General features: G+C 66.5%; 51 protein-coding genes, 1 pseudogene and 1 riboswitch (1 of these 53 cut by a window edge). Of the genes and pseudogenes, 33 read left to right on the forward strand and 19 right to left on the reverse strand.

All coding sequences use genetic code 11. The features are described from left to right. Nucleotides 1-804: 804 nt before the first annotated feature. Nucleotides 805-2532, reverse strand: a complete 1728-nt coding sequence (locus ISP14_RS12785) for an RICIN domain-containing protein (RefSeq protein WP_404540498.1) — start codon at nt 2530-2532, stop codon at nt 805-807. A 467-nt stretch (nt 2533-2999) separates the two neighbouring features. Between ISP14_RS12785 and ISP14_RS12790 the strand changes: the two genes are divergently transcribed. Then, complete coding sequence (locus ISP14_RS12790; RefSeq protein WP_404540501.1) at nt 3000-3221, forward strand: hypothetical protein; 222 nt, start codon at nt 3000-3002, stop codon at nt 3219-3221. A gap of 74 nt (nt 3222-3295) precedes the next feature. Here ISP14_RS12790 and ISP14_RS12795 read toward each other — a convergent pair whose 3' ends face one another. The 7 genes from ISP14_RS12795 to ISP14_RS12825 all read right to left on the reverse strand — a co-directional run bounded on the left by ISP14_RS12795 (nt 3296) and on the right by ISP14_RS12825 (nt 12086). Further along, nucleotides 3296-6520 carry a WD40/YVTN/BNR-like repeat-containing protein gene (locus tag ISP14_RS12795; protein ID WP_404540504.1) on the reverse strand — a complete coding sequence of 1075 codons (3225 nt, stop codon included), beginning with the start codon at nt 6518-6520 and terminating at the stop codon, nt 3296-3298. Nucleotides 6521-6634: 114 nt separating this feature from the next. Then, entirely contained in the window at nt 6635-7912 is a 1278-nt protein-coding gene (locus ISP14_RS12800; RefSeq protein WP_404540506.1) for an RNA polymerase sigma factor, read from the reverse strand. 110 nt (nt 7913-8022) lie between these two features. Further along, nucleotides 8023-8238 (reverse strand): DUF4287 domain-containing protein, encoded by a 216-nt coding sequence (locus ISP14_RS12805; RefSeq protein ID WP_404540509.1) that lies wholly within the window; start codon nt 8236-8238, stop codon nt 8023-8025. A 37-nt stretch (nt 8239-8275) separates the two neighbouring features. Further along, nucleotides 8276-8854 carry a dihydrofolate reductase family protein gene (locus ISP14_RS12810; protein ID WP_404540511.1) on the reverse strand — a complete coding sequence of 193 codons (579 nt, stop codon included), beginning with the start codon at nt 8852-8854 and terminating at the stop codon, nt 8276-8278. Nucleotides 8855-8885: 31 nt separating this feature from the next. Beyond that, nucleotides 8886-9302, reverse strand: coding sequence for a VOC family protein (locus ISP14_RS12815; RefSeq protein ID WP_404540513.1), 417 nt, complete (start codon nt 9300-9302; stop codon nt 8886-8888). 25 nt (nt 9303-9327) lie between these two features. Next, nucleotides 9328-9747 carry a YciI family protein gene (locus tag ISP14_RS12820; RefSeq protein WP_404540515.1) on the reverse strand — a complete coding sequence of 140 codons (420 nt, stop codon included), beginning with the start codon at nt 9745-9747 and terminating at the stop codon, nt 9328-9330. A gap of 110 nt (nt 9748-9857) precedes the next feature. Then, nucleotides 9858-12086, reverse strand: a complete 2229-nt coding sequence (locus ISP14_RS12825; RefSeq protein WP_404540518.1) for a TonB-dependent receptor family protein — start codon at nt 12084-12086, stop codon at nt 9858-9860. Between the two features lie 107 nt (nt 12087-12193). Between ISP14_RS12825 and ISP14_RS12830 the strand changes: the two genes are divergently transcribed. From ISP14_RS12830 to ISP14_RS12840, 3 genes are all read left to right on the forward strand, one after another. Beyond that, nucleotides 12194-13003 (forward strand): class I SAM-dependent methyltransferase, encoded by an 810-nt coding sequence (locus ISP14_RS12830; RefSeq protein WP_404540521.1) that lies wholly within the window; start codon nt 12194-12196, stop codon nt 13001-13003. Between the two features lie 53 nt (nt 13004-13056). Beyond that, entirely contained in the window at nt 13057-14496 is a 1440-nt protein-coding gene (locus ISP14_RS12835; RefSeq protein ID WP_404540524.1) for an outer membrane protein assembly factor BamB family protein, read from the forward strand. Between the two features lie 64 nt (nt 14497-14560). Continuing rightward, a complete protein-coding gene (locus tag ISP14_RS12840) occupies nt 14561-17695 on the forward strand; it encodes a WD40/YVTN/BNR-like repeat-containing protein (protein ID WP_404540527.1) in 3135 nt (1044 codons plus the stop codon). 60 nt (nt 17696-17755) lie between these two features. Here ISP14_RS12840 and smpB read toward each other — a convergent pair whose 3' ends face one another. Beyond that, nucleotides 17756-18250 carry an SsrA-binding protein SmpB gene (gene smpB, locus ISP14_RS12845; RefSeq protein WP_404540529.1) on the reverse strand — a complete coding sequence of 165 codons (495 nt, stop codon included), beginning with the start codon at nt 18248-18250 and terminating at the stop codon, nt 17756-17758. A gap of 145 nt (nt 18251-18395) precedes the next feature. On the opposite strand from smpB, the gene ISP14_RS12850 reads away from it, so the two are divergent. Further along, nucleotides 18396-18824, forward strand: coding sequence for a type II toxin-antitoxin system RatA family toxin (locus tag ISP14_RS12850; protein WP_404540532.1), 429 nt, complete (start codon nt 18396-18398; stop codon nt 18822-18824). Beyond that, nucleotides 18817-19101 carry an RnfH family protein gene (locus tag ISP14_RS12855; protein WP_404540535.1) on the forward strand — a complete coding sequence of 95 codons (285 nt, stop codon included), beginning with the start codon at nt 18817-18819 and terminating at the stop codon, nt 19099-19101. Before ISP14_RS12850 ends, ISP14_RS12855 begins: the two co-directional genes overlap by 8 nt. Before the next feature lie 18 nt (nt 19102-19119). Here the strand turns inward: ISP14_RS12855 and ISP14_RS12860 are convergent, their stop codons facing one another. Continuing rightward, nucleotides 19120-19611, reverse strand: coding sequence for an outer membrane protein assembly factor BamE (locus ISP14_RS12860; RefSeq protein WP_404540538.1), 492 nt, complete (start codon nt 19609-19611; stop codon nt 19120-19122). Between the two features lie 80 nt (nt 19612-19691). On the opposite strand from ISP14_RS12860, the gene fur reads away from it, so the two are divergent. Beyond that, complete coding sequence (gene fur / locus ISP14_RS12865) at nt 19692-20114, forward strand: ferric iron uptake transcriptional regulator (RefSeq protein WP_404540541.1); 423 nt, start codon at nt 19692-19694, stop codon at nt 20112-20114. A gap of 296 nt (nt 20115-20410) precedes the next feature. Here the strand turns inward: fur and ISP14_RS12870 are convergent, their stop codons facing one another. Further along, nucleotides 20411-22012, reverse strand: a complete 1602-nt coding sequence (locus tag ISP14_RS12870; RefSeq protein ID WP_404540905.1) for an MASE1 domain-containing sensor histidine kinase — start codon at nt 22010-22012, stop codon at nt 20411-20413. A gap of 80 nt (nt 22013-22092) precedes the next feature. Between ISP14_RS12870 and ISP14_RS12875 the strand changes: the two genes are divergently transcribed. Beyond that, the gene (locus tag ISP14_RS12875) at nt 22093-22728 is read left to right on the forward strand and encodes a response regulator transcription factor (protein ID WP_404540543.1); all 636 of its coding nucleotides are present in this window, start codon (nt 22093-22095) and stop codon (nt 22726-22728) included. 9 nt (nt 22729-22737) lie between these two features. Here the strand turns inward: ISP14_RS12875 and recN are convergent, their stop codons facing one another. Continuing rightward, nucleotides 22738-24408 carry a DNA repair protein RecN gene (recN, locus tag ISP14_RS12880; RefSeq protein WP_404540546.1) on the reverse strand — a complete coding sequence of 557 codons (1671 nt, stop codon included), beginning with the start codon at nt 24406-24408 and terminating at the stop codon, nt 22738-22740. A gap of 131 nt (nt 24409-24539) precedes the next feature. Here recN and hrcA point away from each other — a divergent pair, with 131 nt between their 5' ends. The 7 genes from hrcA to ISP14_RS12915 all read left to right on the forward strand — a co-directional run bounded on the left by hrcA (nt 24540) and on the right by ISP14_RS12915 (nt 32159). Then, complete coding sequence (hrcA, locus tag ISP14_RS12885; RefSeq protein WP_404540549.1) at nt 24540-25601, forward strand: heat-inducible transcriptional repressor HrcA; 1062 nt, start codon at nt 24540-24542, stop codon at nt 25599-25601. A gap of 83 nt (nt 25602-25684) precedes the next feature. After that, on the forward strand, nt 25685-26209 hold the full coding sequence (gene grpE, locus ISP14_RS12890; protein WP_404540552.1) for a nucleotide exchange factor GrpE: 525 nt from the start codon (nt 25685-25687) through the stop codon (nt 26207-26209). 113 nt (nt 26210-26322) lie between these two features. Further along, nucleotides 26323-28242 carry a molecular chaperone DnaK gene (dnaK, locus tag ISP14_RS12895; protein ID WP_404540555.1) on the forward strand — a complete coding sequence of 640 codons (1920 nt, stop codon included), beginning with the start codon at nt 26323-26325 and terminating at the stop codon, nt 28240-28242. Nucleotides 28243-28307: 65 nt separating this feature from the next. Continuing rightward, the gene (locus ISP14_RS12900) at nt 28308-28886 is read left to right on the forward strand and encodes a TMEM175 family protein (protein WP_404540558.1); all 579 of its coding nucleotides are present in this window, start codon (nt 28308-28310) and stop codon (nt 28884-28886) included. After that, complete coding sequence (gene dnaJ, locus ISP14_RS12905; protein ID WP_404540559.1) at nt 28883-30004, forward strand: molecular chaperone DnaJ; 1122 nt, start codon at nt 28883-28885, stop codon at nt 30002-30004. The genes ISP14_RS12900 and dnaJ overlap by 4 nt, the downstream gene beginning before the upstream one ends. 93 nt (nt 30005-30097) lie before the next feature. Then, nucleotides 30098-30895, forward strand: a complete 798-nt coding sequence (dapB, locus tag ISP14_RS12910) for a 4-hydroxy-tetrahydrodipicolinate reductase (RefSeq protein ID WP_404540561.1) — start codon at nt 30098-30100, stop codon at nt 30893-30895. Nucleotides 30896-30938: 43 nt separating this feature from the next. Then, nucleotides 30939-31132, forward strand: a riboswitch (yybP-ykoY riboswitch). A gap of 19 nt (nt 31133-31151) precedes the next feature. Beyond that, nucleotides 31152-32159 carry a sodium:calcium antiporter gene (locus ISP14_RS12915; RefSeq protein WP_404540564.1) on the forward strand — a complete coding sequence of 336 codons (1008 nt, stop codon included), beginning with the start codon at nt 31152-31154 and terminating at the stop codon, nt 32157-32159. Nucleotides 32160-32188: 29 nt separating this feature from the next. Here the strand turns inward: ISP14_RS12915 and ISP14_RS12920 are convergent, their stop codons facing one another. Next, the gene (locus ISP14_RS12920) at nt 32189-32941 is read right to left on the reverse strand and encodes a tetratricopeptide repeat protein (RefSeq protein ID WP_404540567.1); all 753 of its coding nucleotides are present in this window, start codon (nt 32939-32941) and stop codon (nt 32189-32191) included. A 67-nt stretch (nt 32942-33008) separates the two neighbouring features. Next, complete coding sequence (locus tag ISP14_RS12925) at nt 33009-33704, reverse strand: 2OG-Fe(II) oxygenase (RefSeq protein WP_404540570.1); 696 nt, start codon at nt 33702-33704, stop codon at nt 33009-33011. Between the two features lie 211 nt (nt 33705-33915). On the opposite strand from ISP14_RS12925, the gene carA reads away from it, so the two are divergent. The 5 genes from carA to ISP14_RS12950 all read left to right on the forward strand — a co-directional run bounded on the left by carA (nt 33916) and on the right by ISP14_RS12950 (nt 40530). Then, nucleotides 33916-35043, forward strand: a complete 1128-nt coding sequence (gene carA / locus ISP14_RS12930; protein ID WP_404540574.1) for a glutamine-hydrolyzing carbamoyl-phosphate synthase small subunit — start codon at nt 33916-33918, stop codon at nt 35041-35043. Between the two features lies 1 nt (nt 35044). Next, nucleotides 35045-38272: a carbamoyl-phosphate synthase large subunit gene (carB, locus tag ISP14_RS12935; protein ID WP_404540577.1), complete on the forward strand. Its 3228-nt coding sequence runs from the start codon at nt 35045-35047 to the stop codon at nt 38270-38272. Beyond that, nucleotides 38269-38748 (forward strand): transcription elongation factor GreA, encoded by a 480-nt coding sequence (gene greA, locus ISP14_RS12940; protein ID WP_404540581.1) that lies wholly within the window; start codon nt 38269-38271, stop codon nt 38746-38748. Before carB ends, greA begins: the two co-directional genes overlap by 4 nt. 82 nt (nt 38749-38830) lie before the next feature. Further along, a complete protein-coding gene (locus ISP14_RS12945; protein WP_404540584.1) occupies nt 38831-39994 on the forward strand; it encodes an MGDG synthase family glycosyltransferase in 1164 nt (387 codons plus the stop codon). A 2-nt stretch (nt 39995-39996) separates the two neighbouring features. Beyond that, nucleotides 39997-40530: a hypothetical protein gene (locus ISP14_RS12950; RefSeq protein ID WP_404540587.1), complete on the forward strand. Its 534-nt coding sequence runs from the start codon at nt 39997-39999 to the stop codon at nt 40528-40530. Nucleotides 40531-40613: 83 nt separating this feature from the next. On the opposite strand, the gene ykgO is transcribed toward ISP14_RS12950, so the two are convergent. The 4 genes from ykgO to ISP14_RS12970 form a co-directional block, all read right to left on the reverse strand. After that, the gene (gene ykgO, locus ISP14_RS12955) at nt 40614-40739 is read right to left on the reverse strand and encodes a type B 50S ribosomal protein L36 (protein ID WP_007080705.1); all 126 of its coding nucleotides are present in this window, start codon (nt 40737-40739) and stop codon (nt 40614-40616) included. A 77-nt stretch (nt 40740-40816) separates the two neighbouring features. After that, nucleotides 40817-41728 (reverse strand): LysR substrate-binding domain-containing protein, encoded by a 912-nt coding sequence (locus ISP14_RS12960; protein ID WP_404540592.1) that lies wholly within the window; start codon nt 41726-41728, stop codon nt 40817-40819. 275 nt (nt 41729-42003) lie between these two features. Beyond that, complete coding sequence (locus ISP14_RS12965) at nt 42004-44022, reverse strand: oxidoreductase (protein ID WP_404540595.1); 2019 nt, start codon at nt 44020-44022, stop codon at nt 42004-42006. 72 nt (nt 44023-44094) lie between these two features. Further along, nucleotides 44095-44352, reverse strand: coding sequence for an acyl-CoA-binding protein (locus tag ISP14_RS12970; protein WP_404540598.1), 258 nt, complete (start codon nt 44350-44352; stop codon nt 44095-44097). 102 nt (nt 44353-44454) lie between these two features. Between ISP14_RS12970 and cmk the strand changes: the two genes are divergently transcribed. The 13 genes and pseudogenes from cmk to bla all read left to right on the forward strand — a co-directional run bounded on the left by cmk (nt 44455) and on the right by bla (nt 56142). Then, nucleotides 44455-45135: a (d)CMP kinase gene (gene cmk / locus ISP14_RS12975; protein ID WP_404540601.1), complete on the forward strand. Its 681-nt coding sequence runs from the start codon at nt 44455-44457 to the stop codon at nt 45133-45135. Nucleotides 45136-45305: 170 nt separating this feature from the next. Then, nucleotides 45306-46979 (forward strand): 30S ribosomal protein S1, encoded by a 1674-nt coding sequence (gene rpsA, locus ISP14_RS12980; protein WP_404540604.1) that lies wholly within the window; start codon nt 45306-45308, stop codon nt 46977-46979. A gap of 58 nt (nt 46980-47037) precedes the next feature. After that, nucleotides 47038-47361, forward strand: a pseudogene (locus tag ISP14_RS12985) (integration host factor subunit beta); the annotation flags it as partial. Nucleotides 47362-47564: 203 nt separating this feature from the next. Beyond that, on the forward strand, nt 47565-47822 hold the full coding sequence (locus ISP14_RS12990) for a lipopolysaccharide assembly protein LapA domain-containing protein (protein ID WP_404540607.1): 258 nt from the start codon (nt 47565-47567) through the stop codon (nt 47820-47822). Then, nucleotides 47822-48991 (forward strand): lipopolysaccharide assembly protein LapB, encoded by a 1170-nt coding sequence (lapB, locus tag ISP14_RS12995; RefSeq protein WP_404540906.1) that lies wholly within the window; start codon nt 47822-47824, stop codon nt 48989-48991. Before ISP14_RS12990 ends, lapB begins: the two co-directional genes overlap by 1 nt. A gap of 5 nt (nt 48992-48996) precedes the next feature. Further along, nucleotides 48997-50019 carry an MraY family glycosyltransferase gene (locus ISP14_RS13000; protein WP_404540610.1) on the forward strand — a complete coding sequence of 341 codons (1023 nt, stop codon included), beginning with the start codon at nt 48997-48999 and terminating at the stop codon, nt 50017-50019. Next, nucleotides 50006-51904, forward strand: coding sequence for a polysaccharide biosynthesis protein (locus ISP14_RS13005; RefSeq protein ID WP_404540612.1), 1899 nt, complete (start codon nt 50006-50008; stop codon nt 51902-51904). The genes ISP14_RS13000 and ISP14_RS13005 overlap by 14 nt, the downstream gene beginning before the upstream one ends. After that, nucleotides 51905-52780 (forward strand): UTP--glucose-1-phosphate uridylyltransferase GalU, encoded by an 876-nt coding sequence (galU, locus tag ISP14_RS13010; protein WP_404540615.1) that lies wholly within the window; start codon nt 51905-51907, stop codon nt 52778-52780. A 4-nt stretch (nt 52781-52784) separates the two neighbouring features. Further along, entirely contained in the window at nt 52785-52952 is a 168-nt protein-coding gene (locus ISP14_RS13015; RefSeq protein WP_404540618.1) for a hypothetical protein, read from the forward strand. Nucleotides 52953-53127: 175 nt separating this feature from the next. Beyond that, nucleotides 53128-54426, forward strand: a complete 1299-nt coding sequence (locus ISP14_RS13020) for an NAD(P)/FAD-dependent oxidoreductase (RefSeq protein WP_404540621.1) — start codon at nt 53128-53130, stop codon at nt 54424-54426. Continuing rightward, the gene (locus tag ISP14_RS13025; protein WP_404540623.1) at nt 54423-54782 is read left to right on the forward strand and encodes a tRNA-binding protein; all 360 of its coding nucleotides are present in this window, start codon (nt 54423-54425) and stop codon (nt 54780-54782) included. Before ISP14_RS13020 ends, ISP14_RS13025 begins: the two co-directional genes overlap by 4 nt. A 1-nt stretch (nt 54783) precedes the next feature. Further along, nucleotides 54784-55218 carry a GNAT family N-acetyltransferase gene (locus ISP14_RS13030; RefSeq protein ID WP_404540625.1) on the forward strand — a complete coding sequence of 145 codons (435 nt, stop codon included), beginning with the start codon at nt 54784-54786 and terminating at the stop codon, nt 55216-55218. 42 nt (nt 55219-55260) lie between these two features. Next, entirely contained in the window at nt 55261-56142 is an 882-nt protein-coding gene (bla, locus tag ISP14_RS13035) for a subclass B3 metallo-beta-lactamase (RefSeq protein ID WP_404540628.1), read from the forward strand. Between the two features lie 12 nt (nt 56143-56154). Here bla and ISP14_RS13040 read toward each other — a convergent pair whose 3' ends face one another. Beyond that, nucleotides 56155-56857, reverse strand: partial view of an MBL fold metallo-hydrolase gene (locus ISP14_RS13040; RefSeq protein ID WP_404540631.1) — the 3' portion only. It continues 230 nt past the right edge of the window; only the last 703 of its 933 coding nucleotides appear in the window; its start codon lies off the right edge, out of view; the stop codon is at nt 56155-56157.

Genomic DNA, 56857 nt, shown 5'->3' on the forward strand with positions numbered 1-56857 from the left:
GGGCGTACCGTCCTCGGCTTGCTTGAGCACGGCGATGATCTGGCTATCGCTGAATCGGGACTTCTTCATGGAACCTCCTCGGGAAAGATTACGAGAAAATTCCACTTTCAGCGTCTGCTAATTTACGGGGGGATTACCGCCTCATCTGGTTGTTGCCTTTGCTGGCTCTTGCCGTCGGCAGCCACATCTACGCCCCGCTTCTTCTCTCGTTGATAGGAGTATTCAAAGGCGTGGTGATAGCTGGGGGATTCTCTGCGTTGTCTGGTGTTCCGTGGTCCTCAGGGCGCTCGATGCTGTTATAAAACGAGTAGGTTGAAGCTTGGCGACCGGCATGGTTCGAGCGACACGCGATGTCTGCTTTCGATCCGAGGGCACTGCTGGCGCCATCTCGAAGCAGTAGGTAGACATCTCGACTGGACGCCATCGTCGCGACCGGGCTGATGGTCATTGGCGCCTGCAGACACGACGTCAGGCTTTGCCTACACCGTGGCACGTCATTTCCCGATAGCTGCTCAGCCATCATCGCTGCAGATTAGTCGGACTCGGATGGTCTGGTTCCTCGCCGATGCACCGAGTGCCCCGAGCCATCGCAACTTTCACTTGCGTGGCTCACTGGCCCCCGAAAGGGGGCCTTTCTCTTATAGGCGGGGCGTGCGCTCGTCTGCGGGCGTTGCCAGCAGGCTTGCGTGGTCCGCTTTCGCGTTCACCGTTGACCAAACAGAGCAGCAGGTGTCGGTGCCAAGCCTTGCGCGGGAGTGTTCTGCTTTCCTGGTACGGACCTGACCGAACCCGACCCGCTGCCGGTCAGTTCGCCTGCACCATGGTCCACTGCTGATTGGCGCTGCCGTGGCAGGGGTATTGGATGAGCGGGCCGCGCGCCGCGGTTGAACCGTTGGCCACGTCGAGGCATTGGCCGCTGTTCTGGTTGACCAGTTCGTAGCCGCTGCCTTGCGGCTGGAGCTGCCACTCCTGTTCGGCTCCGCTCGTGCAGGTTGCCTGGACGACGGCGGCGCGGGCGGATGTCGAGGCATTCTCGGCGGCCACGCACAGCCCGCTCAGCGCGTTCGTAATGGTCCATGAGCCGTCGGCATTGGGCGCAAGCATCCATTTCTGGTTGTTGTAGCCGGTTTCCGGGTACTGGATCAGTTGCGTATCGGTGGTGGTCGAACTCCTTGGATCGTCCATGACCATGCCCGAGTTGACGCTGTACAACCAGTACGCCACGCCGACGGGTGCATTGACGGTGAGGTTGATGGGGCTGTTGTGGGTGAGCGAGCCGGCGGTGCCGGTCACGATGGCTGTCGCACTGCCGATGACGGCCGCGGGCCCCGCGGACAGGGTCAGCGTGGAGGTGGCGCTGCCGTTGCCCGCAGGCACCAGCGACACGGGAGAAAACGTCGCCGTTACGCCGGCCGGGAGTCCGGAGATGGACAGGCTGACCGGCGAATTGAAACCGTTGAGGCTGGAGACGGTGATCATGTCGGTGGCCTGCGACCCCTGGCTCACGCCAAGCGATGCCGGCGATGTGCCGATGCCGAAGTCAAGCGCGCCCGAACTCCAGACATCGGTGATGGGCGTGGCGGTGGAGGCATTGCCGAGTGCGGCCAGGCCATACATGTCTTCCAACGTCCGCAGCACGTTGTAGTGATTGATCTGTTCTGCGTAGGTGCCTGGGGTGATGTTCGCGCCGGCGAACAGTGTGACGATCCGGTTCGCCAAGCTGAGGTCGTCGTCTTCGTCCCAGGTCAGGATCAGCAAGCTGTTATGGGTCTTGGCCCAATTGATGTAGCTGTTGATGTGGGCGCTCAGCCAGCTGTCGCCGGTCGACACCGGGCAGTCGTGCATGTCGTCGCACAGGTTAGGAATCACGAACGACAATGTCGGCAACTGGGTGAAGTCGCTTGGGAACAGCGTGTAGGGCAGATTCGTTGATGGCGGGATGTTGCTGAAGTTCACCCATGGGGCGTGCCGTCGGGCATAACCGGACGTTCCGTACGCGCAGCCGGTGTATCCGATCGATGGCATCGTCTCCGAATAGCTGGCGAAGCTGTAGCCGGCGCCAAGCAGCTGATGGCCGAGGTTGTCCGTACTGAAAGTGTGCGGACAGCTGTCGTCGGTGATGCCCTGGGGGGATCCGGAAAACAAGGCCAGGTAATTCGGTTGGCTCGGGTGCGTGACCGCGTAGGACTGGGTGAAGTACGCGCTGCTGGAAAGCAGCGAATTGATGTACGGCGCGCCGGTGGTATTGCCGACGATGCCGTTGACGCTGGCGTTTTCCATGACGACGATCACGACGTGGTCGTAACGGGGGATCAGGCCATTGGTGGCTGCCGCCGTGGGCAGGGAGCGAAACTGCCCCGTGTCGCCTCTGGCGGCGGTCCGAGCCTGCGCGGAGGTGCTGGCTGCCTTGCGTGCCGCTGTCGTCTCCTGATGCTCGATGGGGCCTGCGCCGGACGCGGCAACGTTACCGATGGCGCCGGTGGCAACGAGCCATGCGCTGAGAAGGAGTTTTGTCCGTCGGCGTGTTTTCATGGTTAGGGTCTCCCCGCAACTGGACGGATGGGGAACGCACCGGCCTGCACATTGCATGCATGTGCCGACCCGCCTCGGTTCAACGCAAGAGGCAACGGCGTGCCTGGTGGTTCGAGAAGTGTCAGGCCGCGCTAGGAAGCCTGGTATCGCGGCGCACGGCGTCGCCGTGTGCACTGTGGGGCGATGTCCGGACTGGACGTCGGCCCAATTTCAGTATGCGTCCGTCGAGTGTTCCGGCAGAGGCCGGATGCCTCGAAGTGTGACGTACTCTGGCGAAATGGAAGCGTGGCGCGCACACGACGATCGGGCACACCTGTGATGGAGGGCGCGGAAGATTCCAAGGGGGTGTCCCGGTTGCGGCATGCATGTATTCGCAAATTCGCGGCGGGCGAACTTGCGCCGGAATTCATTCGCCTGTAACGGTGCTTGCCACATGCTCGGCGCTCCAACCAACGCGGGAGGTCGTTATGGGAATTCTGGATACCCTGGGTGAAGTCGCTGGTGCCGTGGCTGCGGTCGAAGGTGCCGAGAAGCTCGATCCGAATGCGGGCCTGTTGACCAAAGGCCTTGCGGCCGTCGCCGGGTTCAAGGGCGCAGGTGCGCTGGAGTCGATGATCGGCAAGAAGGAAGAGGGTGAGGCGGAGGCTAACAACGCCGATGCCGCCCCCGCAGACGACAGCCAGTCCTGAGCTTCGTTGTCGCATACGCAAGGGCCGCCCATCGGGCGGCCCTTTTATTTTTCAGGTGCCGAGGCGGCGATGTGTTACGGCATGTCTTCCGCGTCGCCGTCGCCGTCGCCATCGGGACCCGCTGGCTTTTCAACCTTCAGCGTCACCGTGGGAAGATGGGCCCCTTGCAACTGCCGGTCGAGTCGGGGAAGGTCGGTGCTGCGAATCGACTGCCATAGTGCCAGCGCCTTGCCGAGGTTGGTGTCGTATTCGGCCAGTGCTTGCTGCTGGCCATCGGTGGGCGCACGGTCGGCGCCTTCGACGTCGGTGGCGATGGCGGTGAGCGCATCGCTCATCGCATGCAGGTTCGAGGCGTATTCGCCGCTGCCGCTGACCAGTGGCCTGGTCTTCGCATCCAGCGCATCGACCGTATCGAGTAGCGGTTTGCGGGCGGCGTTGCCGGCGAGCTTCGCGTGCAACGCTTCCAGCTGCTCGCGCAAGGACTGCACTTCGCCGTAGTTGCTCCAGATCTGCTGCAAGCTGTCTCCGATGCGGCGCGAGAAAGCGAGTCCGGCGGCGAGATCGGCGGTGCCGACGTGCTCGCGCGGATCCATCGTCACGGTGAGCGGGGCGTGGTAGTCCTTGCCATCCACGTGCAGCACCAGCTGATAGTTGCCGGGTAGCACCAGCGGGCCTTCCGGCGTGAGCGGGGTATCGCTGTCCCAGGTGGCGGCGATGCTGTAGCCGTATTCGATGGCGTGGGGACGCGGGTAGCGCAGATTCCATACGAAGCGGTGCATGCCGGCAGCGGTCGAGAGTTGCTGCGGCGAGCCAAGCCAGCCTTTCTCGAAGTACCGCTCGGCGTCGAGATGCTCGGGCCGGTCATCGCTGCTGTAGCGGCGCACCAGCTGTCCGCTGCCGTCGTAGATGCTGAGCATCGCCGGCCCGCGCGCCGCCTCGGCCAGGCGGTAATCGACAATGGCGCCGGTGGGAGGATTGGTACCCAGCGGCGTGCCGGGCGGCAGCGGCGTGTCCTTGTTCTCGTTGGCACGTACGCGGATCGCCTGCGCCGGGGCGTAGAGCTGCACGGCCGCCGAGGTGCTGGCCTGGCGCAACGGGCTCACGTTGTCGAGGATCCAGATCGCGCGGCCCTGGGTGGCGGCGACGAGGTCGTCGCCATGCACCAGCAAGTCACGCACCCAGGCGGTGGGCAGGTTGCGCTGCAGCGACGCCCAGTGCGCGCCATCGTCGACGGAGACGTACACACCGCGATCGGTGCCGGCGTAGAGCAGTCCGGCCTTTTGCGGGTCGGCGCGCAGCACGCTGACGAAGTCATCCGCGGGCAGGCCGGCGGCGATGTCGGTCCAGTGCGCGCCGTAGTCGCTGGTACGCCACGCATGCGGGCTGAAATCGTCCTGGCGATGGTTGTCCACGGCGACGTAGGCGGTGCCCGGCTGCAATGCCGAGACATCGACGGAGTTGACCTTGCCCCAGCTCGGCAGCCCCTTCGGCGTGACGTCGCGCCAGTGCTTGCCGCTGTCGCGGGTGAACTGCACCAGGCCGTCGTCGGTGCCGATCCAGATTTCGTCGTTGTCGCGCGGCGAGGGCGCGATGCTGAAGATCACGCCGTAACCGCAATCGCGCGCCTGCCGTGGCGTGGGTTTGCCGTTGCAGTTCTGCGCGCCAGCTTTCTTGCTGTTCAACTCGGGGCTGATCACGCTCCAGTGCTGTCCCTGATCGGTGCTGCGGAACAGAACCTGGGCGCCCATGTAAAGCGCGTACGGCGGCTTGGCCGAGAATGCGATCGGGGTGATCCAGGTGTAGTGGTACTTGAAGTCGGTGGCGCGCTGGCCGTAGCTGTTCACCGGCCACGGCGCGACGTTCTGCACTACGCCGGTGCTGCGGTCCCAGCGCGACACGCGGCCACCGAGGCCGGAGCCGAACACGATGCCGGGGTCGCCCGGATAGGGCAGGTCGTAGTCGCGCTCGTCGCCGCCCACCGGGTTCCAGTCGCGGAAGGAGATCGAACCGTAGTCGCTGCGGCTGGCGATGCCCACGGTGCCGGAATCCTGCTGGCCGGCGTAGACCCAGTACGGGAACTGGTTGTCCGCGCCCAGGTGGTAGAGCTGGGCGGTGGGCTGGTTGTACCAGCTGCTCCAGCTCTTGCCGCCGTTGACGGTAACTACCGCGCCCTGGTCGCTGGCGGTGATCATGTGCTGCGTGTTGGTCGGGTCGATCCACAGGTAGTGGTAGTCGTCGCCGCCGGGCGCCCCCTTGAAGACATGCCAGCTTTTGCCGCCGTCGTCGGAGCGCCGGATCGACTGGCCGGCCGAGTAGATGCGGTCGGGATCGGTGGGGTCGACCGCGATGCGGCTGAAGTAATCGTTGGGCAGCCACTCGGCGTGGCTTCGTGCCTGCCAGGTCGCGCCGCCATCGTCGGAGCGGTACAGGCCGCTCTGTTCCGGATGCGCGGCGTCGTTTACCACGGCATAGACGCGGCCGCCGCTCGCGGTGGCGAGGCCGATGCGCGCGAGGTCGCCGCCGGGCCAGCCCTTGCCGCCCAGGCGCTTCCAGCTCACGCCGCCGTCGGTGGACTTGTACAGGCCGCTGCCCGATCCTGCGTTGGGCAGGTAGTAGGACAGCCATGGCCAGTTGCGTACCTGCCATGCGGCCGCGTAGATGACGTCCGGGTTTGCCGGGTCGGCGGCCATGTCCACCACGCCGGTGTTCTCGTCCACGAACAGCGTCTGCTTCCAGGTCTTGCCGCCGTCGGTGGAGCGGTACACGCCGCGCTCATGGTTCGGTCCAAAGTAGTGGCCGAGCGCGCCGACCAGCACCGTGTCAGGGTGATGCGGGTCGACCAGGATCTTGCCGATGTGCCGGCTGCCGTCCAGGCCAAGGTGACGCCAGGTCTTGCCGGCGTCGTCCGAGCGGTACACGCCGTTGCCGGCGGCGACGTCGTAGCGGGCAGCCACCTGGCCGGTGCCGGCGTAGATCACGCCCGGATTCGAGGGCGCCACGGCGAGTGCACCGATCGGGGCGGCCGGCACGCGATCCATCAGCGGGTGCCAGGTGCGGCCTGCGTCGGTGGTCTTCCACACACCGCCGCCTGCGGTGCCGATGTAGAACGTGTCCGGTTGCGAGGGCACGCCTTCGGCCATGGTCGCCCAGCCACCACGGAACGGGCCTACCAATCGCCATTCCAGCGCCGTGGCGGCCGGTGCGGGCGGTGGCGCGTCGTCTACGGCGAACGCGGGGACGGACGACAACAGCAGGCAGGCGGATACGGCGAGCGAACCCGCGGCATGACGTAGCGGCATGGCGTGACCCCGGCGGAAGTTAAGTCGCGAAGATAACGCTGGCGCCGTGCGAATGCAGGTGCCGGGAGGCATGCCGTGAATGCGTGAAATCTTGCGTTGCGCGATGCGGTTCGCTCAGCCGGTCGTCGTGTGCTGTGCGCAGGCGGCGGCGCGCGTCCGCAGCAGTTCGCGTTCACGCATGTTGCGGGTGAGCGCGGCGGCGCGCTCGAATTCCGCACGGGCCTCATCGTGGCGGTCGAGCTTTTCCAGCAGATCGCCACGCACGGCAGGCAGCAGGTGGTAATTCGCGAGCGCCGGTTCGTCGCGCAAGGCATCGGCGAGGGCGAGGCCGGCGGCTGGCCCGCTGGCCATCGCTACCGCCACGGCGCGGTTGAGTTCGACCACCGGCGAGGGGGCGATGGTGGCGAGCGTGGCGTACAGTTCCGCGATGCGACTCCAGTCGGTCTGCTCGGCGACAGGGGCACGGGCGTGGCAGGCGGCGATTGCGGCTTGCAGGGTGTAGGGCTCCGCATCGCCGCCCAGTTGCCGGGCGCGATCCAGTGCTGCGAGGCCGCGCTGGATCAGCAGCCGGTCCCAGCGGGCGCGGTTCTGCTCCAGCAGCCGCACGGGTTCACCGTCCGGCCCACTGCGCGCGTGGGTGCGCGAGGCTTGCAGCTCCATCAGCGCAAGCAGGCCGAACACCGGGGCCTGCCGCGGCATCAGTCCGGCAAGGATGCGGCCCAGCCGCAGCGCTTCCTCGCACAGGGCGGGGCGCATCCAGTCGTCGCCGGCGGTGGCGGTGTAGCCCTCGTTGAAGATCAGGTAGATCACGCCGAGCACGGCGTCCAGCCGCTCGGCCAGTTCGTCGGCGCGCGGCACCTCGAACGGCACCTGTTTCTCGCCCAGCGTGCGCTTGGCGCGCACGATGCGCTGGGCGATGGTCGGTTCCGGCTGCAGGAAGGCGCGGGCGATCTCGCTGGTGCTGAGGCCGCCCAGCAGGCGCAGGGTGAGCGCCACGCGCGATTCGGCGGGCAGCGCCGGATGGCAGGCGGTAAAGATCAGCCGCAGCAGATCGTCGCCGATGTCGTCGTCAAGCATGGCGTCGAAACGAGGCATGGCATCGGCTTGCTCGGCTTCCAGCTCGCGGGCGATTTCCTCGTGCTTGCGCTCCATCAGCTGGTGGCGGCGCAGGCGATCGATCGCGCGGTGTTTCGCCGTGGTCATCAGCCAGGCGCCGGGATTGTCCGGCACGCCGGTCTGCGGCCACTGCTCCAGTGCGGTTACCAGTGCGTCCTGCGCCAGTTCCTCGGCCAGGCCCACGTCGCGCAGCATGCGCGCGAGACCGGCGATGATCCGCGCCGATTCGATCCGCCAGATGGCCTCGATGCTGCGATGGGTGTCGGTCGCCGTCATGGTGACCGATCAGACCATCATCGTTCCTCGGCGGCAAGCATTCATGGACGAAGCCACGCTGCCGAACGCCCGGAATCGGCGGCGCCGGTTTGATGTCCGCTGGTTTGATCTCAGGCCGGTTGTCGAACCCGGTAGTAGCTGACAAGCGCATTGGCGTGACCATGGCCGATCTTGTGCTCAGTCTTGAGAAAAGCGACTTGCTCCATGTGCTTCTTGTCTTTCGCAGAGTCGAGAATCTTGAACCAGTGCGCTACGGGCTTGCCGTAGGTCTTCTCGATGGAAGGAAAGTAGGAGGCGGGTCCTTTGACTTTGGGCTCGTCTGTCATGTTCGTCTCCGATTGACATGTCTGAAAAGAGGCTTGTCTATCCGGTCTTCAGAGACCCGGCGGCCTTGTAGTTGCTGAGGATGACGCCGGACGGCATGGCTTTCGAGCTGACGAGCTCGAATGCGCGTGGCGACGTGCCCTCTGCAAAGAAGCGCTTTCCCGTACCCAGCAGCACCGGGTAGACGACCAGCAGGATGTCATCCGCCAGCTGATGTTCGAGCAGCACCGAGGTGAGCGTGGAGCTGCCCCAGAGGACAATATCCGGACCGTCCAGCGACTTGATGCGGCGGATGCCCGCGGCGATATCCGGCCCAAGGCCTTCGAACGGACCCCATTCGAGGCTTTCCGGTCGGTGGGTGACGACATATTTCCTTGCCGCATTGATGGCGTCCGCCATCGGACTGCTCGGCGCCTTTGGCCAGAACCCGGACCACATATCGTAGGTTCGGCGACCGAGCAGCAGATCAAAGCGTCCGCCGTGCGCGGCGAACAGTTCATCCCGGCCGGCGGGCGTCCGATAGGGCGCGGACCAGTCGGCGTAGGGGAAACCGTCCTCATCGGAGGCCTGGATCACGCCGTCCAGCGAGATGTGTTCCATGATTCTGAGCTTTCTCATGTCAGCCTCCATGTCGTGGAAAAGGCGGTGGTCACTGCGGGTGCGGGCAGTTGATCATCCACGGCACGCCATAGCGGTCCACCAGCGCGCCGAAACGCGCAGCCCAGAAGGTTTCGCCGATCGGCATCTGTACTTTGCCGCCCTCGGCAAGCGCGCCGAAGATGCGCTCGGCTTCCGCCGGCGAGTCGAGCTGGACCGACACCGAGCAACCCTTGATCGGCTCGTAAGGGCACTGCGGCACCATCGCATCCGAGGCCATCAGTACCTGGTCGCCGACTTCCAGCCGGACATGCATGACTTTGTCGCGCATCTCGGGCGGCATGGGCATCTCCGGCGGCGCCTCGCCGTAGCGCGAGAGCCAGGTGACCTTGCCGCCGAAGCAGCTGGCGTAGAAATCGAAGGCGGCTTCGGCATTGCCGTCGAAGGTGAGGTAGCTGACGAATTGCATGGCGGTTCTCCGCTGAGAAGGGAAATCAGTGGCGGTTGTCGATCTGCGCGCGCAGCCGGTCTTCCTGTTCGCGCAGCTCGGGCGTGAACTCGGCGCCGAAGTCCTCGACTTCATACAGCGGGCGGATCTCCACTTCGGTGCCGCCATCGAACGGGGCACGCTTCAGCCACTCGACCGCTTCGGCCAGCGACTTCACCTGCCACAGCCAGAAACCGGCCACCAGTTCCTTGGCCTCGGCGAACGGGCCATCGATTACGGTGCGCTGCTTGCCGTCGAAGCGCACGCGCGCGCCGCTGGAGCTGGGCTTCAGCCCATCCCCGGCCAGCATCACGCCGGCCTTCACCAGTTCCTCGTTGTACTTGCCCATAGCCTCGAGCAGCGCGGTGTCCGGCATCACGCCGGCCTCGCTGTCCTTGTCCGCTTTCACAATCACCATGCATCGCATCGTCGTTTCTCCTGTGGAGGCCGGGGACGGGTTGCCCCCGGTGGCGCTCTCACAGGTACGACGAACGGCGATCCGCGGGATCGACACCCGTTGTGCGGATTTTTCGGCGATCAGAGCTTGAGCTGCACGCCGGTGTACCAGGAGCGCCCATAAGCCGGTTCGAGGCCGGTCTGCCACACGCGGTCGTAGTAGCGTCGGTCAGCCAGGTTGCTGATGCCGGCGAGCAGCTTCACGTTGTGGTTGAGTTGCCAGTCGCCTGCCAGGTCGAGCACGGTATAGGCTGGGATGCGGGCGGGCAGGTAGCTGGGGCCGCTGCCAAAAGGCTGGTCGGAGTCCTGCCAGTACTGGGCTGCCGCCGAGACGGCGGTGAGGCTGAGCTTCACGCGCTGCTCCACGCGCCAGGTGAGGCCTGCCTTGGCGAGGTAGCGCGGCGCGTAGGCCGGTATCTTGCCGACCTGGCCGGGAATCGCGCTGGCGGTGAATTTCGCATTGAGCAGGCTGACGCTGGCGAATGCCTCCAGGTGTTCGCCACGCGTGGCCAGCGCGGTGGGCGCAAGGAAGTCGTAGCTGAGCAGGCCTTCGAAACCGCGGCTGCACGTGTCGCCAGTATTTACCTCGACCACGTCGATGGCATTGATGTGCTGCGCCTCGATGCGGTTCTTGAAGTCGATCCAGAACAGGCTGGCGTCGTAGTACAGGCCGGTGACCGGCACGCCGTGCACACCGGCCTCCCACGACAGCGATTTCGATGGATCGGGCGCATGGCCGGGCACGATGTTGGCGAACGGCGAGGCCATGTCGAAGTAGCGCAGCGGCCGCCAGCCCTGCGACACGTTGAAATAGGTCTCGTTGCCATGGCCGAAGTCATTGCCGATGCCAAGGCCGAACAGCGGTACGGTGCGTGCGTCGGCCTCGTGGATCAGCGGACGGCTGAGGAAGGGCGGTCGCACCGTCTCGTCCACCGCTACGCGTTCGCGCTCCAGCCGCACCGAAGGCACGATGTGGATCTCGTGCGGCAGGCGGAACACGTTCTCGGCGAATACCGCGTAGTAATCCGAGCTGCGCGCCTGGCGCAGGCGCGGCGTACCGGTGCGATCGAAACGTTCGACGTAGAGATCTGAGCTGCTCCACTGGCGGAACGGATCGTTGCCCTGGAACAGCACCGTGCCCGCGGTGAACGCGTTGCCGTGACCCCAGGCCTTGCGCACGCGCAGGTCCAGCCCCCGGGTGCGGAACTGCTCGTCCTGCAGCGTGGTGCTGGCCGGTGGTGGCTGCGGCGCCAGCACGCCATTTGCGGCCCGACTGGCGAGGTCCTGGTAGGCGAACCACAACTTGCCGGTGAGCCGCCAGCCGTCGCCGAATTCACGCGTGTGGCCGAGCACCAGCTGGTCCCGATCCACCCAGTCGCGATTCCACGGCGTGGGCGTGGCGCGGGGATCGGCCTGCCATTGCGGATAGCTCAGCCGGCCAGGGTCGCCGGAGTCGGCATTGATCGCATGCAGATCCAGCCACCAGAGGTGCTTGTCGTCCGGGCGATATTCCAGATAGAAGTCGCCCTGGCGCATCTGCGATTGCGCGTTCGGCCGCGTGCCGTCGCTGCGCACGTAGGCGGCGTCGGCGCGGAAGGTCCACGCGCCGCTGCTGCCTTCGAGGGTGTTGTAGGTCGAATACAACCCATGGTTGCCTACCACCTGTTCGGTGCTGGCCGAGAACGGCGCGCCGGGCTTGGGCCGCTTCGTGACCAGATTGATCACGGGAGCGGGTTCCGGCCCGTACAGCAGGCTGGAGCCGCCGCGGATCAGCTGCACCTGATCGAGGCTCTGCGCCAGTGGCATCGCGTACAGCGTCGGGAAGCCGATCCAGTCGCTCTCCAGCGGGATGCCGTCCTGCATCACCAGCACGTATTCCGATTCCTGCGGATTGCCGAGGCCGCGGTAGCTCAGATTGAACTGGGTCGGCGTGGGTTGCTGCGACACCAGCACGCCAGGCGAGCGCGCCAGCAACTGCTGCAGGTTGTTGTCGATCACGGTCGGCTGCAGGTCGAGATGGGTGACCGTGGTCTTCTTCGTCACGGTGATCTTCGTACCGGCCACTTCCGCCATCTGGTGCTTGAGCTTGGCTGCCACGTATGCGCGCCAGTCGAAGCCGCGCACATCGATGCGCGGCAAGGTGGTGACCGATGGCGGCGCGGGCGCAGTGCTGCCCGATGCCGTGTCGGCCTGCTGTGCCGCGGCGGTGAAGGCGGTGAGGATGAGGATCGAGGCAAGAGCGAGCGGCAGGGCGGCGCGACGTGGCATCGTGGAGTAGGGCGCGATGAGGAAGGTCGGGTTATCGCGCATTCCAGGTCGCCTTGCCATAGGCCAGGCGTTTACCGATGACACGGCGTCGACACTGCCGCGTACCGGCGGGAGTAGGCTTGGGCCTTTCGCATGGGGAGGGTCGCGTCATGCTGCGCCGAATCCGCAAGCTGATGCTCGTGCTGGTAGCTGCGCTGTTACCTGTCCTGGCCGTGGCCGCGCCGGCCGCCGCATCGTCCGGAGACACTGCCGCCGCGCTGCAGAAGGCCGTGGATGGCCCCGGGCGTTCCGCCGCGAACAAGGCGCGCGATCGGTACCGCCATCCGGTCGAGACCCTGCAGTTCTTCGGCATCCGGCCGGACATGACCGTGATCGAACTGGCGCCCGCCGGCGGCTGGTACACCGAGATCCTCGCGCCGTTGCTGCGCGAGCATGGCCATCTGATCGAGGCGCCGTCGCCATCGCCCGCGTTCATGGCGCGGATGACGGCCGATCCGGCGGTGTTCGGCCATTTCGCGCAGGTGTTGCCGTTCAAGCCGCCGGCATCGGTGAGCCTTGGGGCGCCGGGTTCGGCCGACATGGTGCTCACCTTCCGCAACACGCACGACTGGCTCAACCACAGTCCCGAAACACTGGCTGCGGTGTTCAGGGCAGCGTTCGACGTGCTCAAGCCCGGCGGCGTGTTTGGCATTACCGAGCATCGCGCCAAGCCGTTCGCCGATGCGGCGGAGAGCAGCAAGGCCTTGCATCGCCTGCCCGAGGACTACCTGATCGCGTTGGGCCTCAAGGCTGGCTTCCGCCTTGGCGGCGTGTCGGAGATCAATGCGAATCCGAAAGACCCCGAAGACGTCAACGTGCACCGCCTGCCGCCCGATCTCGCCGGCCCGGCCAGCGAGCATGCGGCGATGCAGGCGATCGGCGAGTCGGACCGGATGACGCTGCGGTTCGTGAAGCCATGAAGCGGATCGCGCACCCTTCAGTCGCGGCTCGCTCGAACATGGGATGCCGGATCGTGTTGCTGCTGCTTGGCGCAGGCATGTCCGCGGTGGCGGTCGCGCAGAGCCTGCCGGCGCAGGACTGGCCCATGTTCGGCGGCAACGTGGAAAGCACCAGCGCCAACCCGCAGCCCACTGGCATCACCGCGGCCAACGTCGCCGGACTCCGGCACCTGCAGGTCACGCTGGATGGCACCGTGGATGCCAGCCCCATCTACCTGCACGGCGTCACTGTCCGCGGTGCCCGCCACGATGCCATCTTCGTCACCACCACCTACGGCAAGACACTGGCGCTCGATGCCCACAGCGGCGCCGTGCTGTGGGCATACACGCCGCCCGGCTATCAGGCGCTGGCGGGTACGCGGCAGATCACCAACGCCACCCCTGTGGCCGATCCCGATCGGCAATCCATCTATGCCGCTTCGCCCGATGGTTACATCGAGAAACTCGCCGTCGGCGACGGCCATGCGGTCTGGCGCACCGCCGTCACCCGGCTGGCGGTGCGCGAGAAAATGGATTCGCCACTGAAGTTTTTTCGGGGCCACGTGATTGCCGTCACCGCGGGTTACATCGGCGACCGGCCGCCTTATCAAGGCCATGTCGCCGCGCTCGACGGTAGCTCCGGCAAGTTGCTCGCGGTATGGAATTCGCTATGCAGCCAACGCGCCGGCCTGCTGCAGCCGGACTCGTGCCCGCAAAGCGATTCGGCCATCTGGGGGCGTGCCGGCGCGGTGATCGATTCCGGCAGCGGCGACATCTTCGTCGCCACCGGCAATGCCGACTGGAATGGCACGACCGACTGGGGCGATGCGGTGATCGAGCTCGATGCCGGCGTCGCGAAGATGCTGGGCAATTACGCCCCGAGCAATACCGACGAACTGAACGACAAGGATCTCGACCTGGGTTCGACTTCGCCCGTACTGCTGGGTGGCGACCTGATCGCGCAAGGCGGCAAGGACGGCAAGATCCGCCTGCTCAGTCGCAAGGCCATGGCCGGCACGGCTCCCCACAAAGGCCATGAGTTGCAAATCGTCGCCACGCCCAGCGGCACCGACTTGTTCACCCAGCCGGCGGTATGGCGGCACGATGGCCAGACCTGGATGTTCGCCGCCGACAACGGCGGCACGGCGGCCTGGGAGCTGGAAAACGGCCAGTTGCGGGAAAAATGGAAGAACGGCACCAGTGGTACCAGTCCGTTCGAGGCGGACGGCCTGTTGTTCGTCTACGCGCGCGAGGGCGGGCTGAATGTGTACCAGGCTGTTTCGGGCAAGCGCGTCGCTACGCTGCCCTGTGGTCCGGGCCACTGGAACAGCCCCATCGTGCTGCAGGGCGAGATCATCCTCCCCGAGGGCAATGCCAATGCCCACGCCACTACCGACGTGCTGGACATCTGGAGTCTGCCTGGCGGGCAGGGTGCCGCCGCAGTCGCGCGAAGCTCCATGACTTCCGGCCCTTGAGCCTCGCGCAATATCACACCCAGAGTTTCTTCTTGGCCTGGCCCATCCCCAAGGAAAATCGATCATGCGTCTGCCGCGCCGCGTTGCCGTGTTCGCCCTCGGAATGGTCGCCGTCTGGGCGGCGCAGGCGACAGTGGCGCCTTCGTCCTACCAGGCGCTGAACTGGCGGATGATCGGGCCGTTCCGCGGCGGCCGCGTGCTGGCGGTGGCCGGCATTCCGGGCGACGCGCGGCATTTCTATTTCGGCGCGGTGGATGGTGGCGTGTGGGCCACGCAGGATGCGGGGCGCACCTGGCAGCCGATCTTCGACGGCGAGCCGGCAGGCTCGATCGGCGCGCTGGCGCTGGCGCCGTCGAATCCGAAGGTCATCTACGTGGGCAGCGGCGAGGCCGACATGCGCTCGGACATCGCCCACGGCAACGGCATGTACAAGAGCGTGGACGGCGGCAAGCACTGGACCCACATCGGGCTGGCGGACAGCTACCAGATCGGCAAGATCCTGGTCGATCCGCGCCATCCGGAGGTGGTGTACGTGGCGGCGCTGGGCCATGCCTACGGGCCGAACGCCGAGCGCGGCGTGTTCCGCAGCAGCGACGGCGGCAAGACCTGGACCAAGGTGCTGTCCCGGGACGACGACACCGGCGCGATCGACCTTGCGTTCAAGCCCGGCGATCCGGACACGATCTATGCCTCGCTGTGGCAGACCCGCCGGCCGCCATGGAGCGTGTACCCGCCTTCGAACGGTCCAGGCAGCGGCTTGTACGTATCGCATGATGGCGGCACGCACTGGAGCCCGGTGCAGGGCAACGGCTTTCCCGCGCATCCGGGCCACATCGGCCTGGCGACTTCGCCGGCGCGGCCGGATCGCGTCTACGCGCTGGTCGATGCCGGGGAGGGTGAAGGCGGTCTCTACCGTTCCGACGATGGTGGCGCCCACTGGAATCACGCCACCGGCGATGAACGCCTGTGGCAGCGCGGCTGGTACTTCGGCGGCATCACGGCGGACCCGAAGGATGCCGATCGGGTGTACGTGATGAACACCATCGTGCTGCGTTCCGACGATGGCGGCGCGCACTTCATCGCCCTGAAGGGCGACCCTACCGGCGACGACTTCCACACGCTGTGGATCGACCCTACCGATTCCGACCGGCAGATCCTCGGCGTGGACCAGGGCACCCTGGTCACGCTGAATGGCGGCAAGACCTGGAGCAGCTGGTACAACCAGCCCACCGCGCAGATCTACCACGTCAGCACTGACAACCGTTTTCCGTACTGGGTGTACGGCGCGCAGCAGGATTCCGGCGCGGTGGCGCTGCCCAGCCGCAGCGGCAGCGGCGACGGCATCACCATGCAGCAGTTCCACGAGGTCACTCCCGGCGGCGAGAGCGGCATGATCGCGCCCGACCCGGACGATCCGGACATCGTCTACGGCGGCACGGTGGAGAAGCTGGACACGCGCACCGAGCAAGTGCGCAGCGTCGATCCCACGCTGGCCTATCCGCTGGCGCATTACCGCGGCGCATGGACGCTGCCGCTGACGTTCTCCAAGCGTGGCACGAGAACACTGTATTTCGCCAACCAGCGCTTGTTCCGCACCAGCGACGGCGGCGACCACTGGGCGCCGATCAGCCCCGACCTTACCCGCGAGGACGCCGGCATCCCACCCAATCTCGACGCGACCACCGCTGCCGACGACGACCATGAGAGCAAGCGCCGCGGCGTGATCTACAGCATCGCGCCGTCGCCGCTGGACGCGAAGACATTGTGGGTGGGTACCGACGACGGCCTGGTCTGGCGCAGCGCGGACGACGGTGCGCATTGGCAGGACATCACGCCGAAGCCGCTCACACCGTGGTCCAAGGTGGCTGGCATCGAACCTTCGCACTTCGACCAGGGCGTGGCTTATCTGGCAATCGACCGCCACCGTCTCGATGACGACGCGCCGTACATCTATCGCACGGCTGACGGCGGCAAGCGCTGGACGCGCATCGACAGCGGCATCCCGCGCGACAGCTTCGTCAACGTGGTGCGCGAGGATCCGCAGCAGCGCGGGCTGCTCTATGCCGGCACCGAGCGCGGCATGTTCGTTTCCTTCGACGACGGCGCGCACTGGCAGCCGCTGCAACAGAACCTGCCGATGACCTCGGTGCGCGACATCGACGTGCACGGCGACGACCTGGTGATCGCCACCCACGGCCGCGGCTTCTGGATCATGGACGATGTCACCGCGCTGCGGCAGCTGGCCGATGCGCGTGCGGATGCCGCCGCCCTGTTCAAGCCCGCGGCGGCGCTGCGTGTGCGGCCGGCCGGATTTACCGGTACGCCGTTTCCCAAGGACGAGCCGATGGCGGCGAACCCGCCCGATGGCGCGGTTATCGACTACCTGCTGCCCACCGGTGTGCGCGGCCCGGTGACACTCACCGTGCGCGACGCGCAGGGGCAAGTGGTGCGTCGCTACAGCAGCGCCGAAAAGCTTGCCACGCCCGATCCGGCCAAGCTGCCTATCGCACCGGAATGGGTGCCCGAGCCCATACGCTTGTCGACCGCGCCCGGCATGCACCGCTTCGTGTGGAACCTGCGCTACGCGCGGCCGGGCGCGCCTCAGGCGGATCAGCCGGACCAGGCAGAGCCGTCGCACAAGGATGGCGTGTGGGCACCGCCGGGCCAGTACAGCGTGGAACTCGATGTCGATGGCCGCAGCTACCGGCAGCCCTTGACCATACAACCCGACCCGCGCGTGCACCTGCCACCGGCCGCCTATCAGCGCCAGTTCGCGCTGGCGCGCCAGGTCGAGGAGGCTGGCAGGCGGGCGATGGAGGCTAGCCAGGCCGCCACCACCCAGCTGAAGTCGCTGGAGGCGCGCGAGGCGCATGCCGATGCAGCCACCCGCGCCCGCATCGAGACGGTGGCCGACAAGATTGCCGACGTGTCTGGCGTGGTCGCGCATCCTGGGCCACACAACTCGATGGGCGCGCCACCGAAGCGGGTCGACAGTTTGCGTGCCTTGTCGATGAGCTTGATGAAGCTCGAGCAGGCGGTGGATGGCGCGGATGCCGAGCCGAGCGCGGACGCGCAGGCTTCCTGGGCGCTGCTGTCAAAAACACTGGATGCCACGTTGGGCGAGTGGAAACAGTTGCAGCAGGGCGATCTGGCTGCGCTTGGCGCCAACCCGGCGAAGGCGGGGCAGAAGGCACACTGACGGCGTGTCTGGCGGGCGCCTTCCATGCGAAGGCGCCCGCCTGTGGATTCGCCGAGAGTCTCAGGACGCGCGGTTGTGCGAGCGCATGGTGCGCTGCTTCTCGATCTGCCAGTCGCGCTGCTTCTCGGTGTCGCGCTTGTCGTGCTCCTGCTTGCCGCGCGCCAGGCCCACTTCCACCTTGACCTTGCCGTTCTTCCAGTACATCGCGGTGGGCACCAGGGTGTAGCCCTTGCGTTCCACCGCGCCGATCAGCTGGTCGATCTCCTTGCGATGCAGCAGCAGCTTGCGCGTGCGCCGGTCTTCGGCGATCACGTGGGTGGAGGCGCTGATCAGCGGCGGGATCGAGGCGCCGACCAGGAAGATCTCGCCCTTGATCACGATCGCGTAGCCATCGCCGAAGTTGATCCGGCCCGCGCGCAGCGCTTTCAGCTCCCAGCCCTGCAATGCGATGCCGGCCTCGTAGCGCTGGTCGATGTGGTACTCGAAACGGGCGCGCTTGTTCAGCGCGATCGTGCCGGTGCCCTTGCTGGTGTCCTTGTCCTTGCTCTTGGCCATGTCCGCTAAACTTCACCGGGCACTGGGCGGCCACGTTGCCTGCGCGCCCTTCAGGGGCAGCGCGCTACCTTTTAAGAGTGCATCCATGGATGGGCGCTTACTTGATCTTCGCATTCATGGATGAATGCACCAACTAAGGACTTCTGTGATCGAGATACGCCGCAGCGCGCTGGTGCGCCACTCGCCGGAGCAGATGTTCGATCTGGTCGATGGCGTGGAAGCATACCCAAAGCGCTTCCCCTGGTGCTCGTCGGTCGCCGTGATCGAGCGCGCCGACAATGTGCTGGTGGCGAGACTCGACCTGCACTTCGCGGGTTTGCGTCACAGCTTCACCACGCGCAACACCGCCGATCGGCCGCAGCGCATCGACATCCGCCTGGTCGACGGCCCGTTTCGCTCGCTGGATGGCTTGTGGAGCTTCACGGCGCTGGGCGACGACGGCTGCAAAGTGGCGCTGGCGCTGGATTTCGACTACGCCGGCATCGGCGGCAGCGTGCTCAAGCTGGGCTTCCAGGGGCTCGCCAATCGCATGGTGGACGACTTCTGCCGCGTCGCGGACCAGGTGTATGGCTGAGCCTGCGGTCGTGGTGGAGGTGGTGCACGCCGGCATGCAAGGTGTGCTGCGCTGCCGTGTCTCCTTGCCGGCAGGCAGTACCGCGATGCAGGCGGTCGAGGCCTCGGGGTTGCTGCAGCAGTTGCCGGTCGAAGCGCGGGACCCGCTGCGCCTGGGCATCTTCTCGCGCCGGGTCGACGCGGATCAGGTGCTGCGCGATGGCGACCGGGTGGAAATCTACCGTTCGCTCGCCCTCGACCCGATGGCCGCGCGCCGGCGCCGTGCCGGCAAGCCCTGAGCCGCGAGGGCGGTCGGATCAGCTGTTGCTGTCGCTGCCGCCGCTGCTGTCGTTGCCGCTGCTGCTGTCGCTGCCGGAACCCTTGTCGTCCTTGCCCTTGATGTCCTTGTCGCCCTTGGACTCATCGACCGGGTAGTCGACGTTGTACTTCTTGCTCTCCTTGAGCAGGTTCTTGTTGTTTTCGAGGAACGGGCTGCCCTCGACGCGAGCCAGCGTGTCGTTGTTGAAATACAAGGTCATCGTGCTGACCTGCATCGGGCCGCCGCGGTGCGAATAGGTGGAGGTGTAGTCCCAGCGGCTCTGGTCGAACGGTGTGGCCACCGACGGCGTGCCCACCAGCAGCAGCACCTGACGCTTGGTCAGGCCGGGCTTGAGCTGATCCACCGCCTTCTGGTCGATGGTCTTGTCGAGCAGGTTGCCCTGGCGCACGTCAGGCGTGTAGATCAGGTGGCAGCCGGAAACGGCAAGCGCCAGCAGGGCGACAACCGGCAGGGTGATCAGCTTTTGCATGCGTGTTGCGTCCAGATCGTGAAGGTGTCGGATGATACACTACCGCTTCGGCATCGCCGCGCCGAGGCAAGGTGGCAACGATGGAACAGGAAACCAAAGAACTGCGCCGGGTCGGCCTCAAGGTGACCCATCCGCGCATGCGCATCCTGCAGATCTTCGACGAGGAGGAGGGCAACCACCTCACCGCCGAGGACGTCTACAAGAAGCTGCTCGCCCATCAGGAGGACATCGGCCTGGCGACGGTGTACCGCGTGCTGACCCAGTTCGAGGCCGCGGGCATCATCATCAAGCACAACTTCGAGGGCGGCCAGGCCGTTTATGAACTCGACCGTGGCCGCCACCATGACCACATGATCGATGTGGACAGCGGAAAGGTGATCGAGTTCGTCAGCGAGGAGATCGAGCGTCTGCAACGCGAGATCGCGGCGCGCCACGGCTACGAGATCGAGGACCACAGCCTGGTGCTGTACGTGCGCCCCAAGCATCGGCCGCGCAAGACCTGAACGGCCGCCGCCCGGCGTTGCCAGGGCGTTTCGGACCGGATGGCGGGCAAAAAAAATCGCGAGGAAGGACTCCTGTCCACCTCGCGATTGCTTCGTTACCTGGCTGGACGTCCGGCGGGGGCGAGTTGCTCGCTCAGGCCGTGCGCGTCCCAGGTAACGACCAGATGGCGTCCTGCCATCTTTCCGGAGTCGCCGTCCCCACGAGGACTCCGGCACGCCATCTCTCGATGGCGGCTCCCCCACATCGATGAATTGATCGTAACGAAGCCTTTACGGTCTGTGTATCGGAAAATTTCCTAGACATTCCGATTTGTGACCGGTGATTCGATGTTGCTTCGCAACAATACGCGCAGATGCACGCCGCGTAACACCGGGCGCAACCTGAACAAGCCACCCAGCGAGGTGACCCGGTCGCGCATGCCTTGCAGGCCGCGGCCGCCGCGGGGCAGCCGTTCGGGCAGGCCGATGCCGTTGTCGCGCAGGTCGAGCAGGGCCAGGGCGGTGCCGTTGCGCTCGCCGATGCGCAGGCGCAGCCGGAATTCACTGGCCCTGGCGTGCTTGACGGCGTTGGTGGCGCTTTCCTGCGCGAGCCGGTAGATCGTGGTGCGGGTGTCGTCGTCGAGCAGGCGCGGGTCGCCGCGCAGTTCGGTGTGATAGCTGATGCCTGCGGTATTCAGAAGGTCGCGGATCGGGCCTTCGTCCAGCGCGCGCAGCAGGCCGAATTCGTCCAGCACGGCGGGGCGCAGGTCGTCCAGCAACCGGTGTAGCGCGCGCCGCATGTGCGCGAGGATGCTGTTGATCGAGGTGCCGATGTCCTCCAGGCCGGCCTGGTGCAGGCGCGCCTGTGCCAGTTTCACGTGGGTCTGGATCGCGGTGATGTTCTGGCCCAGTTCGTCATGCAGCTCAGCCGCCAGGTGCCGACGCTGGTTCTCGTCGGCCTGCAGGTTGCCGCGGGCGGCGGCGCGCAGCTGGCGCGCCAGCTGGTCCAGTCGCCGGTTGACCGCGGCCAGATGGGTGTTCTGCTCGGCCACCCGCAGCTTGCTGCGGCGCAGGGCGTCGGTGGCCGAACCGAGCATCAGCGTGCCGGTGCCGGCCACGGCCAGGAACAGATAGCCGGCCGCCGAGGGGTCGTGGCCGAGTCGCTGGTCCATCACCGTCATGCCGAGGCTGGAAACGATCATGGCGAGGCTGGCGCCACGCCAGCCGTGGCGGAAGGCGAAGAACAGCACGGGTGCCAGCGACAGGGCGCGGGCGAGCTGCGGCTGCGATGTCGCTTGTTCGGACAGCAGCAGCAAGATGGCCATGGCCGGCAACATCACCTGCAGGCCATCCAGCGCCAGGCCGCCCAGCGCATGGCGGTCCGGCGGCGAGCGCAGCAGCAGCACCATCACCGGCACTATCAGCAATACGCCCAGGTAGCCGCCCAGCAGTTCGTTGCCGAGCATGTGGATCAGCGCATCCTCGGCGGCGGTGGTATGGATCACGGTGAGCACGCCCACATCTGCCGCTGTGGTGGTAAGCACCACCAGCATCGCGGCCAGCAGCAGGCGCGCGGTCTCCTGCGGGTTGTGCAGGTTCGCGCCCGCGTGCGGATTGAGCCGGCGCAGCAGCCACAGGCCTGCCGCGGTCACCAGCGGCTCGGGCACCTCGCCCAGGAAGTAGCCGCTCCAGCCCATCGGCAAGCCTTCGTGGATGGTCATGACGGCGGAGGCGATCAATTCCCCGCCGATCAGCCAGCCCCAACTGCGCATCGGCAGCAGCAGCAACGCGCCGAAGCGCACGCCATAGGGCAGCATCCAGTACGGCTGCGAGGTGCGCCACAGCAGCACCCACAGCAACATATAGAGCACGCCGAGCAGTGGGCCGGAGTGCAGCGGGCGAAACGGTTTGAGGCGCATGCGCGGATGGTACATGGGCGTTCGGCGGGCGTCCGCGCGGCGGCGAGGCACACCGGGCCTCGTCCGTATACAGTAGGCCCATGTACAGCATTGTCCTGGTCGACGACCACGCCATCGTGCGTGAAGGCTTCAAGCGCCTGATCGGATTGGAGCCCGATCTGCGGGTGGTGGCCGAGTGCCGCAGCGCCGACGACGCGGTGGAGGCGGTGGCCCAGCAACGCCCCGACCTGGTGGCGCTGGATCTGTCCTTGCCCGACGGCAGCGGGTTGCCGTTGATCGAGCATCTGCGCAGCGTGGCGCCGGAGACGCGCATCGTGGTGTTGAGCATGCACGACGGCGAGCCCTACGTGTCCGAGGCCTTGCGCCGCGGCGCAAGCGGCTACGTGACCAAGGGCGTGGCGCCGGAGGAACTGGTGGCCGGCCTGCGCGCGGTGATGGAAGGCGAGCAGTTCCTGAGTTCCGACCTGCGCCAACGCCGCGCCGAACAGCCCGAGTCCGCGCACGACCCGCTGCACCGCCTGACCGCGCGCGAGCACGAGGTGTTCCTGCTGCTCGCCTGCGGCCGCACACCGAAGCAGGTGGCGGCCGAACTGGGCATCGGCCAGAAGACCGTCTACATCCACCGCGCCAGCGTGATGGGCAAGCTCAATGCGGGCTCCGAACTGGAGCTGTACCGGATGGCCAACGAACGGGGATTGTTGCCCGCCGGCCCTTAGAGCAGGCTCTTAGGCCTGCGCGCGCTCCAGCATCTGCTTCGCGTGGGCGCGGGTCTCGCGGGTGATCTCCACGCCACCCAGCATGCGCGCCAGCTCGTCGCGGCGACCCTCGGCGTCCAGCGCCTGGATCCGCGTGCGGGTATGCCCGCTGTCGCTGTGCTTGCTCACGTACAGATGGGCGTGGCCTTGTGCCGCCACCTGGGGCAGGTGGGTGACGCACAGCACCTGGCGCTGGCCACCCAGCGCGCGCAGCTTCTGGCCGACCACTTCGGCCACGGCGCCGCCGATGCCGCTGTCCACTTCGTCGAACACCATGGTGCCGACACTGTCCTTGCCCAGTGTGGCGACCTCGATGGCGAGGCTGATGCGTGCCAGCTCACCGCCGGAGGCCACCTTGCGCAGGGCGCGCGGCGGCTGGCCGGGATTGGCGCTGACCAGCAGCTCGCAGCGCTCGCGGCCCTGCGGGTCGGGTTCGTCGCCGTCGGCGGCTTCCAGCTCGACCTGCAGCACGCCGCCAGCCATGCCCAGCTCGGACATCAGCGCGCTGGCTTCCTTGCCGAGCTTCTCCGCGGCCTTGCGGCGCGACTTGCCCAGCGTGGTGGCGGCCTTGTCGTAATCGGCCTGCGTGCGGTCGCGCTGGGCAGCCAGTTTTTCCAGCGCATCACCGGCACCTTCCAGTTCGTCCAGTTCCTTGCGCAGCGCGGCGAGTTTGCCGTGCAGCTCAGCAACCGGCAGGCGGTGGCGGCGACCGAGTTCGTGCAGGCGGGTGAGGTGGGCGTCGACCTCGGCAAAGCGCTCGGGATCGAGATCGACGTCCTGCGCGTAGCGGCCGAGCGTGTCGGCGGCCTCGCCCAGCTGGATCGCGGCATTGTCCAGCAACTCCAGGGCGGGGTTCAGCACCTGGTCCAGCACGGCCAGCTTGCCGAGTTCGGCATGGGCACGACCCAGGGCGCGACGCAGCGCGAATTCGCTGTCGCCGTCCAGCAGTTCGACCACCCCTGCGGCACCTTCGGCGAGCCGGCCGGCATTGGCGAGGCGTTTGTGGCTGGCTTCGAGTTCGGTCAGTTCGGCCGGCGGCAGCGCCCACTGTTCCAGCTCGGCCAACTCGTGGCGCAGCAATTCCAGCCGCTGTTCGCGATCCTCGCCGCCGCTGAGGCGGCGGATGCGGGCGCCCAGTTCGCGCCATTGCGTGGCCAGTTCGTGCACTTGCGCAGCCAGCGTTTCATGGCCGGCGAAGGCATCGAGCAGGGCAAGTTGGTGGGTTCGCGAGAGCAGCGCCTGATGTTCGTGCTGGCCGTGGATCTCCACCAGCAACGTGGCCAGTTCGGCGAGCTGGCCGGCGCTGGCGGGACGGCCGTTGATCCATGCGCGCGAACTGCCTTCGGCGCGGATCACCCGGCGCAGCTGGCAGGCCGCGCCGTCGTCCAGTTCCTCGCCGGCCAGCCAGGCGCGGGCCTCGGGCAGGGTGGCGAGGTCGAATTCGGCGGACAGCTCGGCGCGGTCGCTGCCCGCACGCACCATGCCGCTGTCGGCGCGGGCGCCGGCGAGCAGTAGCAAGGCGTCCACCAGCAGCGACTTGCCGGCGCCGGTTTCGCCGCTGACTACGGTGAGGCCGGCGCCGAAATCGACTTCGGCTTGCTCGACGACGGCGAATTGGCGGACATGAAGCGAGGTGAGCATGGCGGGCTGGCGGCAGTCCGTGGGTAGTCGGGCGATTGTAGCGGCAGGCCAGCCGCTACAATGCGGCGCATGGCTTGCGTCGCGGGCCCGCAGACCTTATCTCTTTGTCGTCTCATTGGTTGCTACAGCGCATGCCTCCTTTCCTCGACCACGAACTCGACGCGCGCACGCGGCGTCTGCTGCGCAGCCTGATCGCGCAGTACCTGGTCGACGGCGAACCGGTTGGCTCGCGTACGCTGTCGCGGTCGTCGGGGCTGGACGTGAGCCCGGCGACGATCCGCAACATCATGGCCGACCTGGAAGAGGCCGGTCTGGTCGCCTCGCCGCATACCTCGGCCGGACGCATCCCCACGCCGCGCGGCCTGCGCCTGTTCGTGGACAGCTTGATCGAGTTGCAGCCCTTGCCGCACGAGGAAATGGCCCGTCTGCAGCGCGAATTGCCGCCGGGGCAGGCGTCCACGCGCGACCTGCTCGGCAATGCCTCGACCTTGCTGTCGGCGATGACCCATTTCGCCGGCGTGGTGACGGTTCCGCGGCAGGCGGACTTCCCGCTGCGCCATATCGATTTCGTGCAGCTGCCCGACGCGCGGGTGCTGGTGATCCTGGTGTTTTCCGACAACCAGGTGCAGAACCGCGTGGTGCAGCTGGCTAAGCCGCTGGACGGACGCGAGCTGGAACAGGCGGCCAACTACATCAACACCCACTTCGCGGGCCTGCGGGTGGACGACATCCGCGCGCACCTGCTGGCGGAACTGCGCGCGGCGGGCAGCGAACTGAACCGGTTGGTGGCTTCGGCCACCGAGCTGGCCACCGCTTCGTTCGCGCCGCAGGCTGGCGGCGACGACGTGCTGGTGAGTGGCCAGACCAATCTGATGGGCTATGCCGAACTGGCCGACTTGCAGCGCCTGCGCGAACTGTTCGAGGCGTTCCAGCAGAAGAACGAGCTGTTGCAGCTGATGGAAGTGTGCGCGCGCGCGCCTGGCGTGCGGCTGTTCATCGGCGAGGAATCGGGCTTCGCGGCGCTGGACGGTTGCAGCGTGGTCACCGCCAGCTATGGTGTGCAGGGACGCGTGCTGGGCGCGGTAGGCGTGATCGGTCCTACGCGCATGGCCTACGAGCGGGTGATTCCGGTAGTGCAGGCCACTGCCGGCCTGCTCAGCGATGCCTTGAATCGCGCCGCGACGGCCTCATAAAACGCCGCGGGAGGCGGGGTTGCCCGCAGGTTTTTGACCGGTCGGCGGCGTATGCCGGCCACGGACGAGGTTTGGAGTCACACATGCAGAACAACGACCAGCACCCGGCACCCGACGCCGATGCCGCCAGCGAGGCGATCCATGCCGATCTGGAGGCGCTCAAGGCCCGCGTGGCCGAGCTGGAGGCCAGCAATACCGAGTTGCGCGAGACCGTGCTGCGTGAGAAGGCCGAGATCGAGAACCAGCGTCGACGCCTGCACCGCGACCTGGAGCAGGCCCGCCGTTTCGCCAACGAAAAGCTGCTGAACGAGCTGCTGCCGGTGTTCGACGGTCTGGAAAGCGGCCTGGCGGTGGAGACCACGGATGTGGCGGCAATGCGCGAAGGCCTGGGGCTCACCCTGAAATCGCTGCTCAAGATGGGCGAGAACCATGGTCTGGCGCAGGTCGATCCGCTGGGCCAGCCGCTGGACCCTGAGCGTCACCACGCGGTGAGCATGGTCGAGGCGCCCGGCGCGGCGGCCGGCACCGTGGTCAGCGTGCTGCAGAAGGGCTATGTGCTAAACGATCGCCTGCTGCGCCCGGCGCTGGTCGCCGTGGCGCGCGACTGAACTGCGTCGTTCGGCAATTCGGCACGCTACCGGCATTGATACGCCGGGTGCGGGCCCCATCTGACAAGTCATTGTGCGGCCGTGGCGCCGCTTGAAGATTCGGGAGCTAACACATGGGCAAGATCATCGGCATCGACCTGGGTACCACCAATTCCTGCGTGTCCGTGATGGACGGCAGCACCACCAAGGTCATCGAGAATTCCGAAGGCGATCGCACCACGCCGTCCATCGTCGCCTTCAGCAAGGACGGCGAGGTGCTGGTCGGCGCGCCGGCCAAGCGCCAGGGCGTGACCAACCCCAAGAACACCTTCTATGCGGTGAAGCGCCTGATCGGCCGCAAGTTCACCGACGCCGAAGTGCAGAAGGACATCCACATCGTGCCCTACGCCATTGTCGCCAACGACAACGGTGATGCCTGGGTGGCGACCGCCGACGGCAAGAAGATGGCGCCGCCGGAAGTCTCCGCGAAGGTGCTGATGAAGATGAAGAAGACCGCCGAGGACTATCTCGGCGAGCCGGTCACCGAGGCCGTCATCACGGTGCCCGCCTACTTCAACGACAGCCAGCGCCAGGCCACCAAGGACGCCGGCCGCATCGCCGGCCTGGAAGTGAAGCGCATCATCAACGAGCCGACCGCGGCCGCGCTGGCTTACGGCCTGGACAAGAAAGGCGGCGACCGCAAGATCGCGGTGTACGACCTGGGCGGCGGCACCTTTGACGTCTCGATCATCGAGATCGCCGAAGTGGACGGCGAGAAGCAATTCGAAGTGCTGGCCACCAACGGCGACACCTTCCTCGGTGGCGAAGACTTCGACATGCGCGTGATCGACTACCTGGTCGAGGAGTTCCAGAAGGACCAGGGCATCGACCTGCGCAAGGATCCGCTGGCCCTGCAGCGCCTGAAGGACGCCGCCGAACGCGCCAAGATCGAGCTGTCCTCGTCGCACCAGACCGAGGTGAACCTGCCGTACGTGACGGCCGACGCCTCCGGTCCCAAGCACCTCAACATCAAGCTCACCCGCGCCAAGCTGGAAGCGCTGGTGGAAGACCTGGTCAAGCGCACCATCGAACCCTGCCGCACCGCGCTCAACGACGCCGGCCTGCGCGTGTCCGACATCGACGAGGTGATCCTGGTCGGCGGTCAGACCCGCATGCCCAAGGTGCAGGAGTCGGTGAAGGACTTCTTCGGCAAGGAGCCGCGCAAGGACGTCAACCCGGATGAGGCCGTCGCTGTGGGCGCCGCGATCCAGGGCGGTGTGCTGGGCGGTTCGGTCAAGGATGTGCTGCTGCTCGACGTCACCCCGCTGTCGCTGGGCATCGAGACCATGGGCGGCGTGATGACCAAGCTGATCGAGAAGAACACCACCGTGCCGACCAAGGCGGCGCAGACGTTCTCCACCGCCGACGACAACCAGACCGCAGTGACCGTGCACGTGCTGCAGGGCGAGCGCGAGCGCGCCAGCGCGAACAAGTCGCTGGGCAAGTTCGACCTGCAGGGCATCGAGCCGGCGCCGCGCGGCATGCCGCAGATCGAGGTGACCTTCGACATCGACGCCAACGGCATCCTGCACGTGTCGGCCAAGGACAAGAAGACCGGCAAGGAACAGAAGATCGAGATCAAGGCCGGTTCGGGCCTCTCCGAGGAGGAGATCGCCCGCATGGTGGCCGACGCCGAGGCGAACAAGGAAGAAGACAAGAAGTTCCACGAGCTGGTGGGCACCCGCAACAAGGCCGACCAGCTGGTGCACGCCACCCGCAGCGCACTGAAGGAACACGGCGGCAAGGTCGGTGCGCAGATCGGCAGCATCGAAGAGGCGCTGTCCGAACTGGAGAAGGTCAAGGACGGCGACGACAAGGCGCTGATCGAGGCCAAGATCGCCAAGCTGGAGCAGGCCGCGCAGGCGCTGCAGGCCGCGGCCCAGGGCCAGGGCGGCCCGGCCGATGCTGGCGCGCAGGCTGGCCCGCACGGCTCGGCCCAGCCCGACGACGTGGTGGATGCCGAGTTCACCGAAGTGAAGGACGACAAGAAGTAAGGCTGTCTTGACCCGAAACGGGCGTCGCGCGAGCGGCGCTCGTTTTCCTGTTTGTAGGGGAAGCAATGGACAAGGGGCGTCTGGAAGCCTTCAGCGACGGCGTGATGGCCATCATCATCACCATCATGGTGCTGGAGCTGAAGGTGCCGCACGGAGCCGACTGGAGCGTACTGGCCGCGCAGTGGCCGGTGTTCCTCAGCTACGTCCTGAGCTTTGTCTACGTGGGCATCTACTGGAACAATCATCATCACTTCCTGCATGCCGCACAGAAGGTCAACGGCGCCTCGTTGTGGGCGAACCTGCACCTGCTGTTCTGGCTGTCGCTGATGCCGGTGACGACGGGCTGGATGGGCGAGAACCAGTTCGCCCCGCTGCCGGTGGCGGTGTACGGTTTCGTGCTGCTGATGTGCGCGCTGGCCTGGCAGCCGTTCCAGCGCAGCCTGATCGCTGCCAATGGTGGCAAGGCTTCGCTGCTGGCCCAGGCGGTGGGCGCGGACTGGAAAGGTTGGCTGGCCGCCGCCATGTATCTGTCGGGCATCCTGCTGGCCTTCGTGGCGCCGTGGGTGTCCTGTGTTTTCTATGCCACGGTGGCAGCGATCTGGTTCATTCCTGATCGGCGCATCGAATCGCGGATCAAGCAATGAGCAAGCGTGACTACTACGAAATCCTGGGTGTCGAGCGAACGGTCACCGAGGTCGAGCTGAAGAAGTCCTTTCGCCGGCTGGCGATGAAGTACCACCCGGACCGCTGTCCGGACGATCCCCACGCACAGGAGAAGTTCAAGGAGGCCAAGGAGGCCTACGAAGTGCTCTCCGACGCACAGAAGCGTGGCATGTACGACCAGTACGGTCATGCCGCCTTCGAGGGCGGCATGGGCGGCCGTGGTGGCGGCGGCTTCGGCGACATGGGCGATATTTTCGGCGACATTTTCGGCGATATCTTCGGCGGTGGCCGCAGCCGTCAGCCGCGTCGCGGCGCCGACCTGCGCTATCTCATGGAGCTTGATCTCGAAGAGGCCGTGTTCGGCGTCGAGAGGAAGATCGAGATTCCCACCCAGGTCAATTGCCACCACTGCAATGGCAGCGGCTCGGCCGACGGCAAGACCGTGCAGTGCAAGACCTGCCATGGCCATGGCCGCGTGCGCATGCAGAATGGCATTTTCTCGATCCAGCAGGCCTGCCCGCATTGCGGCGGCGCCGGCCAGACGATCGAGAAGCCCTGCAAGCAGTGCCATGGCGAGGGGCGGCTGGAGGAAACCCGCACGCTGTCGGTGAAGATTCCCGCCGGCGTGGACAACGGCGACCGCATCCGCCTCACCGGCCAGGGCGAGGCCGGTCCGGCTGGCGCACCTGCCGGTGATCTTTACGTGGAAGTACATGTGCGCGAGCACCGCATCTTCCAGCGCGAGGGCAACGATCTTTATTGCGAAGTGCCGATCCGCTTCTCGCAGGCGGCGCTGGGCGCGGAACTGCCGGTGCCCACGCTGGAAGGCGAGGTGCCGATCAGCATTCCGCCGGAGACGCAGACCGGACAGAGCTTCCGCTTGCGCGGACGCGGCGTGAAATCCGTGCGCAGCGGTCGCGCCGGCGATTTGATCTGCCGTGTGGTGGTGGAGACCCCGGTGCGCCTCACCAAACAGCAGCGCGAGCTGCTGGAACAGCTCGAAGCCAGCTTCAACGCCGGCAAGGTCGAGGAGCACATGCCGCGCGCGAAGAACTGGGTCGACGGCGTGAAGCAGTTCTGGTCGCGGGTGACTTCGTAACCGGCGGGAACATGCACGGGCGCCAGGCTGGCGCCCATCCGGCATCCTGCTACTCTCGCGCGGTTTGTCCTGCCGCATACCTGGATGCTTGCCATGACCACATCTCCGATCCGTCTCGCCATCAATGGCGCTTCCGGCCGCATGGGGCAGGCCCTGCTGTCGTTGCTGCGCAAAGACGCCCGTTTCGAACTGGCGTACACGGTGGTGTCGCAAGGTTCGTCGCATGACGGCGAGCCGGTGTGGCTGGGACACGCCCTGCATCACGCACACGATTGGTCGCGGTCGCCCGCGATCGACGTGATGATCGATTTCAGCGGGCCGGCCGGCCTCGCGGCGGCGCTGGACCATTGCCTGGCGCACGGCATCCCCCTGGTGACCGGCACGACCGGACTCGATGCAGCGCTGCAGGCGCGGCTGGACGCGGCCGGCGCGCATATCGCTTTGCTGCGCGCGGCGAACTTCAGCCTGGGCGTGGCGCTGCTCACGCGATTGCTGCGCGAAGCCGCTGCCGCGCTGCCGGATTGGGATCTGGAGATTGTCGAAGCCCATCACGGCCGCAAGCAGGATGCGCCTTCAGGCACCGCGCTGGCGCTGGGGCAAGCCGCCGCGGCAGCGCGCGACACCACGCTGGACGCCGCGGCGGTCTACAGCCGCGAAGGGCTTACCGGAGAACGCGTCCCCGGCAGCATCGGCTTCGCGGTGGTACGCGGCGGGGACATTGTGGGCGAACACCAGGCGCTGCTGATCGGACCGGGCGAGCGGCTGGAGCTCGGACACCGCGCCACCGACCGCGCCATCTTCGCGCGCGGCGCATTGCAGGCCGCGTACTGGCTGGTCGGACGTGCGGCAGGGCATTGGCGATTGGAAGACGTACTCGCATCACCCGGCTGAACCCGTTCGGCTTGCCACGACGAATGGCGGCCGCTAGCATCGCCAGCTTGTCATTGGGGAGTAGCCAGCCTCGTCCCCAGAGGCGTTCGCATCAACAGACTTGGTCGTCGTTTCTGACGCCATGGTGCGAACAGCAGGCGCCGCGACACTGCGGCGCCTTGCCCGGCGAGACCTTTGGCCAGCGACACCTCACCCGGCCGGGCGAGCAGTGCCGTTGCGCCATCGGTCGTCCTGTTCGCCCGGCCCCGTGCATGCCATGTTGCTGACCTCCTGCTTGTTCCTCATCTCGGCCGGCGCGATTTATCTCGCCTGCGAATACTTCGTCAATGGCATCGAGTGGCTGGGCCAGAAGCTCAGGCTGGGCGCGACCGCCACGGGCACGGTGCTGGCGGCATTCGGTACGGCCTTGCCAGAGAGCGCTGTGACGTTCGTGGCGGTGATCTTCGGCAAGAACCCGGCGGCGCGCGACATCGGCGTGGGTGCCGCGATGGGTGGGCCGCTGGTACTGGCCACCGTTGCCTACGCGGTGGTTGGCATCGCGCTCTGGTACAACCGCCGCCGCTTGCAGCGTGCCGACCGGCTGGTGCGGGTCGACCACCAGAGGCTGGCGCGCGACCAGTCGTGGTTCCTCGCGATCTTTGCGGTCAAGGTGGGGCTCGGCCTGGTGGCATTCGCGCTAAAGCCGTGGCTGGGCGTGCTGTTCCTGCTTGCCTACGCGCTGTACGTGTGGCGCGAAGTGCGCAGCGGCGACAGTGCGCCGGAAGAGGAAACGCTGGAACCGCTCAAGCTGTGCCCGCGGCAGGCCGAGCCCGCCATGCGCTGGGTGTTGGCACAAACGACGGCCGCGCTCGCGGTGATCGCCGTGGCCTCGCGGGTGTTCGTGGGGCAGCTGGAGGCGATCGGTGAGGCCTTTGCGCTGCCGCCGCACCTGGTGGCGCTGGTGCTGAGTCCGGTGGCTACCGAATTGCCGGAGACGCTCAATGCGTTGATCTGGGTGCGCCAGGGCAAGGAGCGGCTGGCACTGGCCAACATCTCGGGCGCGATGATGATCCAGGCGACCATCCCCAGCGCACTGGCGATCTTCGCCACGCCCTGGCTGTTCGATGCACCGCTGCTCGTCTCCGGCGTGCTCACCGCGGCCGCCATCGTCTACCTGTGGTGGCTGTTCCGGCGCGGTCGCGTGGATGCGCGCTGGCTGCTGCCGGTCGGCCTGCTGTACGGCGTGTTCGCGGCGTTCGCGGCTTGGCACTTCACGGCAGGCTGAGCAGGTTCCGCCTCGCCTGCCGCTGCTGGTCAGCCTTGCGGCAGGCGGGCAAGCTCGGCCTGCGCGGCCTTTAGCCACTCTTTTTCCTTGCGGCGGTAATAGCCGGGCATCAACTTGGCACGCGCGAGCAGGCTGGTCAGTACCTCGCGTGCCTCGGCATGCCGCTGTTGACGCGCGAGCAGCACGGCGTAGCGGAGGCGGCCTTCTTCGCCGGGATAGCTGTCAGCCAGGACCTGGTACTCATCGAGCGCCCGGTCCGTTTCGCCGAGGGCCTCGAGGCTGCGTGCATAGAGCAGGTGGCCGTCGGTGGAGCGAAAGTTCGGATTGGCGGCGATCAGCTCGTCCAGCGTTTGGCGCGTACCAGCAAAATCGCCAAGTCCTGCTTGCGCCTGGGCCTTGCCGAGCATGAAATCCGGCGAGGTGGCATACATGCCACTGAGCAGGCCGTCGAAGAGTTCCAGTGCGTTGGCGTAATCGCCGGATTGAAGGCATTCTTCGGCGAGGTGGCGGCGGTTTTCCACCGTGTTGCTCAATTGAATCCGGCCCTGCAATTCACGGCGACGTCGTTGCGGATCGATGACTGAGATGGCCTTGCTGGCGACTTTACGCCCGCGTGGATCGTTGCGCAGGTCGGGCAGGATGGCTACCAGGGCGTACACGGCGATGGCCAGGTAAGAGCCGATGATGATGAGCACGATCCAGTAGAGCGGTCGGCCGGTGCGGATGACATGCACGGCGCACACCACCTGCAGCGCGATGGACAGGAAAAAGAGCAGAGGCACGCATTCCCCTCGGTTGCGTTGACCTGGATTTCCGGATGCTAAAGCAGGTGGCCGGGAATGGGGAAGTTCAGTCCGGATGCGCCGCGTTGCGGTCGCGGCTGGCGCCGTAGCGCGTGTCCAACTTGCCGAACAGTTTCTTGAACAGCCGGGAGAACTTGCCGCGCTTGGTCTTGCGCAGTTTTTCCTCTTCGCTGGTGAGCCACGCTACCTGGATCACCCGACGCTCGCCCTCGTAGGGCAGATGGCCGTGGAAGGAGTTGTCGCAGCGCTTGAACACCGCGAACTCGCCGTACAGCGGCGGCAGCTCGGGTGCCACCGTGGCGTCGATGTCGTCGATCTTTTCGAGGAAGCGCAGGCAGCCGTCGCTGGTGTCGGGCCACTGCGGATTGAGGTAGAGCAGGGCGGTGGCCACCTTGGATTTGCTGTCGGTGTGGATGGTGCCGTGGCGCCTGTTCAGCAGCCGGCACAGCGTCACCAGGGTGGGGTACTGGCCGAGGTCGGCGATACCCAACCGTTGGCCGATCAGGCCCGCGAAGGCCGGTGCGGTGAGCTGTTCGACCAGGGCATTGACCGAAGGTCCGCAGTCGGCCGGGTCCCAGGGAAAGAAGCCTGCGCTGGGATAGCGCGGAAAGTCGCGGTCCAGGTCGCCGCGCGCCTCGTCGGGCAATTGGCCGTGGGCGACCATGAACGGGAATGGTGCTTGCCGCACCAAGGTGTCCGGACGTTCGAGACGGGCGGGATCGAGCAGGGCGTCCGGACTCATGCTGGGCTTCATTCCCTTGGAAACATGGCTCCAGTGTAGCGCCGTGGGGCGATACGAAAGCTGACGAGTGGGCGTTTTTTGCCTCGATCGAAGTGGACAGCAAGCGTCGCGGCGCCTATCATTGCCACCCGCCCGAATGCCCTCCCTTCCAAGGTTCTCAAGCCTGCCTCGTGCGGCTTGCGGACCTTGCTGCACCCGAAAGGCGGTTCCCATGTCTATCCCCGCTCTGCTTGCCCTCGAAGACGGCAGCGTATTCCACGGCCACGCTGTGGGCGCTACCGGCGAAACCGTCGGCGAGGTGGTTTTCAACACCGCCATGACCGGTTACCAGGAGATCCTCACCGATCCCTCGTATTCCCGGCAGATTGTCACCCTGACTTACCCGCACATCGGCAACACCGGCTGCAACGCCGAGGATGCCGAGTCCACCGCGGTCCACGCCGCCGGCCTGATCGTGCGCGACGTACCGCGCCGGGCCAGCAACTGGCGCAGCACCGAGAGCCTGCCTGACTACCTCAAGCGCCACGGCATCGTCGCCATCGCCGGCATCGATACCCGCCGGCTGACCTGCATCCTGCGCGACAAGGGCGCTCTGAACGGCTGCCTGGTGGCCGGCGAGGCCATCGACGCCGAGGCGGCGCTGGCCAAGGCTCGCGCGTTCCCGGGCCTGAACGGCATGGATCTGGCCAAGGTGGTCAGCGTGACCAAGCCGTACAGCTGGAACGAGGGCGTCTACGACCTCGACCGCACAGCCTTCAATCAGCCGGCCCGGCACTTCAAGGTCGTGGCCTACGACTACGGCGCGAAGCAGAACATCCTGCGGCTGCTGGCCGAGCAAGGCTGCGACATCACCGTGGTACCGGCACAGACGCCGGCCGCCGAAGTGCTCGCAATGAAGCCGGATGGCTTGTTCCTGTCCAACGGACCCGGCGACCCGGCAGCCTGCGACTACGCGGTCGAAGCCACCAAGCAGTTCCTCGCGGCGAAGATCCCGCTGTTCGGCATCTGCCTCGGCCACCAGATCATGGGCCTGGCGCTGGGCGCGAAGACGCTGAAGATGAAGTTCGGCCACCACGGCGCCAACCATCCGGTGAAGGACTTGGACGATGGCCGTGTGCTGATCACGTCGCAGAACCATGGCTTCGCGGTCGATCCGACCACGCTGCCGGCAAACGTGCGGGTCACCCACCAGTCGCTGTTCGACGGTTCGCTGCAGGGCTTCGCGCTCACCGACCGCCCGGCGTTCTGCTTCCAAGGCCACCCGGAAGCGAGTCCCGGACCGCACGACATCGGCTATCTCTTCGACCGTTTCGCCAAGCTGATGCAGGAGGCCCGCTGAGATGGCCAAGCGTACCGACATCAAGAGCATCCTCATCATCGGCGCCGGCCCGATCGTCATCGGCCAGGCCTGCGAGTTCGACTACTCCGGCGCGCAAGCCTGCAAGGCGCTGAAGGAAGAGGGCTACCGCGTCATCCTGGTGAACTCCAACCCCGCCACGATCATGACCGACCCGGAGACGGCCGACGCCGTCTACATCGAGCCGATCAACTGGCAGACGGTGGAGCGCATCATCGCGAAGGAGCGCCCGGACGCCGTGCTGCCCACCATGGGCGGCCAGACCGGCCTCAACTGCGCGCTCGACCTCGCCGACAACGGCGTGCTCGAGAAGTACAACGTCGAGCTGATCGGCGCTTCGCGCGAAGCCATTCGCATGGCGGAAGACCGCGAGCTGTTCCGCATCGCCATGAAGGACATCGGGCTGGAGTGCCCCAAGGCCGAAGTCGCCAAGACCTTCGAGCAGGCGCTGGAGATCCAGACCAAGGTCGGCTTCCCGACCATCATCCGCCCAAGCTTCACGCTGGGTGGGTCGGGCGGCGGCATCGCCTACAACAAGGAAGAGTTCGAGGAGATCGCCAAGCGCGGCCTCGATCTCTCGCCCGTGCATGAAATCCTGGTCGAGGAATCGGTGCTGGGCTGGAAGGAATTCGAGATGGAAGTGGTCCGCGACAAGGCGGACAACTGCATCATCGTCTGCTCGATCGAAAACCTCGATCCGATGGGCGTGCACACCGGCGACTCGATCACCGTCGCGCCGGCGCAGACCCTCACCGACAAGGAATACCAGCGCCTGCGCGATGCCTCGATCGCGGTGCTGCGCAAGATCGGCGTGGATACCGGCGGTTCCAACGTGCAGTTCGGCATCAATGCCGAGGACGGCCGCGTGGTGGTGATCGAGATGAATCCGCGCGTGTCGCGCTCTTCGGCGCTGGCCTCCAAGGCCACCGGCTTCCCGATCGCCAAGATCGCGGCCAAGCTGGCTGTGGGCTACACGCTCGATGAACTCAAGAACGACATCACCGGCGGCCTGACCCCGGCCTCGTTCGAGCCGACCATCGACTACGTGGTCACCAAGATTCCCCGGTTTGCGTTCGAGAAGTTCCCGGCGGCCGACGCGCGCCTCACCACCCAGATGAAGTCGGTGGGCGAGGTGATGGCGATGGGCCGCACCTTCCACGAATCGCTGCAGAAGGCGCTGCGCGGACTGGAGATCGGCAAGACCGGCCTGAATCCGACCGGGCTGGATATCAGCACCGAGACGGGCCTGGCCACGCTCAAGCGCGAGCTGCGCGAACCGCGTCCCGATCGTGTGTTCCATCTTGCCGACGCCTTCCGCGCCGGCCTCACGCTGGACGAGGTGTACAAGCTCAGCCGCGTCGATCCCTGGTTCCTCGCCGCGTTCGAGGACATCGTGCTGACCGAGGCGGAAGTGAAGTCGCAAGGCCTCACCGCGCTCGACGGCCCGCGCCTGCGCGAACTCAAGCGCATGGGCTTCTCCGATGCGCGCCTGGCCGAGCTGACCGGCACCGACGAAGCTGCCGTGCGCCACCTGCGCCGCACGCTGGGCGTGCGCCCGGTGTACAAGCGGGTGGATTCCTGCGCGGCCGAATTCGCCACCACCACCGCCTACATGTACTCGACCTACGAGGAAGAGTGCGAGGCCAACCCGACCGATCGCGACAAGATCATCGTGCTGGGCGGCGGGCCGAACCGTATCGGCCAGGGCATCGAGTTCGACTACTGCTGCGTGCACGCGGCGCTGGCGCTGCGCGAGGACGGGTTCGAGACCATCATGGTCAACTGCAACCCGGAAACCGTGTCGACGGACTACGACACCTCCGACCGCCTGTACTTCGAGCCGCTGACCCTGGAAGACGTGCTGGAGATCGTCGACCTCGAAAAGCCCAAGGGCGTGATCGTGCAGTACGGCGGCCAGACCCCGCTGAAGCTGGCGCGTGCGCTGGAAGCCGCCGGCGCGCCGGTCATCGGCACCTCGCCGGATTCGATCGACCTCGCCGAGGACCGCGAGCGCTTCCAGAAGATGATCACCAAGCTGGGCCTGACCCAGCCGCCGAACCGCACCGCACGCAATGCCGACGAGGCGCTGGCGCTGGCGCGCGAGATCGGCTATCCGCTGGTGGTGCGTCCGAGCTACGTGCTGGGCGGCCGCGCGATGGAAGTGGTGTACGACGACGCGGATCTCTCGCGCTACATCCGCGAAGCGGTGCAGGTGTCGAACGATTCACCGGTGCTGCTGGACCGCTTCCTTGACCATGCGGTCGAGGTGGATGTGGACATCATCGCCGACACCGAGGGCAACGTGCTGGTCGGCGGCATCATGGAACACATCGAGGAGGCCGGCGTGCATTCGGGCGATTCGTCCTGCTCGCTGCCACCGTATTCGCTGTCGGCGTCCGTCCAGGACGAGCTGCGCCGTCAGGTGGCGCTGATGGCGAAGGAGCTGAAGGTGGTCGGCCTGATGAACACCCAGTTCGCGATCCAGGGCGACACGGTGTTCATCCTCGAAGTGAATCCGCGCGCCTCGCGCACGGTGCCGTTCGTGTCCAAGGCCACCGGCGTACCGCTTGCCAAGATCGCCGCGCGCGCGATGGCCGGCCGTTCGCTGATCGACCAGGGCACGACCAGGGAAGTGATCCCGAGCTACTACTCGGTGAAGGAAGCGATCTTCCCGTTCCTGAAGTTCCAGAACGTAGACCCGATCCTCGGCCCCGAGATGCGCTCCACCGGCGAGGTGATGGGCGTCGGCCGCAGCTTCGGCGCCGCCTTCGCACGCGGCCACGATGCCGCCGGCATCAAGACGCCGCCGAAGGGCAAGGTGTTCGTGTCGGTGCGCGACGCCGACAAGGATCGCCTGTTGCCGGTGGCGCGCGAAGTGCTGGAGAAGGGCTTCAGCCTGGTCGCCACCGAAGGCACGGCCAGGTACCTGGCCGAGCACGGCGTGACCTGCGAGCGCATCAACAAGGTGATCGAAGGCCGTCCGCACATCGTCGATCTGATCAAGAACGGCGAGATCGTCTATATCGTCAACACCACCGAAGGCAAGCAGGCGATCGCCGACTCGTTCTCGATCCGGCGCGAGGCGCTGCAGCAGCGCGTCACCTATTCCACCACCGTCGCGGGCGCGCGTGCGCTGGTCCATTCGCTGGATTTCCACGGTAGCGAGGACGTGCACAGCCTGCAGGAACTGCACAAGGAGCTGAACGCATGAGCGCGCGTGCCCCCATCACCAAGGTCGGCTCGGAACGCCTGCGGACCGAGCTGGATCGCCTGAAGTCGGAGGAGCGCCCGCGCATCATTGCGGCTATCGCCGAGGCTCGCGCGCATGGCGATCTCAAGGAAAACGCCGAGTACCACGCCGCGCGCGAGCTGCAGAGCTTCATCGAGGGGCGCATCGCCCAGCTGGAGGCGCTGCTTTCCACCGCCCAGGTGATCGACGTGTCGCGGCTCACCCCCGGCAGCAAGGTGGTGTTCGGCGCCGTGGTGGACCTGGCGGACGAGGACAGCGGCGCCGAGGTGACCTACCAGATCGTGGGCGACCTCGAGGCCGATATCAAGCAAGGCCTGATCGCGGTGTCCTCGCCGATTGCGCGCGCCCTGATCGGCAAAAGCGAAGGCGACAGCTTCGAGTTCAACGCACCGAACGGCGTGAAGCGCTACGAGATCACCGGCGTGCGTTATTCATGATCTGATGCGAGACTGTCCGTCGTACTGATCGACGGACAGCCTGCGGTTACAGCGGTGCGGGTGCCTGACTACGGATCGCCACATGCCCAAGCAGAAGATACTGTTTCTCAGCGTCTCCGCCGGTGCCGGGCACGTCCGTGCCGCCGAGGCCCTGCGTCTCACCGCCGAGGCGGAGTTTCCGCAGCTGGAGACCTTGCACCTGGATGCGATGGACTACGTGCCATCCACCTTCCGCAAGGTCTACACCGACTTCTACATCACCTTGGTGAACAGCTACCCCACGTTGTGGGGTGTGCTGTACCAGCGCAGTTCCGAGGCCGATCCGGACGGGCCGATGCAGAAACTGCGGCGAGCCATCGAACGGCTCGGCACGGGGGACCTGCGCAAGGCGATCGAGGCGTTCGCGCCGGACGCCATCGTCTGCACCCATTTCCTTCCCGCCGAGATCCTGATGCGCGAGATACGGCGCGAGCGGATGAAGGTGCCGGTCTGGGTGCAGGTCACCGATTTCGACCTGCACGGCATGTGGGTGATTCCATGCATGACGGGGTACTTCGCCGCCAGCGACGAGATCGCGTTCCGCATGCGGGCCAACCGCATCGACGCCGCGCGCGCGCATACCACCGGCATTCCCGTCATGCCGTCGTTCACCGTGCCGCAGGACAGGCAGGCCTGCGCGGCGCGCTTCGGGCTCGATCCCGGCAAGCGCACCATCATGTTGATGGGCGGCGGTGCCGGTGTCGGCAAGCTCGATGAAGTGGCCGCCGGGCTGATGCGCCTGGAGCACGACTTCCAGTTGCTGGTGCTGGCCGGGCGCAACGAGGCGGCGCTCGCACGGCTCAAGGTCCACGCCGCAGAACATCCCAAGCGGCTGTTCCCGTTCGGCTTCACCAACGAAGTCGCGCAACTGATGGCCTGTACCGACCTGGTGGTCACCAAGCCCGGCGGCCTGACGACCTCCGAGTGCCTGGCAATGGGGATTCCCATGGTGGTGTATGCGCCCATCCCCGGCCAGGAGGAGCGCAACGCAGACTACGTGCTGGAGCAGGGCGCCGCATGGAAGGCGATCGACCAGGTCTCGCTGGAGTACAAGGTGCGCCAGCTGCTGGCCGAACCGGATCGGCTGGCAAGGATGCGCGAGTGTGCGCGCCGGCTCGGACGGCCGCAGGCGGCGCGGCGCGTACTGGAAACGGTGCAGGCCGAACTTGGCTGCGCCGATCTCACCGTCGCAGCGGTGGATGCCTGAGCATGCGGCATCCCACAGGGGCGCGCGTGCGCGGTGATGGCGCGGAGCTGGTGTCGGTGCGTCCCGCGGTCCTGTTGATGACGGTGGGCTGGGTGCTGCTGCTGGCGTTTTTCTTCGCCAACGTCGAAATCCAGATCGAAGGCGCCGCCGGCTGGGCCGCCAACCTGCCGACCTGGCGCATCCAGCACCATTGGCTGCTCGACATCTTCTGGGGTGGCCGGCCGATGACGGGTTACCACGCCTGGCTGTTCCCGTGCATGGCCTTGTTCTTCCACTTTCCGCTGATCTTCACCGGTAGATGGAGCTGGCGTGCGGAGGCCCGCGTATTCGCTTGCATCATGCTGTTCTGGATCGCCGAGGATTTCCTGTGGTTCGTGCTGAACCCGGCCTACGGCGTGATGCATTTCGCGCCGCGCTACATCCCCTGGCATATTCATTGGTGGGGGCCGGCGCCTAGCGATTACTGGGTCTCGCTGGGCTGGTCCGCCGTCTTGTTCTGGTTATCGTACCGTCGACCGGCAAGTTCGCGAGGCTGATTGCCTGCCGTCTGGCAGGCTGGACAACAGGCACAAAAAAGGCCGCGCAGGCGGCCTTTTTCATCGACGCGTCCGCACTGCAATCAGCGCTGACGGGCCTTGAAACGCGGGTTGCTCTTGCAGATCACGAACACCTTGCCACGACGGCGCACGATCTTGCAGTCGCGGTGCCGCGCCTTGGCGGACTTCAACGAGTTAAGCACCTTCACGGCCAGCTCCTGATACCAAACGGAAAAACGCAGCGCGCGAGTATAACCTGCTGAATAGCCAACTACAAGTCGGCCGGTCAGCCGCCGTGGGCGGCCGCGGACGCTTCCACCGTGGCGAGGAATTGCGCCAGTACCGGCGAAGGATCGCCGGCGCGGCTGGCCACGGCCAGCAGCAGGTGGGCTGCCTCATCGGCCAGCGGCACGTAGCTGACCCCGGCCAGTTGTACCGCCCGCATCGTCGCCGGTACCAGCGCGAGTCCCACGCCGGCGGCGACCAGGGCGAGCAGGCCGTTGATCTGCTGGGTCTGCTGCACGATGCGGGGCTGGAAGCCGGCCGCACCGGCCAGGGTCGTGAGCCGGTCGTGCAAGGTGGCGGCCAGTTCGCGGGGTTGCGAGACGAAGGCCTCGTTGACTACTTCGGCCATGCGCAACGCGTCGCGTGTGGCCAGTGGATGGTTCGAGGGCAGGGCGAGCAGCAGGGGCTCGCGATCGAGCACACGCAGCTGCAGCTGGCGCGAGTCCTGTAGGTGGCGGGGCAGGTCGCGCACGAAGCCGACATCGATCTCGTTGGCCAGCAGGGCGGCGAATTGCGGCTCGGTGTACATCTCGCACAACTGGATGTCGACCTCGGGAGCCGCCTGGCGATGGCGCAGCAAGGTGCGTGGCAGGGCGGGATGGAACGACACCGACAGCGTGTAGGCCAGCCGCAGCTGGCCGCTGTGGCCGGCCGCGACCGCCTTGGCGCGGCTGCGCGCCTGTTCGGCCTGGGCCATGATCTGGCGTGCTTGCTCCAGGAAGACCTGTCCGGACTCGGTGAGGGCGACCTTGCGTTTGCTGCGCTCCAACAGGGACACGCCCAGATCCCGTTCCAGCGCCTGGATCTGCTGGGACAGCGGTGGTTGGGAAATGTGCAGGCGGATCGCCGCGCGGGTGAAGCTCAACTCTTCGGCGACCGCGATGAAGTAGCGCAATTGGCGGAAGTCGAACATATATGGATTCCATATAAATATCGTTCTAAATATATATTAGATACTTGAACGCGTCGCTCATAAAATAGCTTCCGTCCCACCATCACCCCCCTCCCCCGATGGTGGCGACCCTCGCCTCGCAGCGACGCTAGACACGATACTGGCCACCTCCCCCCGGGCCCTATCGATGCGTCGCTTCGCGAGGCGTTTTCTTTGGGCACGTGCCAGGCTCGGCGCCCGCCGGACGGGCACAGCAGGTAGCGCGTATGTCGTCCGTGGCAGATGGCCGGGCGGGTTCAGAGCCGGCAGGCCAGCCGCGTCCCCTGGTCGACGGCGCGTTTTGCATCGAGTTCGGCTGCCACGTCGGCGCCACCGATCAAGTGGGTAGTCACGCCCATGGCCGCCAGCGCATCGGCCAGGCGGCGGTCGGGTTCCTGGCCGGCACAGATCACCACGTTGTCGACCGCCAGGATCTGTGACTTGCCGTCAACGGTGACGTGCAGGCCGTGGTCATCGAAACGCTCGTAGGCGACCTTGCCCAGCATGGTCACGCGCTTGGCCTTGAGCGTGGCGCGATGCACCCAGCCGGTGGTCTTGTTGAGGCGGGCGCCGGGGCGGCCTTCGCTGCGCTGGAGCAGCCAGACTTGCCGCAGCGGGGCTTCGGGCTGCGGCGGCTGGAGGCCGCTGCGGTTCGCGAGCTGTGTGTCCACCCCCCATTCGCTGGCCCAGCGTGCCACGTCCGTGCTGGGGGAGGGCTGGTGTTCGACCAGGAATTCGGCCACGTCGAAGCCGATGCCGCCGGCACCGATGATCGCCACCCGCGGGCCTACCGGCCGATCATGCGCAAGCACGTCGAGATAACCCAGCACGCGCGGGTCGTCGCTGCCCGGAAAACTCACGCGACGCGGCATCACGCCGGTGGCAATCACGACCTCGTCGTAGCCGGCGGCCTTGAGCGACGCGGCATCGGCCTCGACGCCCAGCTGAAGTTCGACGCCGGTGTCGGCGAGGCGGTGGTGGAAATAGCGCAAGGTCTCGTGGAACTCCTCCTTGCCCGGAATGCGCTTGGCGTAGTTGAACTGGCCGCCGATCCCGGCAGCGCGGTCGATCAGGGTGGCCGCATGGCCGCGCTCGGCCAGCGTGGCGGCGCAGGCCATGCCGGCCGGCCCCGCGCCCACCACGGCGATGCGCTTGCGCCGTGGCGTCGGCTCGATCTTCAGCTCGGTCTCGTGGCAGGCGCGCGGATTGACCAGGCAGCTGGCGCGGCGGTTCTGGAACACGTGGTCCAGGCAGGCCTGGTTGCAGGCGATGCAAGTGTTGATGCGTTCGCCGCGACCCGCCTTGGCCTTGTTCGCCCATGCCGGGTCGGCCAGCAGCGGCCGCGCCATCGACACCATGTCGGCATCGCCTCCGGCCAGCACGCGTTCGGCTACTTCAGGCATGTTGATGCGGTTGGTGGCGACCAGCGGGATGTTTACCTCGCCCTTCAGTTTCCTCGTCACCCAGGCAAAGCCGGCGCGCGGCACACTGGTGACGATGGTGGGCACACGGGCCTCGTGCCAGCCGATGCCGGTGTTGATGATGCTGGCGCCGGCGGCCTCGATGGCCTTGGCCAGCGCCACGATCTCTTCCAGGTCCTGCCCGTCCTCGACCAGGTCCAGCATCGAAAGCCGGTAGATGATGATGAAGTCGCGGCCCACGGCCTCGCGCGTGCGACGCACGATTTCCACCGGAAAGCGCATGCGCCGTGTCGCGTCGCCGCCCCAGGCGTCGTCGCGGCGGTTGGTGCGCGCGGCGATGAACTGGTTGATCAGATAACCCTCCGAACCCATCACCTCGATGCCGTCGTAGCCCGCCTCGCGGGCCAGCTGCGCGCAGCGCACGAAATCGCGGATGGTGCGCTCGACACCGCCGGCCGAAAGCGCCCGCGGCGTGAACGGGGTGATCGGCGACTTGATCCGCGATGGCGCCACCGACAGCGGGTGGTAGCCGTAGCGTCCGGCATGCAGGATCTGCATGCAGATGCGTCCGCCTTCGGCATGCACTGCGTTGGTGAGCTTGTGGTGGCGCGGCTTGTGCCAAGGCATCGTGAGGCGGCCACCGAAGGGCTTCAGCCAGCCCTGGAGGCTGGGCGCGATGCCGCCGGTTACCATCAGACCTACGCCACCACGCGCGCGCTCGGCGAAATAAGCGGCCAGCTTGTCGTAGTCGGCGGCCTTGTCCTCCAGCCCTGTATGCATCGAGCCCATCAGGATGCGGTTGGGCAGGGTGACGTGGCCCAGATCGAGCGGGGCGAACAGGTGGGGGTAATTCATGGCGCGCCCGTGTTCAAACGATCGTATGAATGTGCCCGTTGCGAAGCGCGGACGCAAGCGGCCATCAGGGACTCAGGCCTGCAGCTGCTCCACCAGGGCGATATAGCGGCGCATCGCCTCGTCCTGCGGCAGGCCGCGCAGCTTCAGCCAGGCCTCGTGCTTGGCGGTGCCCACGAAATCGAAGAAGCCGGGTTGCTTGCCCTGCGCGTCGCCCTCCGAGCCCTGCTTGTAGAGCGCGTAGAGCTTGAGCAAGGTGTCGTTGTCGGGACGGTACCCCAGCCGCTTCACGTCCTCGGCGGCCTGATCGAATGCATGGCGAAGGTCATTCATGGCGGACTGGCGAGGGAGGCGGCGCGAAATTTCGCCATGGTACGCGATGCCGCGCAGGCCGGCGCGATACCATGCGAACCCTTCGCCCGACCTGGACCCGTCATGAGCCGAACCGCTCCCGTTCCCGTGCTGACCATCGATGGCCCCTCGGGCTCGGGCAAGGGCACGATCAGCCGGCGGGTGGCCGAATACCTGGGTTGGCGCCTGCTCGACTCGGGCGCCTTGTACCGGGCGGTGGGGTACGCCGCCGGGGCGGCCGGGCTGGACTTGTCCGACGCCGAGGCGGTGACCCGTTGCGCGCAGAACACGAAGATCCGCTTCCAGCCCAGCGCCGACGGCAGCGACACCCGCATCCTGGTCAACGGCCACGATGCCACCGAGGAACTGCGCACCGAGACTGCCGGGGCGGCCGCCTCGGCGATCGCCTCGATCGCCCCGGTGCGGCAGGCGTTGGTGGAGCTGCAGCTGGGCTTCCGCAAGGCGCCGGGCCTGGTGGCCGACGGGCGCGACATGGGTACGGTGATCTTCCCCGATGCGCCGTTCAAGGTGTTCCTCACCGCCAGCGCCGCCGAACGGGCGAAAAGGCGCTATAAGCAGTTGAAGGAAAAGGGGCTCAGCGTTACACTATCGAGTCTTCAGCGCGAGATCGAAGCGCGTGACCATCGCGACGCGTCGCGAACGGTCGCGCCGCTCAGGCCCGCGGCGGAGGCCGTGCTGGTGGATACCACCGGCATGGGCATCGACCAGGTAGTCGCAAAAGTTCTCGCCGTCGTGCAGCCCTGAAGGGGCTGGCACGGCGGTTTCCGTTCCCCGGCCATTGAGGGCGGGGGGCTCAACCATGGTGACGACGGGCGTTCCGCAAGAGCGTTCCGAAGGCACCCCAACCGGTGGATCGTTGCCGATACAGACCCCGACGGGGCATCGCAACCATCCTTTCCCATTCTGGAATCAACATGACCGAAAGTTTTGCCGAACTGTTTGAACAGAGCCAGCAGGCCATCGCCAAGCTGAAGCCCGGCGCCATCGTCACCGGCATCGTGGTGGAAATCCGCAACGACGTCGTCGTGATCAATGCGGGCCTGAAGAGCGAAGGCATCGTCCCGATCGAGCAGTTCAAGGGCGAGGATGGCACCCTCGAGGTGAGCGTTGGCGATCCCGTGAAGGTGGCCCTCGAGGCCCTGGAAGACGGCTTCGGCGAAACCAAGCTGTCGCGCGAGAAGGCCAAGCGCTCGATGGTGTGGGACGACCTCGAAGAGGCGTTCGACAAGGAAGAGACCATCAAGGGCATGATCTCCGGCAAGGTCAAGGGCGGCTTCACCGTCGACATCAAGGATGTCCGCGCGTTCCTGCCGGGTTCGCTGGTCGACGTGCGCCCGGTGCGCGAGCCGACCTACCTCGAGGGCAAGGAACTCGAGTTCAAGATCATCAAGCTGGACCGCAAGCGCAACAACGTTGTGGTCAGCCGCCGCGCCGTCGTCGAGACCGAGTTCTCCGCCGAGCGTGAGCAGCTGCTGGAGCGCCTGGTCGAGGGTGCCGTGATCAAGGGTGTGGTGAAGAACCTCACCGACTACGGCGCGTTCGTGGACCTGGGTGGCATCGACGGCCTGCTGCACATCACCGACATGGCGTGGAAGCGCGTGCGTCACCCGAGCGAAGTCGTCAACGTCGGCGACGAGCTGGAAGTGCGCGTGCTGAAGTTCGACAAGGAGCGCAACCGCGTTTCGCTGGGCCTGAAGCAGCTGGGCGACGATCCGTGGGTGAACATCTCGCGTCGTTACCCGGTGGGCTCGCGCCTGTTCGGCAAGGTCTCCAACGTCACCGACTACGGCTGCTTCGTCGAGATCGAGCCGGGCGTCGAGGGTCTGGTCCACGTGTCCGAGATGGACTGGACCAACAAGAACGTCAACCCGGCCAAGGTGGTGCAGGTCGGCGACGAGACCGAAGTGATGGTGCTGGACGTGGATGAAGAGCGTCGCCGCATCTCGCTGGGCATCAAGCAGACCCGCTCCAACCCGTGGGAAGCCTTCGCCGCCATGCACAAGAAGGGCGACAAGGTTTCCGGCCAGATCAAGTCGATCACCGACTTCGGTGTGTTCATCGGCCTGGAAGGCGGCATCGACGGCCTGGTGCACCTGTCCGACATCTCCTGGCAGATGTCCGGCGAAGACCTCGTGCGCAACTTCAAGAAGGGCGACGAGATCGAGGCCGTGGTGCTGGCGGTGGATCCGGAGCGTGAGCGCATTTCGCTCGGCATCAAGCAGATGGAGCAGGATCCGTTCGGCCAGTTCATGGCCAACCATCCGCGCGGCACCATCGTCAACGGCACGGTGAAGGAAGTGGACGCCAAGGGTGCGGTGATCGACCTGGGCGAGGGCGTGGAGGGTTACATCCGCGCCAACGACATCGCCAAGGAGCGCATCGACGACGCCACCCTGCACCTCAAGGTGGGCGACAAGGTCGAGGCCAAGTTCACCGGCATGGACCGCAAGGGTCGCCAGCTGTCGCTGTCGATCCGCGCCAAGGACGAAGAAGACGTGCAGGAAGCGCTGGCCGAGTACTCTTCGGCGGCCGGTGGCACGACCAAGCTCGGCGCGCTGCTCAAGGAGCAGCTGAACAAGGCCGACTAAGCGTTGCGCAACGGGTGCGGGGCGGCCTGGCCGCCCCGCACCACGCAGTGCAGAAACACACGTCGCGGACACGGGGACCATGACCAAATCCGAATTGATCGAGGCGCTGGCCAGGCGCCAGACCCATCTTGCGTTTGCCGATGTGGAGCTGGCGGTCAAGAGCGTGATCGAACAGATGAGCCTGGCGCTGGCCGAGGGCGAGCGCATCGAGGTACGCGGCTTCGGCAGCTTCGCCTTGCACTACCGGCCGCCGCGCATGGGGCGCAACCCCAAGACCGGCGAATCGGTGGCCTTGCCCGGCAAGCACGTGCCGCATTTCAAGCCAGGCAAGGAACTGCGGGAACGCGTCAACCTGCGGCTGGAAGAGGCCGTGACCGGCTGAAGCCATACGCGAAACCCGATGGCACGAGGGCAGGCGGCGCGAGCCGATCCTGCCTTTTATTTTGCGTGCGTCCATGAGCGCGCACGTCGAGCCTGCGGCCATTCCTGGCCGCACTGCTCATTTCCGGCCTCACGACTGAATCGCAACATCATGGCCGGGCCTGCTTGCTGTGCCATGCACGGACGATCGGGTAAAGTCGCCCGATGCGATTGATCGTGATCCTCGTCCTTGTGTTCTTCGCCGCCGCCGGCGTGGTGGTGGGTGCGCTCAACGCCGACCTGGTCGGCTACGACTTTGCTTTTGCGCGCCTGCAATTGCCCAAGGGAGCAGCGCTGCTGGCCGCACTGGTGGTCGGCTGGCTGCTGGGCGGGCTCAGCGCATGGCTGGGGGTGAGCATGCGACACCGGCGCCTGCAGCGGCAGCGACGCAAGGAGGCCGGCAAGAAGCCGGTCGGCGCATGATGTCCTGGTACGCGCTGCTGCCCTTGGCGGCCGTCGCCTTCGCGCTGGGCTGGTGGGCTTCGCGCCACGCCAGTGCGCGGCGATCCGGCGCGGCGGTCAACGAACTCTCCTCCGACTATTTCCGCGGCCTGAACTACCTGCTCAACGAAGAACAGGACAAGGCGATCGAGGTGTTCCTGCGCCTCGCGGAGTACAACCGCGACACGGTGGAAACGCATCTCGCGCTGGGCAACCTGTTTCGCCGTCGCGGCGAAGTGGACCGGGCGATCCGCCTGCACCAGCACCTGGTCTCGCGCCCCAATCTGTCCGAGCCGATGAAGACCGTGGCCTTGCTAGAACTGGGCGAGGACTACATGCGTGCGGGCCTGCTCGATCGCGCTGAAGCGCTGTTCAGCGACCTGGTGGCGATGAATGCCCATGCGCCCTCGGCGCTGCGCCACCTGATCGCGATCTACCAGCACGAACGCGACTGGAACAAGGCGATCGAGCACGCGCGCCGGCTGGAGGTGATGACCGGCGAGGACGAGGCGCCGATGATCGCGCAGTTCTACTGCGAACTGGCCGACCGTTCGCGCCAGCACGGCGCCCGGGTCGAGGCGCGCGACTATCTCGAGCAGGCTTTCCACTGCCAGCCCGATTGCGTGCGCGCCTGGATGCTGACCGGCCGGCTGCAGGCCGAGGAAGGGCAGCATGCCGAGGCGGTGCAAGCCTACGAGGCCGCGATCGGCGCGGACATCGCCTTCGTGCCCGAGATCTTGCCGCCGTTGTTGAACAGCTATGCCTGCTCGCAGCAGATGGACCGTGCCGAACGTTTTCTGCGCGAACTGCTGGAGCGTTACCACGGCATCTCGCCGGTGCTGGCGCTGACCCAGCTGTACCAGCAACGCGACGGTCAACGGGCGTCGGTAGGTTTCCTCACCGCACAGCTGCGCCAGCGCCCCTCGGTGCGCGGCCTGATGGCGCTGATCGATGCCACCATGGACCGGATCGAGGGCGAGGCGCGCGAGAACTTCTTGATCCTGCGCGACCTCACCCGGAAGCTGCTGGAAGGGCAGGCGATGTATCGCTGCAGCCGTTGCGGCTTCGGTGCCAAGGCGCACCACTGGCAGTGCCCAAGCTGCAAGAGCTGGAGCACGATCCGTCCCATCCACGGCGTCGCCAACGAGTGACGTTCATGGCCAGGGCCATCGGATGGTTGCTGCTGTCGTTCCTCATTGCGTGGCTGTCAGCGCGCGCGGCGATAGCCTACGCACATCGTCGCGGCATGCTGGACCGTCCCGGCCAGCGGCGTTCGCACAGCATCCCCACGCCGCGCGGGGGCGGCATCGGCATCGTCATCGCCGGCCTGGTCTGCCTGCCGGGCGTACTGCTCGGCTCGACGGCGCCCTGGTCGCCCCTGCTGGTGGCCGGATTGCTGGTGGCCCTGTTGCTGGTGGCGCTGGCTGGCTGGTGGGACGACCACAGCTCCCTGCCGATCCTGCCGCGCCTCGGTGCGCAGCTGCTGGCGGCGCTGCTGTTCGCCGCGGCCCTGTGCGTGGGCGGCCTCCCGTGGTGGTGGCTGCCGGTGCTCCTGTTGGCCGGAGCCTGGAGCATCAATCTGCACAATTTCATGGACGGCATCGATGGCCTGCTGGCCCAGCAGGCGATATTCGTGGGTACCGGACTGGCGTGGCTGGCGTGGGGCGCCGGGCAGCCGGGGCTGGCCTTGGCCGCGGTTTGCCTGGCCACGGCCAGTCTTGGCTTCTGGTGCCTGAACCGTGCGCCCGCGCGCATTTTCATGGGGGACGTGGGCAGCGGCAGCGTGGGGCTGCTGATCTTCGCTTTCACGGCCATGCTGTGGCGGACCGACGCGCAGCTGCTGTGGCCGGCGCTGATCCTGTCCTCGGCCTTCGTCACGGACGCCAGCCTGACCCTGTTGACGCGCTTTCTGCGGGGGCGGCGCTGGTACACTGCGCATCGCGAGCATCTGTACCAGTGGCTGGTCAGGCGCGGTTTCACGCATGCCGGGGGAGGCATGATCTACATGACATGGAACCTGCTGTTCGCCGCGCCGCTGGCCTGGTTGGCCGGGAGTCATCCTGGCTCGGGCTGGCCGATTACGATGGGTGCCTATCTGGCCGCAGCGGGGCTCTGGCTGCAGCTGAAACGTCGCTGCCTGCGACGCCACTCGCTAAGGGAGCACCATGTCGCTGCGTAGGCTCGTAGGCATCATTCATCCCCGCGTGGCGGTCATGCTGCATGACCTGGCCATGGCTGCGCTGGCCTGGTGGATCGCCAAGCTGCTGCGTTACGCGGTGCGGCCGGAAGACGTGGTGCACTTCCGCTGGTTCGAATTCCCCGTGGTGCTGTTGGCGCAGGGGCTGATCTTCCGCTGGACCGGCCTGTACAAAGGCGTCTGGCGCTTCGCCAGCCTGCCGGACCTGTGGAACATTCTACGTGCCACGGTCGTCGGCTCGGTGGCGGTATGGCTGCTGCTGTCGATGTTCGACCGGCTGGAGGGCGTGCCGCGCTCGATGCTGCTGCTGTACCCGGTGGTGCTGGCGACGGTGCTGGGTGTGCCCCGGCTGGCCTACCGATACTGGAAGGACAGCCGTCTTGGCATCGCCGGGGAGCGCTCGGTCCGGCGCGTGCTGATCCTGGGCGCGGATCGCGCCGGTGAGGTGCTGTCGCGCGACCTCCGTCGCGACGGCGGTTACTTGGTGGTGGGTTTCCTCGACGACCGCCCCGCGATGCGCGGCGCCAGCATCAATGGGCATCCGGTGCTGGGCTTGTTCGAGCAGTTGCCGGAGATCACCCGTGAGGCGGCGGTGGAAATGCTGCTGATCGCCCTGCCGAACGCGAGCGTGAGCGAGATGCGCCGGGTGGTGGCCTTGTGCGATGCCAGCGGTCTGCCGTACCGCACGATTCCGCGGCTGGAAGATGTGGTCGCCGGTCGCGCGCAATTCAACGAAATCAAGGAAGTGGCGATCGAGGACTTGCTCGGCCGCGACACCGTGGAGCTGGACTGGACCGCGATCCGCGAGACGATCGGCGGCCGGCGTGTGCTGGTCACCGGCGGCGGCGGCTCGATCGGTTCGGAACTGTGCCGCCAGGTGGCGCGGCTGGGTGCGCAATCGCTGGTCGTGGTCGATCACAGCGAATACAACCTCTACCAGATCACCCGCGAGTTGCGCGCGAATTACCCGGAGCTGCTGCTCGAAGGCGTGCTGGCCAGCTGCGGCGACAGCGTGCTGATGCGCAAGGTGCTGGCCGAGACGCAACCGCAGGTGGTGTTCCACGCCGCCGCCTACAAACACGTACCGATGCTGCAAGGCCAGCTGCGCGCTGCCTTCCTCAACAACGTGCTGGGCACGCGCACGATGGCCGACCTCTCGCGCGACGCCGGTGTCGAGTGTTTCGTGTTGATCTCCACCGACAAGGCGGTCAACCCCACCAGCGTGATGGGCGCTTGCAAGCGCATTGCCGAGATCTGGTGCCAGAACCTCAACGCGCATGCCGACACCCGCTACATCACGGTGCGCTTCGGCAACGTGCTCGATTCGGCCGGTTCGGTGGTGCCGCTGTTCCGCCAGCAGATCCGCGCCGGCGGTCCGGTCACCGTGACCCACCCGGAAATTTCGCGTTACTTCATGACCATCCCCGAGGCCTGCCAGTTGATCCTGCAGGCGGCCAGCCTCGGCAACGGCGGCGAGATTTTCGCGCTGGACATGGGCGAACCGATGAAGATCCGCGACCTCGCCGAGCAGATGATCAGGCTCGCCGGCAAGAAGCCGGGCAGCGAGATTCCTATCGTCTACACCGGCCTGCGCGCGGGCGAGAAGCTGTTCGAGGAACTGTTCCATCCGCTGGAGCAGTACAGCGCCACCACGCATGCCAAGATCTTCCTCGCCCAGCACCGCCAGGTTTCCTGGGACCTGCTGCAGGCGATGATGCACAAGGCGGCCGAGATGGTCGCGACGGACAACGACGAAGAGCTGCGGCGCTGCGTCTCCGGTCTGCTGCCTTCGTTCCGCTGGAGCGAAACGGCACAGCCGGACAACGTGGTCTCGATCCGTCGCCAGGAAAACACAGGAGAGAAGTGAGTGAGCAAGCCGTTGCGCAAGGTGGTGTTCCCGGTGGCCGGTCTGGGCACGCGTTTCCTGCCCGCCACCAAGGTGGTGGCCAAGGAAATGCTGCCGGTGCTGGACAAGCCGCTGATCCAGTATGCGGTGGACGAGGCCGTCGACGCCGGCGCCGACACGCTGATCTTTGTCACCAACCGCTACAAGCACGCCATCGCCGACTACTTCGACAAGGCCTACGAGCTGGAGGCGAAGCTGCAGGAGAAGGGCAAGGACGCATTGCTCGCGCTGGTACAGGGCACGCTGCCCAGGCATGTGCGCGCGATCTTCGTCACCCAGCCCGAGGCGCTCGGCCTGGGCCATGCCGTGCTGTGTGCCAAGCCGGTGGTGGGCGACGAGCCGTTCGGGGTGATGCTGCCTGACGACCTGATCTGGAACGGTGCCGGCAAGGGCGCCCTGCGCCAGATGGCCGAGGTCGGCGAACGGGAAGGCGCCGGCGTGATCGCGGTGGAAGAAGTGCCGCACGAGCAGACCGACAAGTACGGCATCGTCGATGCCGTACCGGTCGACGAGCGCAGTGCGCACATTCGCCACATGGTGGAGAAGCCCAAGCCGGCCGATGCACCGTCCAATCTCGCCGTGGTGGGCCGTTACGTGTTGCCGGGGCGCATTTTCGAGCTGTTGGAACGCACCACGCCCGGTGCCGGCGGCGAAATCCAGCTCACTGACGCCATCGAAGCCTTGCTCAAGGAGCAGGCCAAGGTGCTGGCGTACCGTTTCGAGGGTACCCGTTTCGACTGCGGCAACAAGGCCGGCCTGGTGCGCGCCACCATGCACATGGCGCTGCAAGACCCTAGCCTGGCGCCGGTGGTGCGCGAGATCGCTGCCACGCTTTGACGCGATGGCCGTCCATCGCAGGCCGTTGCGCCTGCGCGCGGAAATTCAGCAGGCGGCTGGCACGCGCCTGCTGAGCGGTGCTGCCAGCGTCGTGCTGATGGACAAGCTGCGGCTGAACCCGCATCCCGGCGCAATCTTCGGTGCGGATATCACGCACCTGCCAACATGCTGAAGGCGCCGGTATCTCATGGCGTTCCACGACATGTGGAGCGCCGGCAGCTTCGGCTCCTGGGTGTCGAACGTCTCCGCGCGGCCCATCTTGCATTGCCGTGGCGGTCGGATGGCGATGCCTGGCGCAGTGAATGGGCTATGCTCGGGCGCTTGCCGTCGCACAGGGGCGTTCGCGCATGAAGCAACCACCGGTTCCGTCGTACTACCGCGCCACGGCCGCGCCATATGAGGCGTATGCGCCGCTGTCGGGGCGACAGGAAACGCGCATCGCCATCGTGGGCGGCGGCTATGCGGGGCTCAACACCGCGCTGGGCCTGGCCGAGCGCGGCGTGCGCGACGTAGTACTGCTGGAGCGCGAACAGATCGGCTTCGGCGCCTCGGGTCGCAATGGTGGCTTCGTGTTTGCCGGCTACTCGCTGGGTGAGCAGGCCTTGCTCCATCAACTGGGCGAAAAGCGCGCCCGTGCATTGTTTGGTCTGACCACGAGCGCGGTGCAGCGCATCCGCGAGCGCGTGGCGAAGTACGCCATCGCCTGCGACGCAGTGGACGAGGGCGTGATCTGGGCCAACTGGTTCCGCGATCCCCGCGTGCTGCGCCAGCGCCAGCAGTTGCTGGCCGAATACTACGACGTGCACTGGGACTGGCTGTCAAAGGATGCGTTGCGCGAACGCGTGTCGAGCGACCGCTATTACGACGGTCTGTTCGAGCGCAATGCGCTGCACCTGCATCCGCTGAACTACGCGATCGGCCTCGCCGCCGCGGCCAGCGGGCAGGGCGTGCGCATCCACGAAGAAAGCGAAGTGTGGCGTCTGCGGCGCGAGGGCTCGCGCTGGCTGCTCAGCACGCCGCAAGGCGAATTGCTGGCCGAACAGGTGGTGCTGGCCTGCGGTGGCTACCTCGCCGGTCTCGACAAGCGCATCGACCGCGCCGTACTGCCCATTGCCACCTATGTGATGGTCACCGAGCCGCTGGGCGAACGCCTCGCTGCGTGCCTCGGCACGCGTGCCGCGGTCTACGACAGCCGCTTCGCCTTCGATTACTACCGGCCGTTGTCGGACACCCGTCTGCTCTGGGGCGGCCGTATCTCGATCCGCAATCGCTCGCCGCAGGCGGTGCAACGCCTGCTCGGGCATGACTTGTCGCGGGTGTTCCCGCAACTCCGGGGTGCGAAGATCGACTACGCATGGTCCGGCCTGATGAGCTACGCGCGCCACCAGATGCCACAGCTGGGCCGGGGCGAAGGCGGGGACGCCGGCCTGTGGTGGGCACAGGCCTTTGGCGGCCATGGCTTGGCGCCCACCTGCGCGGCGGGCGAACTGCTGGCCGCGGCGATCGCCGAGGGCGACGAGGGCTGGCGCCAGTTCGCGAATTACGGGCTGGCCAGCGTGCACAAGCCGTTCGGCCTGCTTGCCGCGCAATGCAACTACTGGTGGCAACAGGCGCGCGACGGATTCAAGACGAGGCTGGAAGGATGAGCGAGACAAAAGAGACGGACCAAATCAGCGAGATCGACTGGGCCGACTTCGAGAAAGTGCTGATCGTGGCCGGCACCGTGACCAGGGTGGAAGCCTTCCCCGAGGCGCGCAAGCCGGCGTGGAAGGTATGGGTCGACTTCGGCCCCTGGGGCGAGAAAAAGACCAGCGCGCAGATCGCAGCCTTGTACCAGGCCGAGGACCTCGTCGGCCGGCAGATCGTAGGTGTGATCAACTTCCCGGAGAAGCAGATCGGCCCGTTTCGCTCGCAGTTCCTGCTCACTGGCTTCCCCACGCCCGAGGGCGTGGTGCTTACCGCGATCGAGCGCCCGGTGCCAAACGGCACGAGGCTGGCCTGACGTGACCTTGTTGCGCCTGGCGCGTATCGAGGACGCCGAAGAGGTCGCGCGACTGGCCGGCGAGCTCGGTTATCCGGCGGACGAGGCAGCGATGGCCGCGCGGTTGCGCGCCATCCTGGCGTTGCCGCTGCACCGTGTGATGGTGGCCCAGGACGAACACGACCACTTGCTCGGCTGGATCGCGGTCGAGCGCCGGTTCACGCTGGAATCGGGCGAACGCATCGAGATCGTAGGGCTGGTGGTGGACGCCGCGGCACGGGGTACCGGCGTCGGCCGGGCACTGGTGGCGGATGCCGAGCAGTGGGCCAGGAAGCAGGGCCTCGACGCGATCGTCGTGCGTTCCAACGTGGTGCGCGAGCGTTCGCACACGTTTTATCTCGGCGGCGGCTATCGATTGCGCAAGACGCAGCACGTCTACGCCAAGACATTGGATTAGCCGCATGCATGCGGCGCCACCTCTCGACTACAAGGAAGTCTCATGAAAATCCCGATGCGCTTATGGGTTCTCTGCGCGCTCACGCTGGCCGCCACCGGTGCCCGCGCCGCCTCCGACGACCGTGGCTGGAGCAGGCCGGAGCAGCCCTTCCGCATCTACGGCAACACCTGGTACGTGGGCACGCATGGCCTGAGCGCCATCCTGATCACTTCACCGCAAGGCCACGTGCTGATCGATGCCACGCTGGCGGAGAACGCGGGACTGGTCGAAGAAAACATCCGCAAGCTCGGTTTCCGCCTGAGCGACATCAAGGCGATCCTCAACTCGCATGCGCATTTCGATCATGCCGGCGCGATTGCCGCGCTGGCGGCCGCCAGCGGCGCGCCGGTGTATGCGAGCCGATCCAGTGCCGAGGAGATGATGGCCGGCGGCGACTACGCGGGCGACCCACAGAATGGCGAAGCACCGCATTATCCGAAGGTGGCCAGGGTAGCGGTGGTGAAGGATGGCGGGACGGTGCAGGTGGGCGGCACCATGGTGACCGCGCACTACACCCCGTGGCATACGCCGGGAGCGACTACCTGGACCTGGCGTTCCTGCGAAGGGAAGCGCTGCCTCGACGTGGTCTACGCCGACAGCCTGACCGCCTTCACCAACGACGTCTACCGTTACAGCGATCCGGCTCATCCGGAGCGGGTCGCCGGTTTCCGCAGGAGCTTCGATGTCGTGGCCGCGTTGCCTTGCGACGTGTTGATCACCACGCATCCGGATGTCAGCAGCTTCCTCGACAAGGTGGCGCAGCACCGGGCCGGCAAGCAGCCCGATCCTCTGTTCGACAGCCATGCCTGCAAGGCGCTGGCGGAGGCGTCCGCCGCGAAGTTCGAGGCCAAGCTCGAACAGGAAGGCGAAGCAGGCCGTCGCTGAGCAACGAGCCGCTCAGGGGAGGCTGTCCACCCATACTTCCAGGCCCTGGGCGTTGAGTTCCACGTCCATACCCAGGAGCGCCTGCAGTTCCTCGCGCGAACCCTGCCAGCCGTGCGCGGCGAGGCGTTTGGCGTAGAGATCGGCGAGGGCTTGCTTCAGCCGTTGGTGGCGCTGACTCCCGGGTAGCCCGCGCATCTCGCGGGCGAGGCTGGCCATCGCGTCGATCTGCGCGTGCAGGTCGTCGGCGAGCTTCGGCACGTTGCCGATGCGGCCGTAATGGGTGAGATACATCGCCGACGGGTTCAGCGCGACGAGACGGCGGATCGAGGTATGCAGCGCCTCGGGGTCGAACTGCACCGGCGACGTGGTGGGCAGGATGTAGGGACCGTTGGCGCTGTCGAAGTCGCGGTAGGACAGGCCGAACACGTCGCCCGTGAAGCAGCTGTTGCTGCGCACGTCGTGCACCGTGAGGTGGTGCCTCGCATGGCCGGGCGTGTCGAGGCAGTGCAGGGCGCGCCCGGCGAGGTCGACGACGTGGCCGTCCGCTGCCTCGACCACGCGCTCGGCGGGCACCGGCCGCAGGCGGCCGTAGGTCGATTCCATCACGCTCTCGCCATAGACCTCGCTGGCGCCGGCCCACAGTTTCGACGGGTCGATCATGTGCCGCGCACCGCGCGGATGCACCACCAGCCTCGCGTTCGGCAGGTGCGCGATC

The organism is Dyella agri (genome assembly GCF_044904705.1).
Lineage (GTDB): Bacteria > Pseudomonadota > Gammaproteobacteria > Xanthomonadales > Rhodanobacteraceae > Rhodanobacter_A > Rhodanobacter_A agri.

Coding starts and splice junctions, on each gene's coding strand:
- ISP14_RS12795 (WP_404540504.1), bottom strand. CDS start 6,520: ATGCCGCTACGTCATGCCGCGGGTTCGCTCGCCGTATCCGCCTGCCTG.
- ISP14_RS13020 (WP_404540621.1), top strand. CDS start 53,128: ATGAAGCAACCACCGGTTCCGTCGTACTACCGCGCCACGGCCGCGCCA.
- smpB (WP_404540529.1), bottom strand. CDS start 18,250: ATGGCCAAGAGCAAGGACAAGGACACCAGCAAGGGCACCGGCACGATC.
- ISP14_RS12840 (WP_404540527.1), top strand. CDS start 14,561: ATGCGTCTGCCGCGCCGCGTTGCCGTGTTCGCCCTCGGAATGGTCGCC.
- carB (WP_404540577.1), top strand. CDS start 35,045: ATGGCCAAGCGTACCGACATCAAGAGCATCCTCATCATCGGCGCCGGC.
- ISP14_RS12925 (WP_404540570.1), bottom strand. CDS start 33,704: ATGAGTCCGGACGCCCTGCTCGATCCCGCCCGTCTCGAACGTCCGGAC.
- ISP14_RS12970 (WP_404540598.1), bottom strand. CDS start 44,352: ATGAATGACCTTCGCCATGCATTCGATCAGGCCGCCGAGGACGTGAAG.
- ISP14_RS12815 (WP_404540513.1), bottom strand. CDS start 9,302: ATGCAATTCGTCAGCTACCTCACCTTCGACGGCAATGCCGAAGCCGCC.
- fur (WP_404540541.1), top strand. CDS start 19,692: ATGGAACAGGAAACCAAAGAACTGCGCCGGGTCGGCCTCAAGGTGACC.
- dnaK (WP_404540555.1), top strand. CDS start 26,323: ATGGGCAAGATCATCGGCATCGACCTGGGTACCACCAATTCCTGCGTG.
- ISP14_RS12810 (WP_404540511.1), bottom strand. CDS start 8,854: ATGAGAAAGCTCAGAATCATGGAACACATCTCGCTGGACGGCGTGATC.
- ISP14_RS12830 (WP_404540521.1), top strand. CDS start 12,194: ATGCTGCGCCGAATCCGCAAGCTGATGCTCGTGCTGGTAGCTGCGCTG.
- ISP14_RS13015 (WP_404540618.1), top strand. CDS start 52,785: ATGGCCGTCCATCGCAGGCCGTTGCGCCTGCGCGCGGAAATTCAGCAG.
- ISP14_RS12965 (WP_404540595.1), bottom strand. CDS start 44,022: ATGAATTACCCCCACCTGTTCGCCCCGCTCGATCTGGGCCACGTCACC.
- greA (WP_404540581.1), top strand. CDS start 38,269: ATGAGCGCGCGTGCCCCCATCACCAAGGTCGGCTCGGAACGCCTGCGG.
- ISP14_RS13000 (WP_404540610.1), top strand. CDS start 48,997: ATGGCCAGGGCCATCGGATGGTTGCTGCTGTCGTTCCTCATTGCGTGG.
- ISP14_RS12860 (WP_404540538.1), bottom strand. CDS start 19,611: ATGCAAAAGCTGATCACCCTGCCGGTTGTCGCCCTGCTGGCGCTTGCC.
- ISP14_RS12800 (WP_404540506.1), bottom strand. CDS start 7,912: ATGACGGCGACCGACACCCATCGCAGCATCGAGGCCATCTGGCGGATC.
- ISP14_RS12990 (WP_404540607.1), top strand. CDS start 47,565: ATGCGATTGATCGTGATCCTCGTCCTTGTGTTCTTCGCCGCCGCCGGC.
- lapB (WP_404540906.1), top strand. CDS start 47,822: ATGTCCTGGTACGCGCTGCTGCCCTTGGCGGCCGTCGCCTTCGCGCTG.
- ISP14_RS12915 (WP_404540564.1), top strand. CDS start 31,152: ATGTTGCTGACCTCCTGCTTGTTCCTCATCTCGGCCGGCGCGATTTAT.
- grpE (WP_404540552.1), top strand. CDS start 25,685: ATGCAGAACAACGACCAGCACCCGGCACCCGACGCCGATGCCGCCAGC.
- rpsA (WP_404540604.1), top strand. CDS start 45,306: ATGACCGAAAGTTTTGCCGAACTGTTTGAACAGAGCCAGCAGGCCATC.
- cmk (WP_404540601.1), top strand. CDS start 44,455: ATGAGCCGAACCGCTCCCGTTCCCGTGCTGACCATCGATGGCCCCTCG.
- ISP14_RS12950 (WP_404540587.1), top strand. CDS start 39,997: ATGCGGCATCCCACAGGGGCGCGCGTGCGCGGTGATGGCGCGGAGCTG.
- ISP14_RS12875 (WP_404540543.1), top strand. CDS start 22,093: ATGTACAGCATTGTCCTGGTCGACGACCACGCCATCGTGCGTGAAGGC.
- ISP14_RS12805 (WP_404540509.1), bottom strand. CDS start 8,238: ATGACAGACGAGCCCAAAGTCAAAGGACCCGCCTCCTACTTTCCTTCC.
- ISP14_RS12820 (WP_404540515.1), bottom strand. CDS start 9,747: ATGCGATGCATGGTGATTGTGAAAGCGGACAAGGACAGCGAGGCCGGC.
- dnaJ (WP_404540559.1), top strand. CDS start 28,883: ATGAGCAAGCGTGACTACTACGAAATCCTGGGTGTCGAGCGAACGGTC.
- dapB (WP_404540561.1), top strand. CDS start 30,098: ATGACCACATCTCCGATCCGTCTCGCCATCAATGGCGCTTCCGGCCGC.
- recN (WP_404540546.1), bottom strand. CDS start 24,408: ATGCTCACCTCGCTTCATGTCCGCCAATTCGCCGTCGTCGAGCAAGCC.
- ISP14_RS12785 (WP_404540498.1), bottom strand. CDS start 2,532: ATGAAAACACGCCGACGGACAAAACTCCTTCTCAGCGCATGGCTCGTT.
- ISP14_RS12790 (WP_404540501.1), top strand. CDS start 3,000: ATGGGAATTCTGGATACCCTGGGTGAAGTCGCTGGTGCCGTGGCTGCG.
- ISP14_RS12960 (WP_404540592.1), bottom strand. CDS start 41,728: ATGTTCGACTTCCGCCAATTGCGCTACTTCATCGCGGTCGCCGAAGAG.
- ISP14_RS13005 (WP_404540612.1), top strand. CDS start 50,006: ATGTCGCTGCGTAGGCTCGTAGGCATCATTCATCCCCGCGTGGCGGTC.
- ISP14_RS12855 (WP_404540535.1), top strand. CDS start 18,817: ATGGCTGAGCCTGCGGTCGTGGTGGAGGTGGTGCACGCCGGCATGCAA.
- ISP14_RS13025 (WP_404540623.1), top strand. CDS start 54,423: ATGAGCGAGACAAAAGAGACGGACCAAATCAGCGAGATCGACTGGGCC.
- carA (WP_404540574.1), top strand. CDS start 33,916: ATGTCTATCCCCGCTCTGCTTGCCCTCGAAGACGGCAGCGTATTCCAC.
- hrcA (WP_404540549.1), top strand. CDS start 24,540: ATGCCTCCTTTCCTCGACCACGAACTCGACGCGCGCACGCGGCGTCTG.
- ISP14_RS12945 (WP_404540584.1), top strand. CDS start 38,831: ATGCCCAAGCAGAAGATACTGTTTCTCAGCGTCTCCGCCGGTGCCGGG.
- ISP14_RS12870 (WP_404540905.1), bottom strand. CDS start 22,012: ATGCGCCTCAAACCGTTTCGCCCGCTGCACTCCGGCCCACTGCTCGGC.
- ISP14_RS12900 (WP_404540558.1), top strand. CDS start 28,308: ATGGACAAGGGGCGTCTGGAAGCCTTCAGCGACGGCGTGATGGCCATC.
- bla (WP_404540628.1), top strand. CDS start 55,261: ATGAAAATCCCGATGCGCTTATGGGTTCTCTGCGCGCTCACGCTGGCC.
- ISP14_RS12825 (WP_404540518.1), bottom strand. CDS start 12,086: ATGCGCGATAACCCGACCTTCCTCATCGCGCCCTACTCCACGATGCCA.